The organism is Richelia intracellularis HH01 (genome assembly GCF_000350105.1).
Taxonomy (GTDB): domain Bacteria; phylum Cyanobacteriota; class Cyanobacteriia; order Cyanobacteriales; family Nostocaceae; genus Richelia; species Richelia intracellularis.
This window is the reverse complement of record NZ_CAIY01000028.1, coordinates 1-57,671: the sequence shown is the minus strand read 5'-3', so window position 1 is coordinate 57,671 and position 57,671 is coordinate 1. Positions and strand designations below refer to the sequence as shown.

Below are 57,671 nucleotides of genomic sequence, written 5' to 3'. Positions count from 1 at the left end.
TATCCAGGGATATGCTTTTAGTTCTTTTGCCTTGCCCTATATACGTGGTGAGGTACTACACTTTTTGCGTGATCGCAGTACTTTATTAAAAATACCTCGTCGCTGGCAAGAACTTTACAACGAAGGACAAAAAGTTTGTCAACAATTAGCAGAATTGTTTGGTCGTACTCCTAAAGATACAGAAGTTGCAGCAGAATTAAATGTGTCTGTTCAGGAATGGCAAGAAACAAAATTGGCCTTACAAAATCGCATACCCTTAAGTTTGGATGCTACTGTGGTTCATTGTCTTGATTGTCAAATTACTTTAGGTGAAGCATTAACTTGCCCTCGGACTGCTGTACAACGGCAACAAGAAGAGGAAAGGCAGCAATTACAAGGTGCAATTAGTCTATTGGAAGATAAAGCTCGTATAGCTGTGGAGATGGTATTTCTCAAGGAACTATCTCGCAAGGATGCTGCCAAAAAAATTGGTACTAGTCAAATGACTATTACACGTTACTTGCAGAAGGGTATTCAAGATTTAAAAAAAGTGTGCACTTTGAGACCAAAAGTCATTGCTAGTAATTCTTAGTCACTATGCTATCTATATTGGGATCAGTTTTAATTGATCAGCTAAGGACAGAAATTAACTCAGCTAGTTCCTAGGAGTGTTAAACTTGCCCGGAAAACCAGGTTAATCAGTCACTATTTTTAATTGAATTTATGCTGATTAAATGGTCATTAAATTGATAAGATAAATAAATCAGCTGATATCTAAGATTTTAAGTCTGTGACTACTCCTTTTATCATGGAAGCAATATTCGTATCAGTAGCTTTAGGTAAATAATAGTAATTACCGCCAGATGTTTTGGCTAGCTCTTTGGCGAAACCCGTAGATACAAATTTACTTTCTGTATCAATAACCAACATTTGTATTCCTAAAGATCTAATTCTGCTAGAAATTTCTAATAATTCACTTTTAATATCCGGCTTTTCTCCTACTTCTTGTATTTCTCCTAGAGAACGGGATAGAGGAATGTTCCCTCGTCCATCAGTAATTGCCACAATGGTAATTTGACCAATATCTCCACTAATTTGGGCATTTAAGCCAATACGTACGGCTTGAGTTAAACCATGAGCAAGAGGTGAACCACCTCCACAGGGTAGGGTTTCTAACCTTTTTCTTGCCAGGGCAATGGAACGGGTGGGAGGCAATAAGACTTCTGCCTCTTCTCCCCGAAATGGAATTAATGCAACTTGATCCCGACTTTGGTAGGCTTCTGTTAATAATTGCATAACTGCACCCTTTGCTGATTGCATGCGGTTAAGAGCCATGGAACCAGAAGCATCTACTAAAAATATAATTAATGATCCTGCTTTGCGTACCAAGCGTTTAGAGCGTATGTCTTCCTGCTCAATAATGACTTTTTTATTGGTGCGTTTCTGCCTACGAGCTTTTTGATAGGGTGCAGCAGCCCTTAAAGTTGCATCAACAGCAATACGTTTAACTTTGCTTTTAGGTAACATGGGTTTGACATAGCGCCCTCTCTCATCAGAAAAAATAGTGCTGCGACTACCTGATTTACCTTTGCGCTGTGCTATCTGGGAAAAATATAGAACACTTGGATCAAGGATTATACCTTCAGGGTTGAACACAAATTCTTCAGGAATACTTAGTGTCTCATTTTCCTGTTGCTGTTCCGGCACATTTTGATCTTTCTGTTCCTGTTCCTGTTCTTTTTCTTGTTCAAAATTATCTTCTGGCCCTTGTTGATTTTGTGGAGGAGGAGATGTTCTCTCTGGAGGTGGTGTCTGCACTGATTTAGAACGGGGAACAATGACTAACTCAACAGCTCTTTGCAAGTCGTCAGCGTTAACTTGTTGTCGTCCATCCAAGGCAGCAGATGCTTTCGCAACACGAGTAGCAAACAATTCTGCCCGATGACCTTGTACACATCCACGAACTGCCTCTTCTACTAGATATGTGATTTGTTCATGGCTCACTTTAACTTCTCTAAGCCATTCTCGTGCGAAGATAATTTGGGTTTTTATCGCATCTATTTCTTGTTCATATTGCTGGATAAATTTTTGGGGAGACAAGGAATAGGATACTGCCTTTTCTACTGCCTGTACACGTTCATCTAATCCCAATACTCCATCTGCAGAAAGAGAAATAGCAATTCTATCTAGCAAATGCTCCTGGACATTACCCTCTTCAGGATTATAGGTAGAAATAAATATGGGTTTACAGGCATGCTGAAAACTAATTCCTTCTCTCTCTACCTGGTTACGTCCTTCAGTTAAGATAGTTAACAACTGATTACTAATTTGACTATCCAAAAGGTTAATTTCATCTATATATAAAACTCCCCGGTTAGCTGCAGCAAGTAATCCAGGCTGAAATATAGTTTCTCCCTGTCTCACTGATTTTTCTACATCTACAGAACCCAGAAGCCTATCTTCTGTTACTCCTAGTGGAATTTGTATAAAGGGGGCAGGAATTATTTCCTTTGGTACATCTATTGCGGTTTCATACCTGGATAGCAGTTCATCATCCCATTCTTGTGAATTGTAGGGATCACAATTACTAAAGGAGCCAGAAACAACTTCAATGGGAGGAATTAAGGAGTAAATTGCTCTTGCCATCACTGATTTTGCAGTACCACGACGGCCTGCAATAACTACTCCCCCTAATTCCGGATCAACTGCCGCCAGTAAAAGGGCTAACTTAATTGCTTCTTGACCAACTACAGCAGTTAAGGGGAAATTTGCAATATTTTGTGCAGAGGTAGAAGTAGACATAGTTTAAATTAACATTTAATCTTGGTTTCTAGCATATCAAAACCTGACTTGGTTTTGGATTTTATGTTTTATTCAAAGTCAGTTAAGTATGCACTTTGTATATATAAATTTCAGTCCATAATATTTCCTAAATATTATGGAAAATACAGGGAAGAGAATAAGGAGGTAATCGATGCCTACACCCTAAAATTATTAAATGTATATAATTTATAAAAATATATTATGGTATATACCTAATTAAAGTAAGCTAAGTTAAAGCGTAAAGCTGAGTAAAGAATATATATTAATGATAAATTTGCTTTGGGTATTTTGCATTAGCTGAAGTATATCAAAATTCTTACAAAATATAGAAAAAATATAATTATGTCGACAGATAATTAATTATTATTAAATAATATGGTCATAAAAATGTTACTTGTAATGCTATTAATAGCTAAGTCTTTATCAGCCTGAATTCTTATATTCTGACTCTAGAATATAAGAATTCCATAATCCTTATCATGTATGATTGATTTAATCCTCAAAATTTATTCTTTTAAACTTGGTTTAATTAACCACTATTAATATTTTTATTGGGATATATTTATACTATTCCATTAACATTAGATTCTAAGACATCTCAAAATCAAGTTGCCACTGCCAAGTGTCAATTAACAATTATTTATATTTTTATGGGAAAAGTAAATTTTTGATTTTCTAGACTTTGATACATTTGAATGTAAGTTTTTAATTTACCAAAGTTTCTAAAAAAATTATTTACTTGCTTGTGCCAGAGACATATTATCAAACACCTTGAAATTCATTTATTTAGTAAATTTAGTAAATTAAAAACTGCACAAGGATCAAGCTACAAACTTGCTTGATACTAATATGTTCGATACCATTAGACCTAGCTACCGGATTTATAAGAGTATAATTCATGCTTCCTCTGCATAATTTCCACTATTTAGACCGCAATTCCCAAGGGGAAATTAACAGTATAAGGCTCTTCTAAGGACTGCTGATTACTTGTTTGAATAACACCTAGATATGTCAACAGAGATTTAATTTGTTGAGAATTGGGAAAATATAAGCAACCTTGTTTTGTAAATAAAGATGTATTTGCAAGTTGCTTATAGAAACTATTTTCTTGTGAAATAGGTGCTAACCAATTATAGTCGGGCTTGCTGGGGAGTAAGCCTGCTGGAACTTCGCCTTCAAGAAAAGCTAATAACCTTTTTTGACAGATACGGGTGTTAATCCCTCGACTTTCAAGTAGTTGAATAATCTCACTGAAAGAGACACTTCTATTATCTGGCAATAAACGTAACATCTCTGTAAAGAGGAAATAATCTGTATACTGTTGTCTGGGTATGTCTAATACCTGGGGGTAGAATGGCAGTAGTGCTAAACCATATGCTGTATAACTACACTTGGGACTACCATCATCACCCAAGTATGAATTCTGAATTATTTTGGCATTTGGTAGTTTTTGTCTTAACCACTTGGCAACAGAGGTAATTGATGCTACCCCACCAGTAAGTATCGCTTGGTTGATAGCCTCCGTGGGAATACCTCCTGTTACTAGTACCTTATTCAATTCTCGGTTTAGACGACGAATAAAGGGAACAAAAATTTGACTTTCTAAGTCACGACGTTGCAATTTCCAGCATTGATCAGCTAGTTCCAATACGAAAGACTCTTGATGTTGCAAAATTAATTTTAAGGCAACAGCGGCATCCAATAGTGCTTTACCCAGAAGAGAGCTTTCTAAGCGTCGTTGTAGCTGAATCCTTTCAGGAATATCTAGTTCTCCTGGCTGGGGAAGTTTAAGTTCAGCTAATCTCAAAGTATTCCAGCACACTTTTTCTAGACCTGGAATAGATGGTTTCCAGTGGAAAGGATCACTGCTGCTATTATTTATTCCTTCTATATTTGTCTGACGTGGTTCTCGCCATTTTTCAGGTAGGAGCAATTGAGAAATAATATCCTGCTCAATTCCTTGGCCTGCGTAAGCAAAACCATGAAGAATAAAATTATCATGATTCAATTCAAGCAGATTATCGGGTACATCAGTTAGCCCCATTTCTGTGTTCTTTGCACCAATATTAATTATTAATGTATTCCCTTCTAGAGGATGATTATCAGAATGATGAGTATTAGGAGCATTTAATTTGACTGACTGCTCAGGTGGATTATTCAATGTTATCAGTAAATTAGCTATCACATCTTCTATAAAAAATACTTGTTGGGGATGTTGTACAATTTCGCCTGTAATTAAGGCTTCTCTGAGGTTAAAGCGATATTGTTCTGGGCCATTAGCAGGACAGTTACAAATAACCCCAGCAATATTATTAATAATCTGATGGAATCTTTGTTGTTTAATTCCCACTGCACAGGCCATTAAACCGGGGGTAGTACTGGTGGAATCAGACTTTAGGGTAAGTAATAATTTGGAGAGTGATCGTACTACCCAAATTAAGGGTACAGTAGAGTAATCGTTTATTTCCAAAAATGGTTCCCATTTCTGTTGCTGATTCTCATAAGGTATTGCTACCTGTAAATAGGGTTTTAATTGAGCAGAAAATATATTTTGTAGTTGTTCTGGTGGGGAGGAATTTTCATAACCCCTTGGCTTTTCTATTGCCCCTTTAGGAATATAAACTTCTGCAGGTAGACGGAATGAGTTTCCTGAATAATTAGAATTAATTGCTTCTTCTGATGACCAGTAAATAGGATACATCTCTGTAGTAGTGCGATTTAGTAACACAGCGGAAATACCTGTACTACCAATATCAAGACCCAAGTACCATATGCCATCATCTGTATTAATATTGATATCTGGTGTGTTAATTGGATTGAAAACAGAGAGTCGATAATTTGCTTTGTGATTTCTTACAGTAGAATTTACCACTGATGTATTTTTTAAAACTTTAGGGTCTGATACTTTTTCCCATGAGGTAAATTTTTCCTTGGCTGGAGTTATTTCTTCTATTTGGTTGTCTACTTGTTTTTCTTGAGAACCAAGAAAAATTTCTGGAGCCTGTTTTGTTATTCTGAGTTCGCTGCTGAAGTTTCCTTGAGGTTTAAATTCATTATCAAACCGCTCTAAATCCTGAGCTACTTGCTGTAAATTGTCTTTACCTAAAGAAATTTCTGGAAACTCAACTTTTCTATCAACTCTTTCCTTGAATAAATCTTTCCGCAGAGTAGGTAAAACTGGATGATCTGAAGATTCTTTTAAGCAACCTGATTCTGAATTTGTAATTAGGGGTTGAGAGTTATATTCAACCGATGTATTAGCTGGGATTCTTTCATCTATTTCTGCTTTAAGAATACTGGATTTCTCTGTGGTGATATCTTCTGCAACTTCTATTTCAACAAACAAATCATTTAAAGTTTCGATGCTTTCCTGATTAGTCAGTTCAGTAATATTATGACTAGATCGAGTTAAAGATATTTGTGAAGAGATATCTGCGACTGATTTCTGCGTTGCTTCTGGAATATCAGAGGTAATATTTTTACTTACATCTGATATCTCGTTTTTTTGATTATTCCCTGAGGAATAGCACTATTAATTTGATTGCTTTCCAACAAACTATCATCTGTTTTATCAAACCACATACCTAAACCAGGGAAATTACCAGTATTTCCATCTGTATAAATATTACTCATCTGAGTTTGATGCAACTTTTCTGACATCAAGTTGCTGCTGTTTGCTATAGCGTCTAATTCTAAAGTACCAAAGTGAAGTTTTGGCTCTGGAGGCTCTTCTGAAGATCTTATAGATATACTTGTTGTTTTTGAAGGTTTTATTAATTCTGTATTAGTTTTATTTTCCGTTGTAGTGCTAAATAAACAGGCGTATAGTTCATCTACAGAATCATTGCCAAGACTACCATCATTTGAAACAAAGTCAGGAGCATTTATATTCTGATTACTAGAATCTACAGACTCTTTTGTTTGATTTTTTTCTAAATCTAGGGAGATAGGTTGATAGTGTTGGATTTCAACATCATGATTTTTTACGGAAAGGTCATAACTATCTTCTGATTTAAGTAAGCATTCTGAATTATTAACATTTAATTTTGTAGAAATATAATTTTCTCCATCAAAGTTAGATTTTGGTGTTGATAGAGATGAAGAAACAGCAACACTTTCTGATAGCACATCTAATTCAGAAGAATTCATATTATTTTTATGTTGCATCAGTCCAGTCAAATTATCAATCAATGCTGTAAATAATTGTTCCCCTTCTGTTCCTTTACTGTGCATTCTATCAATAGCTTGAGATAAAGATTCATGATAAGTGTAAATGTTACGTTGTAATCCTTGGAAGACGATGTTTACTGTACCATCAAGAGCTATCAAACGGCTTTCTAAATCGTTGGCTAGATGCTGTAACTGATCAATGTGAGTAGCTGCTTCTAATTCATTAACCTTAGTACTGATTGGGGGGTCAAAAGATAATTTCTCTTCTATACGATGTATTAACTCCTGTAAAAAACCAGAAATGATCTTTTCTTGATTTTCCATTTGCTGAACTACAGAATAACTATGCAGTCTTTTTTGTTCTAATTTTTTGATTTCTTGTACTAAATTAGCTCGTTCTTGTAGTAGCATTTGTAACTCAGTGTGCAATGGCTGCAATAATGCAGAAACTTCTGTATATTGGGAAAGTGATTTTTCCCCTGAATAACGTTCTCTATCTGCAAATTTAGCTATTAAAGGAGAGCGAGTATACGGTTCCGGCTGAGTTTCACTACTATCCAAGCGAACCAAAAAATCACGTATCTTTTCCAGAATAGCTTTAGCTTCTTGTCCTTGAGTTGATATTAGCCGAGATAAAAGATTATTTTTATTGTTAAGTAAACTATCAATATCTACAATTAGTCCTTGAATTTCATTAATCCTGGAAGTCACTTTTATATACCTTAGAGAAAACTCTACAATTTATAAGTGGAATGTCTATTGTTAACATACAAATCTATCAACTATCAGGTATTTCATACCTGTTTAACAGCTTTTGACATTAACCTAACTGCTTTAAGTCTCCTGTATTTAAGGAGAATATAGTATAAGATAACGGTAAAAAAGATTTGTTAGTAAGTGTATTTGAAAATTCTCATTGGATTATAAAATTCCTCTTAGGAAAATAAAATTATTTATTGGGTATTTTCTAATTGAAATCATCATAATTTTTCTCCTATCGTAATTTAATCAATAGTTAAATCAGAATTATATTAAGACGAATTTAAGCAAAAATGAAGATATAAAGCAATCAGAAAATCTCACATTGGTAAAAAGTTAGATTTTCAATCTTCAAGTATATAATTTGAGGTGATATTGCTATATTTTTCTTGTGAGTCCTGGCATAATTTTGTTAATTTCGATACTTTTACAAATATTATATCTACATATAAACCCGTAAATGTACAGTCTAGCATAAGCTGAATTTTATATACAAAGAGGCCATCGGAATATCTAATTATCCCGACAGCCTCTTTGCATCATTTCTTATAAATAAATTCATGTATAAGAAATACTATATATTTGAATGGTAAGTAAGTGGTCCAGAAGATTTTAGATGGGAGTTAAATTTTATGGAGGAATATTAGTCTTAAATTTTATTTTGTTAATCTAAATATTTCAATCATTATCTTGAATTGTCAGTATATAACTACAAGACTTTTTTAATTTGTTGCAAACAAAACTCACATTAAAAATGAGACCATCAAAACTTGTAGCAAAATGATGAATACCAAGTCAATCATCAGTATATTAGGTTTTTAAAAATCTGATTACCAATTATGGATACGCTACCATATATGAGCTTAGAGAGAAGATAAATATTGATAAACCAGAATAAAAATTTATTTGCTGCACCATTAAGGAATTAAGTGTTTTAAGTATTTTAGTGAAGAAACTTAAAAAAATGAACAGAGATTTTATGTTTAACTGAAATCAGAAATTATTAGTACCTTTAGACAAATAAATTAGCCTAATAAACTAACATAATAAATCAAGGCTAATTTTACCTATTCCCTAATACATAATAGTTATGAGTATTTTAGAATCCAGTTCAGAAGAACCAGAAGAAGACTTATCTGAGAATTTAGCAACATCTTCCCGTGTAAATTTAAATTTACACGGGAAGATGTTTTGTAAGCCTGGGTTGAAACTAGATAAACCTTTGAGAATGGTTGAGACTGCTTTTTTAGCAAGTACTGCCAGTCTAATTTGGCTCATTGACTTCTACTTTCCCTTAGGTCCAATTTTACGGATATTTTTCCCTGTTCCTATTGCCTTGGTCTATCTTCGTTGGGGTAATAGAGCTGCATGGATGGCTGCAGTAGTTTCTGGTTTATTATTAATGGTTTTAATGGGACCTATTCGTAGTTTACTATTTGTCATGCCATATGCACTAATGGGGGTATTATTAGGTGCAACCTGGTATTATCGTGTTTCTTGGCTGATTTCAATTATATTGGGAACATTACTAGGAATTGTAGGATTATTTTTCCGTATCTATTTGCTGTCTTTGCTTTCCGGTGAAGATTTATGGGTATATATGATCAACCAGGTAACAAGTTTTTTAGAATGGGCATTTCTAAGTTTAGGTATGTTAGAAACACCCAGTATTTTACTGATTCAACTTAGTACACTGACTATAATTGCTTTTAATACTTTTATGTATTTATTTGTTGTACACCTTGCCGCATGGTTATTATTGAACCGCTTAGGTAATCCTATCTCCCGTCCCCCTCATTGGTTAGAAGTTTTCTTAAATTATTAGTAATTTAAATTTAGATGAAGAATAAAGGTAAAACATATGTAATCATTCATTGTGAACCCAAGCGAAATAAAGCTTACTAATTCTGAATATATATGGGGGCAAAGTATTTTGTTGGATAATTTAAATACTTTTAGGAAATGTAGGAACTAACATAATCCCAAACCCATATCTTGATTTATCTCGACTGCAATCAGTATAAGTAGAATTATAACTAATTCAAAATCGGATGATTCGCATTTGCACTCAGCTGAGTCAAGGTCAAACATGGATTGAACGTAATCGTGGCAGCTCACCACAATTTGCATGTGTTTTAGGTTTTACCGCTACTGGTTTAATACCAGGTATTTCTGCAGCAGGACGCACACCTCAAGACCGTAAATATACTGCTTGTGCTGATGCAGAGTTTTTATACTATGGCAACTTAAACGAGAAAACTCAATACCCCTTACCACCCCTAGCTGCCGGAGTATCTCCAGTTATGATTTCTCGTGCAGTGGTTGAATCACTCAAGATTCCAGCGTACTTGTTTAACGCGGGCTTACCTGTGATGCCCAGTGTACCAACGATAAATTTAGGTGGTTTCCCAGCGAGATCCTTAACTGGAGGTAAAGCCATGGAAATAAGTAATGTCCAACATTTACTTAGCCAGGGATTAAAATGGGGAGAAAGGTTAGTGAGCAGAATCAATCATGGATATTTAATTATTGGGGAGTGTATTGTGGGGGGAACTACAACAGCTTTAGCAGTTTTAACTGGTTTAGGTATTGCAGCAGCAGGAAAAGTCAACAGTAGTCATATGACTTGCAATCATTCCCAAAAATGGGAGGTAGTACAAGCTGGCCTAAATAGTATTTACGAAAATGCTATTGAAAACCTTGATCCTCTAAAATTAGTTGCTGCCGTTGGTGACCCCATGCAAGTTGTAGTTGCAGGAATGGCAATTACAGCCAGTCGTAGCTGTAGTGTTATGTTAGCAGGTGGGACGCAGATGTTGGCAGTATATTCTCTTGCCTGTGCAATTACTCATTTCCATAGCCTATTGTGGACTCCAGCTAATATTGTTGTGGGGACTACCCGTTGGGTTGTTGAGGATTGTACTGGTGGAACTTTGGAACTAGCAGAACTGGTTGCAGCATACAGTCAAAAAATGGGTGTAAATCCTCCACCTCTGTTCGTCACTCAATTGAGTTTTTCTGATTCCACATATCCACAATTACAAGCTTATGAACGTGGGGTTGTGAAAGAAGGTGTAGGTGCAGGAGGTAATTGCATCGCAGCTTCTCTCAGTTATGATTGGCAAAATAGTCAACTTTTGGAAGCAGTTGAACGTCAATTGGAGTTGTACCAAAAAACTCACTCAAATTGAAAGATACCAGGGCTCTGATTTACTGGAGATATTGAATAGATTAATATTGTTTTTTTAGTGTTTATGTACAGATGTTATTATTAGTCTCCATTGAAAATTGAACCTTTTTAAATTTTTATGACCACCATGTTACTTTTTATTTATTTAAAGAAACTAACCAAAACGTAAATTTATCTTTACTCTTCTTCAAGAGCTAATTCTCTTAAGCAGCAATTGTTCTTCCAAAGCTGCTATGCGGTTGTAAGCAGCTGTTAACTGGGCTGTTAGCCTTTGCATCTGAATTTCTTGGGTTATTTGCTGTTCTCCTACTTGTATATTACTCTCCGGATACATCCCATCAAGCAAAATATCTTTATGTCCCATCTCTGGGTGCAAATTTAAACTTGCTTGGAAGTGAGGTCCTTCTATCTTCATATTGTTTCCAGGGATATCTGTAATTTCTACTTTATCCACTAAAGAAGAGTCTGCTAAAGCATGAGAAAATTTTCTATCTAATTTCTCTATTACCCGATAAACAGCATCAATCTTAGTATTCAAACTTAATATTTGATTATGTAATGACTCCATTGCTATGCTCTTTTTTACGAATTAATCTTACTTGTATATATTATTCAATCTTTAGACAATACTAAAGATACTTATGTTTTTTTAATTTTTGGCAATTTATTAATTATTTTCTAATCGAAACTATACAAAAATGATAATAATATCGAGTAAGATTAACAATGATAAAAATCAATTTATATGCTTGCTACCTTATAAATCAAGAGTATCAAATTTAATGGTAAATTGAGCTAGGTGTAGGAGTTATAAACTTTATAAACTAAAGTAAGTATAAGTAAAAAATAATGTCATTAGTCTATGGGAATATAATTCACTCATATCAATAGGTTAATAAATTAATATTGGGTAGTCTAATCTCATAGCTTGACTTAGTCCGTTATCAATAAATCACTTATCTTTAAATAAGTGAAAATCTGGCTACTCAATAGTAAATGTTTCCAACAAATGATTTATAAGATCAAAAAAATCTAGGTATTTTACAACTATAGTTACAGTTATAGCATTAGTTTTTATATAGATATAAAATGAATAAAGTATAATATTGGAAAATCAATGCCCCTATTATCAACATGATTTGAAGTTGAAAGTTAGTTAATAAGCCAATATAGAATTGGGAGCTGGGATTTACAGAAATATGGGCAACCTAATCTAAATGAAATTAAATTAACATAATAAAAATTAGTGATAATACTCTCCATGAGGAATTAATTTTGGATTTGTTCTGTTGTTTTCATAGGTAATTTAATAGTAGTATGAGAACCAATTATGATATCGCATCTTACATTTATCCATAAGAGCAAAATTTCTATATATAAACCTAAATGATGATTACCATATTATAATTTTCGAAAAAATAAATTTAAATAGTTATGATTATAATAGTGAGAGACTTATAAACTTAATGAATCGCAGATATTTCTTGCAAAGTGTTTTAACTTTAGCTACATTACAATTGGCGGTTGGATGTAGCAGTAAGCAAAAGACGCAATTCACAGTAAATCTATTGAAAAATTCTATTCCTGCCCACCTTATTAATAAATTTAGTCAGAGCTTAAAGCAAAATATTCAATTGGAATTTTCTCCTGTAGAACAGTTGCAAACAATATTTCAGGAATTAATAGATTGGCAGCAGCTATCAAAAAATAATACACGAAAAGGATTGAATAATCCTCCACTATTTTGGCCATCAAAATCAAATAAAGTAGCTGATGTCGTTACGCTAGGGAATTACTGGTTAGATATAGCAATTAAGCAAGGTTTAATTCAGCCGTTGGATAGAGAACAAATTCCCAATTGGCACCATTTACCAAAAGAATGGCAACGATTAGTTATGCGCAACCAGCAAGGTGATTTAGATCGTCAGGGCCAGATTTGGGCAGCACCTTACCGTTGGGGGACTACCATGATTGTTTATCGTAGAGACAAGTTTGATAGATTAGGTTGGGAACCACAAGATTGGGGTGATTTATGGCGTGAGGAATTGCGGGATAGAATTTCCATATTAGACCATCCCAGGGAAGTAATTGGTTTGGTGTTAAAAAGGCTAGGTAAATCTTACAATTATGAGGATTTAGAGTTTATAACAGAATTAGAACCTCTGTTGCATTCGCTACATCAACAAGTAAAATTCTATAGTTCTGACAAGTATTTAGAAGCACTACTAATGAAAGATACTTGGCTGGCAGTAGGCTGGTCTAGTGACATACTAAGAGCGATAGCTCGTAACACAACTCTAGCAGCAGTAATTCCCAAATCTGGAACAGCATTATGGGCTGATATGTGGGCTTGTCCATATACAGGAGTGTCAGCCAACATAAATAAAAAGGCTATACATCAGTGGATTAACTTTTGTTGGCAAGCAGAAAATGCCAAACAAATCGCACTATTAACAAAAACTAATTCTCCTATCCCTAATTACATAAAATCAGATGAAATTCAAAAATCATTAAGGGAGATTAGTTTAAATGATCAGATATTTCAGAAAAGTGAGTTTATCCATTGTTTAGAACCAACATTAAATGCCAAATATGAATCTTTATTTACTAGAATCACCAAAGCTTAAGAATTGATTTGATGAAGAAATCGTAACTAATTAATTACAAGTTTACTCATCAAAAATTTTAATTTTCAATGGCTATCCAAAATGTTCTTTAAAAGTCAAACATATTTTAGAAATTTAATGAATATTCCCCAGTATTAACTTTTATATATGTAGCAGATACTATAATTGCCAGAGAGATAAGTAAATTTTTCCCCGTCAACCTGATATATCGGCAATATGAAGTCATATTTGAATCGAACACTGAGGCTAAACTAGATAGCTGCAAGTTAAAAGTTTGTATTTAGTTGATGAGGAAAGTTTTATATGCTTTGTGTAGGAATACTAATATAAAAGAGCTTTTGGCAATGAGCAAGCTGTATGAAAATTTTTATATTAAAGCTATAAAAATAGCAATTATTTCAAAATATATAATATTTTTAAGTGTTAGATTTGTGTGTGAACTAAGTACTATAAGGGTCTAACTAAAAAATTAGTAATTTTCAAAACTTTGAAGTAAATGTATAGTTGATTGTACTTGACATTTTATAATTATTTCTATAATTACTGCTTAAAGTACATAAACTGAGATATTTATTTTTCAATAGTAGCAATTTCTTAAAAGATTTTATATTTAATAAATCTATGTATTATCCCTAGCAAAAAATCATTTACATAGGTATCTTTTGATTAAGAATTTTTCAAATAATAGATAAAAATTGTGATTATTGAATTATCGAAATAGAAGAATATATAGGTAAAATATAGAAAATAAGGATAAACCTATTGGTCACCAATATTTTGAAATTTTAATATTTTAATGACACAACAAAATTATCCTAATGATTTTATTTATCCAATAAAATCAAAGTATTTTGCTAATCAGAATATTGTCTATTTAGGTTTGCTTTTAGTTTATTTATGGTATATAAGAGTGTGGTCTAGGGCAATTCTTTATTGACCAAAACATAAGGAGATTTTTGTGTTACTAAACTCTTCATTATAATAATGCTATTAGCATAATTATTTACTTATTAAAAATAATAAACATTATATAAAACCATGTATAAGCTACTAGACTATAGATAAAGGCAACATTACTAGTAAATTCCCAAACAATAAATCATATGATTACACAGCTTTTGAAGAGTTTGTTTTAGTGATAAGTAATTTAAACTGAAATAAACAAGCATCCACTAAATATGTCATATACTCTATGATTTTTAATATCATGATTTGAAGCTATTGTTACTTTTAAGTAAGTTTATTATAAACCTAAAATCTCGATAATCAACTCTAAACTCCAGCAATTAAGATAGATAATATAAAATATAGAATTTGTGTGTTAAAGGATTTTCAGTCACAATCACAAGAAGGTCTTAAAATATTATTAATTTATATCTGATACTATCCGACACTTAACTTTAATTACTTAACAATTTGGAATCACTATGGCTATAGGCTACGTCGCTCTTGTACTCCATGCTCATCTACCTTTTGTTCGTCATCCAGAAAGTAATTATGTATTGGAGGAAGAATGGCTTTATGAAGCAATTACAGAAACTTATATACCTTTACTGCAAGTATTTGAAGGATTAAAAAGGGACGGCATAGACTTCAAAATTACCATGAGTATGACACCACCTTTGGTATCAATGCTGCGCGATCCACTATTGCAAGAACGTTACAGTCAACACTTAGCCAAATTGGAGGAGTTAGCAGAGTTAGAAGTTGAACATAATACCCACCATGGTCATCTAAAGTATTTAGCTGAACACTATGTTTCCAGCTTCAGTAACACCAGAAAAACATGGGACAGGTATCACAGAGACTTAGTTACAGCTTTTAAAAGATTTCAAGACTCCAATAATTTAGAAATTATCACATGTGGTGCGACTCACGCTTATCTACCATTAATGAAGATGTACCCACAGGCTGTATGGGCACAAATTCAGGTAGCATGCGAGCACTATGAAGAAACATTTGGAAATCTGCCTAGAGGAATTTGGTTGCCAGAATGCGCTTACTATGAAGGCTTGGAAAGAATGTTAGCTGATGCTGGTTTGCGCTATTTTCTCACTGATGGACATGGCATTCTATGTGCTCGTCCTCGTCCTAGATTTGGAACCTATACCCCTATTTTTACTGAAACTGGTGTAGCTGCTTTTGGCAGAGATCATGAGTCCTCCCAACAGGTTTGGTCGTCTGAGGTAGGTTACCCTGGTACACCTGAATATAGAGAATTTTATAAAGATTTAGGTTGGGAAGCAGAATATAACTATATTAAACCCTATATTATGCCTAATGGACAACGGAAAAACATAGGCATTAAGTATCATAAAATCACTAGTAGGGACTTAGGTCTATCAGATAAAGCTTTGTATGACCCCTATTGGGCAAGAAAAAAAGCTTCAGAGCATGCAGAAGACTTTATGTACAATCGGAAGTGTCAAGTAGAACATCTCCAGGGAGTAATGCAACGCCCACCAATTGTTGTATCTCCCTATGATGCTGAATTATTTGGGCACTGGTGGTATGAAGGTCCTTGGTTCCTTGATTATCTGTTTCGTAAATCTTGGTATGACCAAGATTTATATAATTTGACCCACTTGGCAGACTACTTGCGTGACAATACCACCCAACAAGTTTGTCGTCCTTCTCAGTCAAGTTGGGGATATAGAGGATTCCATGAGTATTGGTTAAATGAGACAAATGCGTGGATTTACCCACATTTACATAAGGCTGCAGAGCGGATGATTGAAATTTCTTCTAGAGAAGCCTCAGATATTTTGGAAGAAAAGGCTTTCAACCAGGCAACACGAGAGTTACTTTTAGCACAATCTTCTGACTGGGCATTTATTATGCGCACAAAGACTATGGTTCCCTATGCTATAAGAAGAACTCGGTCACATTTAATGCGATTTAACAAATTATATGAGGATATAAAAACCGATAAAATCGACAGTGGTTGGCTAGAAAAGGTAGAATATATAGATAATATTTTTCCTAACATTAATTATCGTGTTTATCGTCCTTTGTAATAAGGGGAAAACTATATTATGGGATTTTGGGGGCGATATATATGCTCCCATATGTATTTTATGAAGATAAGATTTGTGTGCTATAAAATTTTAAATTGGATTTGTTAACTATAAAATATCTAGGAATGTATTATTTTGGAAATTATCTTCACCATAATTTAAATTCTCCTTATTTTCATTAATAATATCCATACTTAAGTTAATAGAGCTATGCCAAAAATTGAACATTTTATAGAAGTTTGAAATTTAATACATCTAATCAACAGAATAAAATTTTATAACAAAATTTTTCTTCGCTAGAATCTTAGAAACCTCAAGTGACCTTGATGTCTGAGAGACTTATCATTCATTAGTGGTATATGCCCAGGGAGTGTACCAGTGGTGTCAATCTATAACATATGCAAAATCAATCAAATATGAAAAAAACTATTCTAGATGTTCGCAATCTGAAGGTAGAATTCGCTGATGGCGACAATACTTTTACAGCTGTCAATGGTATTGATTTTCAATTAAACCGTGGAGAAATACTAGGTATAGTTGGCGAGTCGGGAAGTGGCAAGTCTGTTACATCCTTAGCAATCATGAAATTAATACGGTCTCCAGGAAGAATCAGTCATGGGGAGATTTTATTTTATTCCCAGAAAAATGGTGGATCAATAGACCTGTTAGAATTATCTACGGAGGAGATGCAACTATATCGTGGTAATGATATTGCCATGATTTTTCAGGAACCTATGAATTCCCTAAATCCTGTTTATACTATTGGTTTTCAGTTATTGGAAGTAATTTTACGCCATAAGAACATAACTGCAGAGCAAGCAAAACATCAGGTGATAAAAGGTTTGCAAGAGGTAAAATTACTACCTAGCGATGAGATCTTAGAACAATATTACATCAATACTGGTATTTCTCCACAAGATAAAACAAATCTAACAAAATTAGTTAATACTCACAAAGCTGAACTTTTGGGAAGATATCCTCATCAACTTTCTGGAGGTCAATTGCAACGTGTTATGATTGCTATGGCAATTGCTTGCAATCCCCTATTACTAATTGCAGATGAACCTACCACTGCTTTGGATGTAACAGTACAAGCCTCAATTATAAATTTAATGCGTGAGTTGCAACAAAAACGAGAAATAGGGATAATTTTTATTACCCATGACTTGGGACTGATTACTGAGGTAGCTGACAGGGTAGCAGTAATGTACAAGGGAAAAATTGTTGAATATGGCAATGCTAGGGAGGTTTTCACCAGTCCTCAACATCCTTATACCATGGGTCTGATTGCCTGCCGGCCTACTCTTGATAGTCACCCGAAAAAATTGCTTACTGTATTTGACTATATGAGTGTGGAAAAATCGGATACTGGAGAAGTCTTAATCAAGGCAAAATTACCAGCCTTTCCATTACAAGTAACTCCTAAAGAAAGAGAACAACGATTAACATATCTTAGGCAACAACCAGCTTTATTAGAGGTGCGGGACTTGAAGGTAGGTTTTCCTGTACGAGGAATATTTGGAAAAATTACACGCTATCATATCGCAGTTAACGGTGTTTCCTTTGATGTTAAGCAAGGAGAAACCTTGGGGTTAGTTGGCGAATCTGGTTGTGGTAAGACTACGATTGGAAGAACTTTGCTCGGATTACTTGAACCCATAGCAGGACAAATTATCTTTGAAGGAAAATATATTAACCAGTTAAAAGGAAAATCCTTAAAGAATCTGCGTAGGGAAATGCAAATTATTTTCCAAAATCCTTTTACTTCTTTAAACCCAAGGTTAAATGTGGGCGATATAGTTACAGAACCATTTTTAATTCACTCTATTGGTAAAACGAAAAAAGCAAGGAAGGAAATGGCTGCTTTTTTATTAGAACGGGTGGGTTTAAATGCAGAATTAATGAAAAACTACCCTCATGAATTTTCTGGGGGAGAAAAGCAACGAATTAGTATTGCACGTTCTTTAGCATTGAATCCTAAATTTATTATTTGTGATGAGTCAGTATCTGCATTGGATGTATCAGTACAAGCACAAGTCTTGAATTTGTTGAAAGAGTTACAAACAGAATTTGGACTAACATATATCTTTATTTCCCATGACTTGAGTGTAGTAAAACACATGAGCGACCGTATTTTGGTTATGAATCATGGGAGAATTGTTGAACAGGGAGTTGCTGAGGAAGTTTACTGCCAACCCCAGCAAGCATATACGCAAAATTTAATAGCTTCTATTCCTACCGGTAGTCCTGAGTATACACAGAAAATTAAACTAAGAGCACGTTAAAATGTCATATGTAAATATGTAGAAATTTTCATTTTATGTGTGTGTTAATCATCCAGTAATGTTAAACGAAAAAAATATCTCCAAATGTAAAAATAAATATTGGTTTTCTTCTATCTAAAAGTCTTTTCCAATTATTAATATCAACTAATTGGAAATCCTGTAATCAAAGTCATCCTAAAAGCGAACTACCACCTTACATTCTCCTCTTTATTTTTCTAGTCTAAACTCAAGGTGTAAGGTATGCTGTATAGCATATATTCTCAGGCATCTGAATTATATATATAATATTATTGATATAATACTTACCCTACAACTCAAATTATCTTTATGTAAAGATCATGATTTCAGGTGGGTGGCATAGCTAATTTTCATATTATCACTGTCTTTCTCCCTATATATCAGCTCTCAATATACTTTCATGGTTTTATGATTATGATTGCCAATAATTATATAGAAACAAAAGGATTTTGTAAGTCCATTTATAATTTTTTTAAGTATTAAATAAAATTAGTTTTATTTGCTTAAACACTGGTAAGCCTCATATTTTTGACTTTTTTGCTTGAGATGCTGAGTAATTTTGATGATAAAAGAAGGATATCTTTATGAGTATACTAATCAGTATCAATATAGTGATAATCATAAATTTTCAATTTATCTCGAATAAACAGGTGCTTTATCAATACTACCTATATTACTAAGGGGCCAAAAACGTATTACAGCACGGCCAATAATATTCCTATTAGGTACTACCCCCCAACAACGGCTATCATAACTACTACCACGGTTATCTCCGAGGACTAAGTATGAATCGAGGGGAATTGTTTTTGGTCTGGAAAGAAAAGGTGGTCGCTGTCCTGAAGTGCAGACTTCTACTGAGGTAAATTGTTCAGGTAAAGCACGACTATTTTCTCTTAATGGCTGTTTGTTGATATAAACTTTGCCTTCTCTCAGTTCTACTGTTTCTCCAGGTAGAGCAACTACACGTTTGATGAATGCATCTTGGTAATTTTCATTCTTTAACTCTTGGGTAGGAGAAAAAACTACAATATCTCCTCGCTGTGGCTTAGTAAATTTATAGCTGAGCTTATCAACAATAATTTTATCTGCTTCCCACTGATTGGGTGTTCCATGTAGGGTTGGCTCCATAGAACCAGAAGGAATCCACCGTGCTTCAGCAACAAATGTACGAATACCAAGAGCAAGGATAACACTTAATCCGATAGTCCTAACAAGTTCTCCTATCCAGGAGTTATTTAGCTGGGTGATATATTTATTATCAGACATCTGATTTTGCAATAAACAAATATAAGTATAAAACCATAGTATACAGTTATTTAAGTAAGCTGGTCATATCGACTTACCATATGATCACCTCGATTTTAACCTCAGTAGCTAAATTTTTATCAGTCATTGCTCTTCAACTTATTGTTTGTTTTATTAATTGACTTGATGATAATATAGCTAGTTTTTCTTTGTAACATCTTTAGTAAATATTTTAACTTTCATCAAGACTTTAACAATCTAAAGTTTCCAAAATAACCATTTACATTACATGAATATTGGTTAAAAGCAATTTCAACCAATATTTGAAAAAATCAATCACCTATTTTAGGCTATAGGGAAAATTCTAGTGATTTATCAAATAAATTCTTATGATTCTAACATCAATTAATAATACTAAAGACTACAAATCAGATTATTGCATTGGCCTCAATTTTGAGATCTATAATTACCAGAAAATAGACCCACAAGAATCTTAAAAAACTATGTATATGATAACAAGTTTTTTGTCGCACTTTACAAAAATTGTCTGAATATTTAAGATAATTAAGTATAACCTATTAAAATGGATGTTTACTAGAGAAAAAATAAATATATAACCAGTTTACTAAAGAATATAATTCTTCATATTTAATAGACAAAGCCATCTAAATTAGGATGGAGTACTTTCCGCCATAAACATGAAATAAACTAGTATTTTTATTATTTTCCCTGAAAATTTTCCTGATGCCACTTATATAACAATTAACTTCATGTCATTACATAGTAGTTTGCTAATTCGCCATGCTCATATTCTGTTGCCTAATGGTGAATCTATAGTTGGAGATGTACTAACTTATGATCACTCAATTGTGGAAGTTGCATCAAGAATTTCAATGACAAAATCAGCTACAGAAATTGATGCAACTGGGTTGACTTTATTGCCAGGGGTAATAGATCCTCAAGTTCACTTTCGGGAACCTGGCTTGGAACACAAAGAAGATTTATTCACTGCCACTTGTGCTTGTGTAAAGGGGGGTATAACTTCATTTCTAGAAATGCCTAATACTCGTCCCCCAACAATTAACCAGGAAGCCCTAAATGATAAACTGAAAAGAGCTGCAAGTAAGTGCTTGGTAAATTATGGCTTTTTTATTGGGGCAACGGGAGAAAATACAGAAGAATTACTTAAGGTAAACCCGACCCCTGGCATTAAAATTTTCATGGGTTCTATGTCTGGAGATTTGTTAGTAGATAATGAAGAAATTTTGGAATCGGTTTTTTCTAAAGGGGATCGCTTGATTGCTGTTCACGCGGAGGATCAAACTAGGATCAACCAAAAACGGTGCGAATTTGCCAATATTCAGGATCCGGCAATTCACTCTCAAATTCAAGACAATCAAGCAGCATTATCAGCAACACAATTAGCATTAAGACTATCTAAAAAATATAAACGCCGATTGCATATCTTACATATGTCTACATGTGATGAGGCAGAGCTGCTGCGTAAAGATAAACCTGACTATGTAACAGCAGAAGTGACACCCCAACATTTATTCTTAAATACTGATCAGTATGCAAACATAGGAACTTTGGCACAGATGAATCCCCCCTTAAGATTGCCTTATGATAATCAAGTATTATGGCAATCCCTGCTAGATGGGGTAATTGACTTTATCGCGACAGATCATGCGCCCCATACCCTACAAGAAAAATCCCAGAGATATCCTAAATCACCCTCAGGTATGCCAGGAGTTGAAACCTCTCTAACCTTGATGTTAACTGCAGCAATGAAGGGAAGTTGTACTGTAGCTCAAGTAGCTAATTGGATGTCTACTGCTCCTGCAAAAGCATATTCTATTAAAAACAAAGGGGCTATAACTCCTGGATATGATGCAGATTTGGTATTAGTAGATTTAAATACTTACCGTAAAGTATTGCGCCAAGACTTATTGACCAAATGTGGCTGGAGTCCCTTCGAAGGTTGGGAACTGACTGGATGGCCTATATACACTATTGTTTGTGGTCAAGTAGCATATGCGAAGGGCAAGATAAATACAGAAGTGAGAGGTCGGATGTTAGAATTTGGAGTTTAAAGCCTTCATACATAATATTTGCATATTTTGCCGCAAATATAGACGAGTTAGGAGTGTATAGCCACACAACTTATTCTTGGTTAATGCATTTATAGTTACAAGCTAAAAACTCGAAAATTAAAATGACAAGATAGAAGTGAGAATCATACACTTCTATTAATTACAAAAGACCAGAAGTAGTATTTAACTCTGCAGTTAGTACATTCGGGTATTATAGTTATTTAGTTATGAATAGAGTCAATAGTGGAGTAAATAATTTGGTGTAGAAAAACTATAAATCAAGCATCAGGCAGAGTAATAGAACTACAAAGAGCAATTTACCCAAGATAAGAAATGATTTAGATAATCAAACATCATCTCACCATAACTGGCATAATTATATATGCAAAGAATTAATAATAACACAGAGTGGAGTGTTAATCGGAGATGTAAACGAGGCAGACTACCAGCAAGTTTGGGAAAAACCAACATCTGGTGTTATTCCAGTAGATAAGTCCGATATAATATTAGCTATTAGATAAGTAATATTTCTTATTAGAATCTTACTTAGGAACAAAGTACTCCAAATCATTAAAACCATTTAGTTTTCATACTCCTGTATAATGGTATTAGTTGGAATATTTAAATCCAGTGTAATAAGATACCTGATTTGGACTTATGATAATACCATCCCTTTATAATTTTAATTATCATTATTCAGTAATTAACTTGATTCTATTCTTTACCTGAACACAAACTTATAACTTAATCAAGCTTTGAGAAATATCTTGGAATAAGATAAAAGAGTTTGTTTTTAGAAGTTAAGCAGTCAATAGAGTCTTAATATATTGACTTAATAATAATTTGGATTGGGACTTATATGCCTGTTACTCATATTTATTATCTGGGGTCGTGAGTGTTGGTTATTTATACCAGCTAATCACCCTGATTTTTAATAAACTCTCCACATTTATAATTGTACCTATTAACTTTCTATTTTTTTGTGTTCTCCGGTAAACCTATTGTATTTTCTATTGTGTTTTTCACATAGTCATTTGTCTGAGAATATCTGTCAAATTTGATCGTTAAGAAAACCTATTTTATCAAAACTTCTCACATTTTTATTATGGGTATATGGCTGAATTTTTTTGTTCGTTGTCTTATTGGTATTTTAATTGATTAAGCATATATACTAGCTTTCAGAAATTCTATTTTTACAATCACTTAGAGTTAGTCATTTTTTATAAATGAACACTTGCAGTATATTCTATTTAGGTGATTGCCACTTTGATGGATAAATAAAAAATATGAAAGTCGTCGATCTAATTACCTGGTTTGAGTCATGGGTCAGTCCTGCTTGGCAGGAAGATTGGGATAACTGTGGCTGGCAAATTGAAACGGGGGTATTACAGTTAGAAGCACGTGTATTAGTATGTCTTACACCGACTTTAGCAGTAATGAATGAAGCAATTGCTATCCAAAAATATGGTGTACCAATCAACTTAATTTTTGCCCATCATCCCCTGATTTTACATCCTATCAAATCACTATGCAGTGGAAATCTATTAACGGAAATATCACGGTTAGCTTTTGCTCATAAAATCAGTATTTATACTGCACATACTAATTTTGATAAGGTTATAGATGGTACATCAGATGTGCTGGGACAAATTTTATCCTTACAAGGTAGTGTACCTATAATACCAACCCAAGAAGATTTGGGTTATGGTCGTGTAGGAGACTTACCCCACAGTATGACATTCCAGGAATTATTAATTAAAATACACTCCAAACTTCATACTTCTAAACTACTATTTTCTCCCACTACCGATTTACAACAGAAAATTTCTAGGGTAGCCGTCTTAGGTGGCTCAGGAGCAAGCTTCATTTCCGAAGCTGCCAAAACAAGTGCTCAGTTATATTTGACTTCTGATTGTAAATTTCACCAATTTCAAGAAAGTCGGGATGCGGGCTTGATTTTGGTTGATGCTGGACATTTTGCTACAGAGCGTCCGGCTTGTAACCGCTTGGTACAGAAATTAAAATCTCTACCTGTGGATTGGGTGGAATTAAGTCAAAAGGATGAGGATTTTCGCCACTTCTATCCTTAGGGAAAACACAAGCTAGAGGAGATTATGTTGAACAACTTGTTCCATAGAAATCTTCTTCTACATGTTTTGCTTATTTTATGAGTAAGCAAAACATGTAGAAGAAGATTTCCTAAATTATATTTTTATATAATAGACTTTTTGAATTAGGTGAAATATAACAATGGATTGTAAAATCTAATATCTTCTCTAATCTTTTCCTAATTTACATTAATTTGAACTTGGTAGTACATGCCTAGTCATAAAATAAAGCAATATTAGAATAAATGTTAATAACTTTATAACTGTGTTGATATTGCATTCAAAAACTATGTATCATATCGCGCCCGTAAAATCATAACTTAGAATAAACGTTTATTGAAGATAACGTTGCAAGACTATTTTTCAAACTGATATTTGAAAAAAAAGAACTAAATCCCGGTAATATATCATTTACTTCGTACTATTTCCCAGTAATAATGTTCAATTTACTAGCATGAGAGGTCATGGAGTTGAATCTGCAGCCATAACCTCATACATATAAATTTTTGTGACTGTTATAACCTAATATATACTCAAGTACAAGCGAAAAAAGACATACTCAATTATTTTGGAGTTCCAATGATATGATGACATGATTAGATGGTATTACAATGGAAGTACCCAAAATTGATATTCTCCCAACTAATTTTGAATATCTAGGTTCATCGTAAATAGTGCTGTTGTTTACAACTTTCGGTAGTTATTACCTTTGATTTCTCCCATAAGAATCAAAAGCATATAGAAAGAGCTCAAGACATATATGCAGTCTTAAACCTATGTCAAATTTCTTCCATGAGCTTATAATAGGGGTTAGTATGTATTATTTTTATGTATTTCTTAGATGCAATGTACAAGTCGGATGGGTAATATAGCGATAGTGTTTTTAAACAAGCTATGAATTTTCCCCCTAAGGAGGTTCCCACGGGCAATCACCCAATAAAATTACTTTTAATTGAACAAGATCCTATTTTTCGGCTTGGATTACAGACAGCTTTGGCAGAATATATCCAAGTTCATATTATTGCTACAGTTGAATCTGACACTGCTACACTTCAAATACTAACTGAACTATCACAAACAGATCCTACTCAAGTCAACTTGGTAGTTATGGAATTGGGTAATGGTCGATCACGCTCCAGCCAATATTTGGGTTTACTTCTATGTAAGCAATTAAAAGCCCAGTATCCCAATCTACCTTTGTTTCTTTTCAGTGCTATAAAAGATGTAGGTTGGTTATTAGCAGCAAAAAAATCAGGTGTCGATGGCTACTGCCCCAAAAGTACTCCAATTCCTGATTTGGTTATCGCTATGGGGAAGGTTATAGCAGGTGATAACTATTGGATGGAAGAAATTGATATATCTGAAGAACCAAAGGCAACCAATGATATAAAACTACCCCTTATAGCCAGGTTAAAGCGTAATCTTAGACTGTCATCTATGAGTTACATTAACTTTACATTAGTGGGTATAACGGAAAAATTACAATTACCTGGACTTCCTATCTTAGAAAGGGCTATTTTGGTAGGGAGACAACGAGAATTAATCGTAGCTGGTAAACTGGTACAATTCTTATTAACGTCTTTTCAGGAAAATAAGCAACAGATATCTACAATGGGTGCAAGTTTTTCCACTATAGGAGAAACTATCCCTTTTAGGTCATCACAAAAATCTCTAACTGCACCACCCTTACTAAGTCCTAAAGCCATTCAATCCGAATTATTTACATCTGTAGTCAACAAGCTACAATTCAGTTTACAAAATCTCACAGACATACCCTTAGAAATAGACATCTTAAGGGATGATAAGAAGCAGGAATTGCTATACCTAATTCTACACAGATTAGTCGATTCTCTTGATGATTTAAGGGACTCTTCTTTAAATATTCACCAATTATCTGAAGTAGTTATAGATAGTCTAATGGACTTGTGGGAAACAGTCACTAAAGATTTTTTTGGAAAATTTACTAAAGTAAATAGAAATGGTAGAGATATAGAAATAGTGGATTGGATTATGCGCGATAGGGAAACCGTTCAAAAAGAAATAATTGGTAAAATCCCTCTTGTCAAAGATTTATTTGTCTATTTGATATTTCAGGAAGAATTGACTGTAGATAATTATTTGTATCCTGCATACAGTAGTGAAGCAAAAGAACGAGGCTCAATGTTGATAGAAAATCTATTGATTCAAGTAGGAAACAGTATTATTCAACCTGTACTCAATAGATTAGCTGATGTGAAGTATATTAAAGATAAATACTATGATCGAAGATTAGACTCTACCAGGGTAATGGAAAAGTTTAGAAATGAACTATCCTGGAAATATCGAGTGAGAAATTATATTCAAGAGCCCCAAGAAATTTTTGAAAGTCGGTTCCAAATATTTGTATTTACACATCGTGGAATTGCAAGGACATCAGTTTACGCACACCGGAACCATGAGTTATCACAACTAACAGGCATTCCTCTATCTTTCACCTTAGTACTTGAGTTTAAGGATGCAATTGCTCCTCTTTTACAGTCACTAGTATCATTTTTAGGTAAAGGCATCATATTTATTTTAACTAAAGTAATGGGAAGAGCAATTGGATTAATTGGAAAAGGAATTTTACAAGCTCTTAGCAGTAATTCCATATCTGATAAAACATCCTCTAGGAAACAATAGTAGAGTGAATATCTTATTTGAGTCATTAGAATATATCTAAATCAAATATAAGGATAAGTAATAACTATTTTATTGTATCGACCCAGCTTGATCAATTTTACTGTGCTGTGTAATTATCTAGTATTAGAATTTAGTTTTCCTAATTCTATTGACATAATATTAACTTTTTTGAACTTGTATGGTCGCATTCATGTGCACTGTGGAAATTCATGGGCACCTAAGGGCTTAGAGTATACACTTGATAACAGTAACAAACCTGCCAAGCTGTCGTTTTCCTTGGTTAATAATATATATATGTATGATTTCAAATCACCTAGCATTCCACCCTTTTTTGTTGGAGTTTCCTATCATCCTCAGCTTTACTAAGTTCATTAACTTGTGTCTACATTATTTTAGTTACTAATCGATTACAGATATACTGGAGATGAACTCGACTATCAACAGGACATCTTGGTGAGGGGACGTCTGTATTAGGCCAGGTTTTCAAATAATGGCAAGGACATATTTCTGTAGGCATTCCCTTACTATGCATTGCAATAGGCATATTGCAGCGTGAGCATTCAACTATTTCCCAAGCAGGTGTTAGTAATTCGTTAATAGTTTGATCAGTTCCTTCCAAGTAATAATCTTTTGTTCTAGGGGAAGAAATTACTTGTTGCCAACACTGTTCAAATTCCTTACTATATTTTCCACCAGCAATTACAATTTTGGGTGATAAGGTAATACCACCCCGACTTGGCACTACAACCATACCCAGCTGGAACCAATGGGCAAGATATTTTTTAACTTCTTGTTTACTAGCCATAGTACAATTGTATCTCCTACGATTAGGATTTTAAACAACTAACTTGGAATTAAAAATAAAGCTTTAATAAGCAGTTGATCCCATGACTTATCTAACATATTTTACCTTTATAAAATTAACTTACAAAATAAATAGACTGGCCTCAACGTACGTGTATTCAAGCGAATTTTAGTATCCAATTAAAGACTTATAGATAAGTGTTTGGGTCGATCACAATGTACAATAAATTCAATTGTACCATTTCACATCAATATTTCTAGTAGGTTTATTTTTAATAAACAAAATAATTAAATAAAATCATTAAATTCTTTACTGTCCATATCAGGTTTAATAGTAATGCCTATTTCAAATAATGTCTCACTCTTCAGCCTTTTAAGAAGACATCGTCATAGATAGCAGAAAACTGCCAAAGTAATTTACCTATCATAAAAGACTAGACAAGAAAGATACACTGAAAAATTACCTTGTGTTTTGTAGTGCCGAATAGTCTAATTTGGTAGTAGGCCAACTGAAACTGATGCTAGTTTTCTTGAGAGTATCTCTTGCGTTTTATTGTGTCATGTGATTCTTAGATAAATTGGCTATATTATATGGGTTCTTATATGTTTCTCATCCACAAAGCTTGCAAAATCCCTCCCAATTATTTTTTTATGTCCATATGTCCCATCAAAACTCGTAATTGTTTCATCTTTCCTTATTTATATTTTTTTATTTTGGCCAAATGAATTCCTACGAATATAAAATTCTTAGCACATATTTATTTTCTATTTCTCCACTTTACTGTTTAAATTGATCTTAATATACAGAATGGTAATCAAAATCAAGCTGGCATATGTTTTACCTGACCCCAAGTATTGCTTAAAAATCTTTTAGAGTACTATAGTAAAGATAATGGAACATACCTTTAATAAGAGGGCAAAAATACCAACCATCTGTATTCTTCCTACTATTATATGTTTCTGTTTGGTTGTATTAAACAAAAGAATTAAAGTCTAAAATAAATATTAAGCCAATAGAATAATAGTTTTGCTTCTTGCTTTTGAATTGTACGTAGCACCATACATAAATTCTGATAGTATGACATCGATGCCTAAGCTATATATTAATTTGATAGCTATATATTAATAAGGTAACAAATCATTTTAATTTGTGTCCTCTTGAACTATAGGTAATGGGAAGCCTAATCTTCCAAGATTAAGGACATATCCCCCCGTCACAAGATAAGCAGTATCAGAAATAACACTCAATTGACGTACTAAATTACCTAAACGATCACGAAAAATTCTACCTAAAGGATAAGCAGGAATAACACCCCAACCAGTTTCTTCTGCAACAAAAATTATCTTGGCAGCTATTATTCCCACTGTTTCCAATAATTCTTGTGCAATGTTAGACCAAGTTTCTTCATTCATATCTAGATAATTTGCAACCCAAGTTCCTAAAGAGTCAACCAATATACAACTATGAGGATGTGCATCTGCAATAACATGTGACAAATTACGAGGAACCTCTAGTGTCAGCCAATTAGGAGGACGACGCAATTGATGATTCTGAATACGTTTTTGCCATTCTGTATCATTAACATCTTGGTTTCCTGTCGCAACATATACTACATGAAGTTGTGTTTCAGTAGCCAAGGTTTCAGCCCATTCACTTTTACCTGAGCGGGCAGGCCCAGTTACTAGGATAATCTGACTCATAGTTTTCCCTCAACATGAATTAGGAATTTTAACATCATGATTTTTTGACACTTGTAAGTAGAATTGCTGCTTACAACATTACTTTCTGAACAGGCTAATACGAGCACATGAAATACAAACGATATTAGAATTATCTTAGTTAATTAGGAAATGGAAAATACTTTTCAGGTATTTTTTAGGAAGTTATTATAATAACAGTAGGCTAAGCCCTACTTCACATAGAGGGGTTTTACCCCCTATTATGACAAGTACCTATGGCATCTATAATCTTGCAATCTTGCATCATTCATCCTGTAGTCATTAGCGCATTATTAAACACCATCAGGTCGTGCAAACTGTGGGTATATTTTTATGAAAGTAAGCTTAAAACGTATTGAGGCAACTTTATATGATTTAGAACGTGTCTCTGCATCCAAAACTGGCAATCATCCAAGACGGCCTCTATCATTCCGGATTAGCGTCAAGACACAATTACCGGAAACATCAGCCCCTTCATCATCAAAGGAAGAGGAAGGGGCTGATTCAGATTTTTTTGTTAAGCATATTTCCGTACAGACATTCCCAGCGCGAGCTCGGGAAAGAGAATTTTCTAATCGTCTCAAATTTAAACATCCTAGTTTTAAGAATTATCACTATGGGGTAAATCCGGCTTTGGCAATAAATTTATTAAGAGAAATTCAGACGGATATTGCCCAATGGCAAGAAGAACTCCAAATAATTGTTCGACAAATACAGGACATTTATTTGGAGGGGCCAATTGTTAATGGTTGGTTGGAATCATATAAAAGGGAATCAGAAACCCAGGGAATGGCAACATTACGTCATGGGGAAGTAGAGCGGTTAATGAACTATGTAGAGGAAATTTGTGCTGATCAAGAAAAAATTTCTTATCAGCTATCCCGTACGTGCTACCGTTTATGTGCCTTAGATTCTGCAGGGAAAGTTTGGTCTCGTCCCTGTCCTACAGAGCAAGTGCCTAGCGTAAGTATGGCACTTGCTCGTTATCAGAAATTACGTCAACTATTAGGTCGAAAGCAATCTTTGGAAAACGGCCTTAGTCAATTAGCAGAAACTCTGACAACTTTGCATGGCCATTTACAAAAATTGGAACCCGATAAGGAAAGGGAAAAGAATTAATAGGATACTATACCAAATTTTTATATCCCCAAAATATGGGAGCAGTTGCGTAAAATTTGTTATTGAACCTTCTTCTTATTTTTTTATGATTACTTTATGAGTTTGCTCGGTTATTAAGTAGACAAACAAGATATTAATTTAGTATGCAAGATATGCTATATATTATTTCCGGTCATTGCAGTTAATATTTTAAGATAATTTTTAATTAGATGGAATTTATATTTGATTTTATTTACACTTGTAAAAATTATACTAACAAATAAGATATGTACTTGAATTTTGATATCGATAGTTAGCTCATAAAGAATTCCAACATTTAATGGTTAATTAATAGTATTAAATGATAAATCTAGCAACTTCACTATCAGGTAATTTAGAATAGGATTATGGGCAATCTGTCTAAAATTAGACTAGCTAATATATTAGCAATTTACCTATAACCAATAGTTACTTATAGATTCATTATATCTGGGGATAATAAGTATGTTTAATTTTCACCTAATTAATATAATTAATGAAGAGCTATTAATAACCAAATTAATTTAGAATAAAATTATTCTTCTTATGAAAATAACTCCATTATTTAGTATTTTATATTTTTGAAAAAATATCCACAGATTGTTTGATAATACTTAGTCTGTTGGTAATGTATTCTAATTAAATTATCTGTATTTATTGTTAAGATTGACTATTTAAATTCATTGATTTGTAGCTTATTTAACTCCCTGTAGTACTTGTAAAACTAGTACAAGTTATTTTTATACTGAATTGAGCCTAAGAATAAAAACTAGTATTTGGAAAGTTCATCTGTCTACTGTAGATTGTGTACTGGCTACGATATCAAAAAAATGTATTCTCAATGATATTCATAAATAAAATCAATGGTTTAAAAGATTAGTTATCAAAGTTATTATCTCAATCAATTAAATTTTCTTTTTTAGTAAAAATATCTGTCATGATAAAAATATCTCAGAATTTAATTAATATTTATATATTTAACTTATTTTTATATAAAATATAAAATTCTTCTTTTATAAGAGTAAAAAAGCTTTGGTTATTGCCAATACAACCATCAATTTTGGATGATAAAACTACATGTCTACGAGCCAAATTTATATTTATTATTGTCTTGCAGGCATGTTACATGAATATAACTGAGTTTTATATAATCAGGTAAAAAAGATGACTGTTATTACAATTTTGAAGTTCGGGGTTATTCAAAATAAACTTATACAGTATTATTAATTTGTTTTTTTGATTCTAAAAAATATTTGGTTAATATTCTGGTCTCAGAATAGGTGGGCTTGAAATTTGTGAACTAGGTAAAACAGAATATTTTTGATTAGGTGTGGCCGAAGTTAGGACTTTGATGAACAGAACACTTAATACTTAATTTTGCTAGCATGGGATAAGTCTCACAGACAAATAAGTTATATAACTTAGGCCTGGACTGCTGTTTATTTCCCAACAACTTTAAAGTAGGAGGTCAAGTTATAATTTTTTTGCAGCTTAAAGTAACAAAAATTTATGGGTAACTCTCTAGTACAAGCATTTTTAGTTGGCAGAGCAGTGGCTGAGGTTATTAATGAACGTCTAGAACATGCTGTCACTGATACCTTGAGCGAAATAGGCAAATTGGATGCCGAGTTAAAAGAGCAATTCAACCGTTTTGCTGAAGATGTTATGGAACGGGCTAATTGTTCAGCTAATAGTGATATTGCTAATGCTGGCCTAACAACCCAATCAGATTTAGAAACCCCTGATGTGCAAACCACAATTGATGAGCTAAGAGCAGAAATTGCTCTTTTAAGAACAGAACTACAAAATTACCGTAGTTAAATTTAAATAGGAAAAGATGGCAGGGTACTCATTCTTACTGTGCATTTAGCATTGTCTCAGGAAGTGAGTTTGTTCGGTGTAATCTATCCAAATCTTGGCTTCATCAAATCAGTCAACAGGATGATCTACTCTACTGGTTCTTGTCTGGCAATTACCTTGTGACAATACTTCCTGGGGACTATTGCACAGTACTATTTTCGGTAATTTGAAATAGCGTGTTTTTCCTTCCTAGCAGCTCATTCAATCACCAGCGGTAAGCAACACATATGGAAAATGGTTATACGGACAAGGCATACCGTTGGAATCGTGAAAATTACTCTGGTAAACGGCGCTTTGTAGACATTTGGTCATTTGTTTTGATCTTAATATTCAAACTATGGTTAAACAAAAAATCATGGAGTTATTCTGGTGGAATAACAGAAGCCAACTATACTGCCAGACGTAAAGAACAAGCAATTTGGATTCGTAATAAACTACTAGAATTAGGTCCAACCTTTATTAAGGTTGGGCAATTATTTTCCACACGTGCTGATATCTTTGCCGGTGAGTATGTGGAAGAATTAAGTAAACTCCAAGATAGAGTTCCAGCGTTTGGTTATGAACAGGCAGAAGCAATTGTTGAGCAAGAACTGGATCGGACAATTAACCAAGTATTTCGCAACTTTGAACCAGTTCCCTTAGCTGCTGCCAGCTTGGGACAAGTACACAAAGCAGTTTTACATACAGGAGAAACTGTAGTTGTTAAGGTGCAACGTCCCGGCTTAAAAAGGCTATTTGAAATTGATTTACAAATTCTCAAGGGTATTACATATTATTTCCAAAAACATCCAGCATGGGGCAAGGGTCGGGATTGGCTTGGGATTTATGAGGAGTGTTGCCGTATTCTTTGGGAAGAAATTGACTATCTCAAAGAAGGGCGAAATGCAGATACTTTTCGCCGTAATTTTCGTGATGAAGATTGGGTTAAAGTTCCCCGGGTTTATTGGCGTTATACTTCTTCTAAGGTGTTGACTTTAGAATATGTGCCTGGGATTAAAATCAGCCAGTATGCAGCTTTGGAAGCAGCTGGTTTGGATCGCAAGGTGCTAGCACGTCTAGGTGCTCAAGCTTATCTGCAACAATTATTAAATAATGGTTTTTTCCATGCTGATCCACATCCCGGTAACATCGCTGTTAGTCCTGAAGGAGCATTGATATTTTATGACTTTGGCATGATGGGGCAAATTAAATCCAATGTCAGGGAAGGATTAATGGAAACTTTATTTGGTATTGCCCAAAAAAATAGTGAGCGTGTAGTCACTTCTCTAATCAATCTAGGTGCTTTGGCCCCAGTGGAAGATATGGGACCAGTACGACGTTCTATACAATACATGTTGGATAACTTCATGGATGAACCCTTTGAAGCCCATTCTATAAGAGCCATTAGTGACGATTTATATGAAATCGCCTATGATAAGCCTTTTAGGTTTCCTGCAACCTTTACTTTTGTGATGCGTGCCTTCTCAACTTTAGAGGGTGTAGGAAAGGGTTTAGATCCCGAATTTAACTTTATGGAAGTTGCCCAACCCTATGCAATTCAGCTTATGACAAATATGAATGATTCACAGGGAAACACTTTTCTCAATGAATTAAGTCGCCAGGCTGTACAAGTCAGCAACACAGCCTTGGGATTACCAAGAAGATTAGAGGATACACTTGAACGTTTAGAAAAAGGAGATGTACGTTTGCGATTCCGTTCCATTGAAACGGAACGTTTACTACGCCGTCAAAGTAATGTTCAACTCAGCATGACTTACTCGGTAATTATCAGTGGTTTCACTCTTTCTGCCACGATTTTGCTGCTCGAAGATTATATATGGTTAGCGATATTTGCCGTTTTGATTGCCGCAACTGTATCATGGTTGCTCATTAGGCTACTTTTGCGCTTAGATCGTTACGACCGTATGTATTAATCATTTTGAAATCAATTTATGAAAATTAGTTTTACTGGTTTGAGCGATCCGGGACTAGTTCGTTCAAGCAACCAAGACTCTTACCATACTGATCCAGAAGGTCGATTTTTCATCATAGCTGATGGTATGGGAGGACATGCAGGAGGGGAAGAAGCTAGCCAGATTGCAACCAGAGAAATTCGACAATATTTGCTTAACAATTGGTATTCTTTAAGATCTGGACAGGAATTACTCCAAGAAGCCTGTTTTCAGGCTAATGAATCTATCCTCGAAGGCCAGAGGAAGCACCCGGAGTGTGCTGATATGGGTACAACTGTAGTTGTATTCATGATACGTGAGGGAGAATCTCCCTACCTTGCCTATGTGGGAGATTCCCGACTTTACCGCTTTCGAGACAAACAATTACAGCAAATTACTCAAGACCATACTTGGGTCGCACGTGCTCTAAAAATGGGTGATATTTCTCCTGAGGAAGCACGGACTCATCCTTTCCGGCATGTGTTATCCCGCTGCTTAGGTAGAGAAGACTTGATGGAAATAGATATCCAACCCTTAGAGATAGAAAAGAGCGATTATCTCTTATTATGCAGTGATGGCTTGACAGAGGAACTAGTAGATGAGGAAATAGCTGCTTGTCTTAGGGAAAACTCTTTATTAGAAAAAGCTGCTATGTTTCTAGTTGATGGGGCAAAAAAGGAAGGTGGTCGAGATAATATTACAGTGGTTATTATCAATTTTGAGGAATAACTTGGTGGTGTGTGGGGTTGCTCATCACACCATACTACATGATTTTTTATAAGAATTCTTTTCCCAAAAGATATTTATAGCCTAGTCGCAAAAACCTTAGAATTACTAAACGCCACATGGATTTATTTATCTATAATGGTATTTTTTCCTAAACCTAAGTATAATTGTTTAAGGGAAACACAGGCATACTTAGCATTGTGTTTGGGGTAATTAGTATTTTGTTCAGCCTGAGCTTTTTTCCTATATGCAAGTTGATAAAAATATTTTAGCTCCCTATTTATTTATATTTAAGTGGAGTATATGTTATTCATCAGAGGTTATTAAAATATTTCATATTCTCAGGGTTAGCCAATATACTTCTTTGCTAAAGCTCTGTAGTTTTTATTGATTATTAATGGCTCCCAATATCAGACTCCAGTTGTGCGGAGATAACATTAGTTGAGTCTGGATTAAAATGGTCCCCACATGAAATGTCCAAGATAATTAATTTACAGAACCATTGTCTATAGTCTTAGGAAGCTAATACTAGGGTTTTAGCTTCACTTTCCTGGAAACGCAAACTATAACTTCAACTAAATTACATCCAAATATTTTATTGTTTTTGGAGTTGATTCCATGAGTAATACCAAACTCTCCCTTGAGCAACAATTTAGCATCAGTTCATTTGCCGTTCAAGTACAGCAAATGAGTCATGAACAAGCAAAAGACTTCCTGATCAAGCTCTATGAACAGATGCTTATTAGAGAAGCAACTTACCAAGAACTTCTAAGACACGAATGGGGTCTAGACCCTGGTTCTACTTTGGTATAAACAAATCCCATATAGGCTTCACCATTCCATTTGACAGGTAACTATATCTTCTTCTATCGTATCCCTAAGAAAAAAAGGGTACAAGACTACTAGGGTAGTAAATCACAGATATTAATTAACCTTGTTCATATGATTACCACCAAGTATAATGTAAATATTATTGCAGTGTTATTCTGAGTTGCTGCCAAAAATTTGCTTCATCTGAAGTCATTTATATATATAACCATTCAAATAGGCAAATCAAGCATTTTTATAAAATCCAATACAGTTAAAGTGGAATTTTGAATTACTTGTACTACTTTATTTTCAAAAATTCCTAGTGTAGGTAGTTAGCATTTTATGGGACAAATAATAATATCAATTAAATTGAGTGCGAAACACCTTGAAATAGCTACACTCAAATGAGTGTACTATTTGAATAGCAAAAGTAGCTAAGTAATTTGAATAATGTTACTGACAACTTAAAATAAATAAAATGCTAACCACCTCAATTGTAATTTAGATAGACAAAATATAAAAAAATAAAATCTTCAAAATCAAGTTCCGTCATACTTTGCCATTTACTAAGGTTCTAAGATACAAAACAATCGACTCACTTTAAATTTGTGTTTGTTTCAATGACTCTGTTGCGTTTCTCTACCCTTATCTTTGGTCTAATCTTAATCATAGGGTTAAGTCTATGGCTAATTGATTCTCTATCCCGGCTACACTGGCAATTATCCTATTCTCCCTTATTGGGAAACTTATTGCTATTTTTATTAATCATTCTAATTGGGGGTTTAATAATAGTCTTTGTATACTATCTTTTAAGGCTAAATAGAGGTGATTTACCTTTCCATCGTGCTCGTAAACAAATTAAAATACCTGCAGGAAAATCAGAAGCAGCTTCTTTGAATCTAAAAGCTTTACGTCAGGAGTTATGCGAAATTCAAGATGAGATTACCCGCCAAGCAATACTTAGTAAATCCCAAGAAATTGAAGCCAATTTGGTACAAGGTGAGATTCAAGTGGTTGTATTTGGTACAGGAAGTGCAGGAAAAACTTCCTTAGTAAATGCAGTTATGGGAAAAATGGTGGGTAAAGTTAATGCCCCAATGGGGACTACTGTAGTTGGAGGAATATATCGTTTGCAATTAAAGGGTCTAGAAAGAAAGATTTTGATTATAGATACCCCCGGAATTATGGAAGTAGGAGTAGTGGGAACTGAAAGGGAACAGCTTGCAAGGAAACTAGCTACAGAAGCAGATTTATTGTTGTTTGTGGTAGATAATGATTTACGCTACTCTGAATATAAACCTCTGCAAACATTAGCCTCTATTGGTAAACGTTTGATTTTAGTTTTTAACAAAACTGATTTGTATACGTATGAGGATCAAAAAGCCATTTTAAAAAGTCTAAGGCAACGGGTAAATGATCTAATTCCCGCTAATAATGTAGTGGCGATAGCGGCTAGTCCCCAAGTAGTAGAGTTGGACAATGGGGAAGTATTTCAATCAGAGGCAGATATTCTGCCATTATTGCGGCTTATGGCAGAGATTTTAAGGGCAGAGGGAGAAAATTTAGTTGCTGATAATATTTTGTTGCAATCTCTAAAATTGGGCGAGGAGGTTAGAAAACTAATTGACTTGCAGCGTTTTCGCGAAGCAGAAAAAATAGTCGGACGTTTCCAATGGATTAGTGCAGGAGTAGTTGCAGTCACCCCTTTGCCTATGGTGGATTTGCTTGCAACTGCAGCAGTAAATGCACAGATGGTAGTTGAAATCGGCAGAATTTATGGTTGTGAATTAAATATGGAAAGGGGTAAAGAACTAGCCTTATCCCTAACAAAAACTATTACCAGTTTGGGGATTGTTAAGGGAGCACTGCAACTCCTTACTACAGCCTTGCAAATCAATGCTAGTACCTTAATTGTTGGGAGGGCAATTCAAGGGACAACAACTGCCTATTTAACTAGAATAGCTGGTAAAAGTTTTATTGAATATTTCCGCAATGATCAAGATTGGGGTGATGGGGGTATGGTAGAAATGGTTCAACATCAGTTTCAACTCAATCATCGGAATGAATTCATTCAAGCATTTATTCAGGAGGCAATTTTACAGGTTGTTAAACCAATAATGGATAATCAATCCGAAGTAACATTAGAAGATATTCACTCTTCCACATCAATAAAAACAAATAGAAAATGAAAGTTATATACATGTTAATACTATAAGTAAGTTTTTATAATCACGTAAGATATAATTCGCATTAAGATGTTAAATTCTATTATTAATAAAACCATTCTATTTTTTGATTTACTATTGAAGTAAATGGTTAATTCTTTATCTATAAATTACTCTGCTAAGGGGATAGGATTTAAAAAAAATGGATAGTTATTTACTCCGCAATTGATCTTAGTTATATGATGGCTAATAGGGGTTTATAAAGATATCAATAGATGTTTCAAACTTTAATAATAGAGGGTTATAGAAAATAATTTATAGTCATGGCTATTGAATATTCAAACTATTATAAATCTACTATAAATAAAAGCTCTTAACTAGCAATCTAATTGCTTTGAAGATTTGTGCTTCCTTCATAAAGCTGAGGTTTTGAAGAAGCTAGGAACTCATAAATGGAGGCCTTACATAAAAGAGATACTAACCATTCTGTGAGTTCTTATTAAATAAGATTATTGCCTTCATTTATATTGGTAATAAATTTGATAGTAGTTTAATTGATAATCTTACAAGGATTATAATATATAGTACTGCTGAGGTTATAGCAAAAATGAGAAGATATCACCTGAGAGTAGCAGTATTAAAAAGGATTAGTGGCAAGAAAATATAAAACTATCCAAGTTTCAATTAAAGCTCCAATATACTTCTCACTAATCTGATAATTACAGACCAATAATTTTTGTCTGATCTACAATAATTTAAATACATAATACTCGGTTTCATATTGAAAAATATCATATCTTAGATTTAATTAAAGATATGATATTTTGAAGTTTATTCTTTTTACTCTTGTTCCTGTTAATGATGTTATTAATTAACCTAACCCGCAATTGCTCATACTGAGATTTTAACTTAGTTTTCACCTGCTCTTTTGACATTAATACATTATATGTATGCCTATTTTCTAAGTAGAATAATAGCTCTTTCCGTTGATTTATATTTAAATGTATAGTAATGACATGGGAGCATTCCTGAGGCTCTTCCAATGAAAATAGTAATAGGTGATAATAGCCAATTTCTGATAACTTATGAATAATCCTATCAATCTTATTACTATTTGTATTTAAGTCCAGGTAATAAGATAAGCAACGATGAAATGTAGAGTCTTCCTTATAGAGAATAATGCCCCATAAAATCATAGGATATATATTCATCTTAGATATAAACTCTGTAAGTGTTGAAGTAGTATTAAGGAAAGTAGTAATTTCCTTACGAGGTAACATTGCCCAGAAAGTTGGAAATAAACCTTGTTGAGTATTTAGAAGACAAGGGAAAGCAATGACTCCTTTTGGTTTACTATCTGGCCATGTCTGATGCCAGCATTCTTTTGCAGTTAATGAAACTGCTGAAATTAATTTCACTGATTCTTGTTGCTTCGCTAATATACTTTCCGTAGGTATATTAATAGTCTGCTTAATTTCATTTAATGTATTTAAAATACTAGTAACATTTTGAGGACGAAAATCTACTTCTTTTGATAAGCAATGCTTGATTAAATTCTTCAGCTCCTCAGGAACTTTGACATCAGGATTAATTTCCTTAATATCAGGGGGTATTTGAAAGTGATGTACCTGATACCAATTTTCAAAAGATTGTACTCCCGGCGAAAAAGGATGTTTGCCAGTTAACATCTCAAACATAATTATACCCAAACTATAAATATCAGAACGTCCGTCTAATACTTTACGCCCTTCCATATATTCTGGTGAACAATAAGGTAAACTGCCTATAAAAGATTCAGATAATTTAATCCCAGTACGTTCTGTCATAAATTTAGCAATACCAAAATCAAGAATTTTGACAGTAGAACCAAACTTACCATCTTCAGAAAAAAATATATTTTCTGGTTTAATATCTCTGTGGATAATTGGGATAATTTTTCCTTTAAGCTTTACTCCTTTATGGGCACATTCTAAGCCTAAACAGATTTGGATGCATATATCTAAAAATTGTTTAATCGTTAAAGGTTTATTCTTCAGCATTTGTTTTAAATTTTTGCCCTGAAGATACTCCATTACATAAAAGGGGATATATTCTTCAGTAATGCCATAACTCAATAAACGCACAATATGTTGGCTCTTGCGTCCCAGTTGAGAACCTATAAAAATTTCCCTGGCAAAACGCTGTGATATTTGTTGATTAAATATGCTCATGTATAGGACCTTGACTGCTACTGGCATTCCACCTTTAGCTACATCTTCAGCAATGTAGACTTTACCCATGCCACCTTTGCCAATTAAATCTCTAATTAAGTAGCGGTTATTTAAAACAGTTCCAACATAATTGTCTGATTCATTCTCTTGCATTATAGTTTTATGAATACTAGTTTTTAAAATCTTCATGACTAGCAATTAGAATTTATGTTTAGTAATTAGAGATTATTTTTTGGTAACAATCACAACAATAACCTATCTATATTTTTTACAAAAAATGAAAAATGGTCCGCAAACATAACTTAGTTTGCAGACCCTGTGTAACACATTTATTTATACATATGTATGAGAGATTACACGTAACTGAATATAAAGATATTACTATTAATACTAGGTTAAACTAGTATATACACTTACTTATGTAGAGACTAGATAATTTAACATAAACTTAGTAATTATTGAAGTATAAGTAGTTATACTCTCAATCTAAAGGCTAAGATTTGAGTTTTTTGTATGGTTTGAAAATTATTATCACTAATGAGAATTAATGTTCTATCTCCTTTAGATAAATTAGGACCTAAAGTTAAACCCTCAATATTGTCTAGAGGTATATTGAGTTTTCTTAAATCGAGTAACAATTCTTTTTTTACAGGCTTTATTATTTGGGAGCTTGATTTTAAGAGGCTATAAACATTACTAATATCGGTGGCTCCCTCCAAGGAAAATTTGTAGATTCTAACGGAAAAGCCTAATCCTATTAGAGAGCGTTCTATACTAAGAAAATCTCCACTATCACTAATAGCTAATAAATCTGACAATCCACTGGTAAAAAGATGGGATATATTTAGTATTGATTTTACTGGTTCAGTTTGATACAGAAATTCTTTCTCTGGCTGTTGGTTAATTAGGTTATATTGTAGAATTCGACAAGGAGTACTAACTCCTGGCTTGGCTTTTGTACCATCTAGAATAAGAGCATTTTCACTAGCTGTGAATAAGTATTTTTGGTTGGGAGTAATAGTTAAGCTTTCAAAGGCAAGGTTATTACGAACACCTTGTTTCCTATTACTGCTAACTAAAAATTTGTTTGGGATCGGTAGCGAGTTTATTTCATTGCCAGACGCAAGGGAAAATTTTTTAATGAAGGGTTGAATTGACTGTTCAACATTTCCTTCTGAAGAAATATATATGTTTTCATTTTTAGTAAGGGCAATACCTTCCGCATCAATTGTACGCTTGTAAAAGCTTTGGCCTTTAATATTTAAAAGTGTAGTTACTCCAACTGGTCTAACACCTTTGTCTACGAGATGACCCTGGGAAAGATCAATTTTTAAGGTATAGAAACGAGCCGGATATTTCTCGCTACGGTCATCTGATATAGCATAGTAAAGGTCGTTATTCGCATCATAAGTAATTCCTGATAATCCCCCCAATTCAGTTCCCTTGAAGCCTAAGCCTGTGGGTAATGTTGCACTCCCTATAAATCTAATACTATCCGCTTCCGCAGCAGATATAGGTATACAAACTGCTAATATTCTAATTAATAAAGTACAAGTTACTATAATCGAAATCAAAAAATAAATAAATTTTGGTATGCACTTAGTGCTTCTGATTATTTTCATAGATAGCTATTACTGATAGCGCAAATTAGCATAGTAAATCTATATTTGAAAATAGCGGAAAGACAGAGGGTCTCTTTATACCTACTTAGGAGTGCTCTGATGGAATAATTTGTAAAGAAGATGGAAAATCAGGAGATTGCTCCTGAAAAAACTTGAATAACCACTCTTTAACGCTATAAGTTGCTCTACAATCATCTTCATTATAGAGTTGGATTGTCTTTATCAATGTACGGTTTCCTGTTTTTAACCACTCATCATACCAGTAAATACACTTGGCCCCACTTGCTTCTGGATTATGCCATTTAAATCCTAACCAACGAGCAACTGCTTTTAATGCGTAACTTTCCACAGGTAATGTGACGTTTTGAATTAGATATTCATATATATCTACCAATCTATTTAAAACTGGGTATATGTCTTCTTGGGGTGTTTTATAAGTCTTACTTAGGCGCTTAATAGTATCACATTCGTACACACAAAAGTGGTAAATTGGCGCTTGTGGATATTGCCAAACTAAGTCTAAGAAATTCTGCCACACTGATTCCTCATCTTCTGGTGTTTCAGCAAAAAAAGAATAAAATTTTTCGGTGTGATTCTGTTTATCAACAACTAAAACACCTAGGAGGTAATTTAAATTTAAGTCTGGCTGTGCTTCAATATCAAAGTAAAGCTCTATAGTATGGTAAAACTTGAGCTTATTTAGCTTGTCGTGATTGAATGATAAAAGTGTTGGACGACATTTAATAGTTGATTGGGCTTGCACTATTAGCTTTGTTGCTGCTTGATAGTCAAAACCAACTAGATTTCCCAAGACATTGGGATTTGCATCAGCAAGGGTTTGTAGTGTGGTGATGCTTAATTCCTGGAGTTGTGTATAACGGGGTGGAGTAATTCCAGGCAACAATGACAAATGCTGTTGAGATTTCGCGATCGCATAACAATCACTATACCAATGGCAAAAATTACACCTCTGTCTAGAAATAAACATTTCTGGTGCATCATCTTGTTGAAGAGAGTTAATAAACTCGACTAAAATTGCCTCCATTTGAGGGGTCCACTTTCCTAGGTCTACTGGGTAGTAACCTTCCTTACCTCTTAGTATTAACCACCCAGAATCAACTTCCGATTCCTGTAGCTTCATCAAAATATAAGCATGAAAAGCAACTGCCACTTGGTATTCTTGTTTGGGGCGCCTGCCCAACTCAATACTAGCTGGGGCGTAGTACCAGCTGCCAAATTGGGATTTACCAGGTTGTTTAATTAAGAGATGAGGATGGCTGATCAGGGTAGAATTCGAGGTATAGTTTGTTGTTATAACTCCCTTATGAATATATTCCACCCCCTGATGCATTAACTCCACAGTTGCCTTATGAGCTAAATACAAATTCTTTCGGGGGTATTGTGGATATTTGTAGTCAAACTTGGATAATACACTCTTTTGATGAGTAGCCTTATCTTGTTGCAACTTGTAAAGTAAATCATTCCTAGGGCTTACCCAGTTTTTTTTGCTATGGATATCTAAAAAAGGCCGGCGCTTACAACGTTGGTATTGTAGCAGCAGTTCAGCATTAATAAGCATTCCTTTAAGTTAAAAATAAATTTACATTCTTGCTTGGGAAAATTTAAGACAAATAGAGCTAAATATTGTAATGGAGGAGAAAGAAAACCTGAATCTTTTTCAAAATATCCTGATTTCTCGAAAACTTTCATAGACTATGAGCTTACGATTATTCTGATATAGAAATTTAGACAAGACAACTCTATGAATTTAAAAAATGTTTTAGAGTAATCCCGATTATGAAATCTTAGAATACACTTGTACCCATTTGAAAATCTAGCTCATTGGGTGATTTTAATACAAAAGTCTCATTTAACTTAGTTTGTACAATAATCATCAAGGTCTATGAATATCTTAGATATTTATCACCAAAAAATCAGACTAGCAATTTTACATAAGTAAATTTGTAATAATATATAAATTTACTTATGTAAAATTGCCACTAGGTAATTAATTTCTCTTCACTAGGGTTGTCTGTCATGCACTATTATTTTCACATAGGAAAAGTATACTCCGGGAAGTAACTTATCTTTATAGCTATATGGCATTCTCTTGGAATCTTTACTCTTGACTATTATGTTTGAAACAGAATTATTTTTTGTTGTTACACTGGTGTTGTTTTGCTTCTTAGCTGTTCGAGAATCTTCAGTTCTATCTATGATTTTTATAAGCTTTCCACTTAAAAATATATTGGTATAAAAACTTATTTTGATTGTCAAATTTCTAATAGTTATATTCGATACAAGTAATATGATTTGCCACTTGTATTTGGAATCGGATATTTCTCCGCTCTTATTTATGAACTAAAATGTGGAATGTGCCTTTAGTAACCAATTTCTGCATCAGGACAATAAGAAGGTAAAGGTTATAAACGATTCAGATATAAGTAATCATAAACCCTAACATAGCTTACCTGAAGAAAGTCCAAGTTCAAGATAGTAAAAGTAAATGATTCAATTAGAAAATTACCGCCAAGAGTTTCCAGCCTTAGCCAATAAAAACTACTTTAATTATGGTGGCCAAGGTACGTTGCCCAAAATAGCAATGAATACTATTAGCCAAGCACAAGAATATATACAAAGTACTGGGCCCTTTGGATCTGAAGCGAAAACCTGGATTGATTCAGAGAGAAAAGCCTTGCGAATAGCTGTTGCATCAGAGTTAAATGTCACTGAAAATACGGTCACTATTACAGAAAATGTGACAATGGGTTGCAACATCATCATGTGGGGAATAGATTGGCAAGCTGGTGACCATTTGCTAATATCGGATTGTGAACATCCTGGAGTAGTAGCAATATCCCAAGAAATTAGCCATAGGTTTAAGGTAGATATAAATACCTGTTCGCTAATACCTACTTTGAACAATGATAATGCAGTTACTATAATTCAACAAAACTTACGCCCCAATACCCGTTTGTTAGTATTAAGCCATGTATTATGGAATACTGGTCAACTTTTGCCTATAAATGAAATTGCAGATATTTGTAATATTAATAAAACTCTATTGTTAGTAGATGCTGCCCAGTCCATGGGTATGTTACCCCTAGATTTACATTCATCTGGAGTTGATTTTTATGCATTTACAGGTCATAAGTGGTTATGTGGTCCGGAGGGAATAGGAGGGTTATACATAAAGGCAGAATCTGGGGAAAGACTCAGACCGACTTTTATCGGGTGGCGCAGTATAATTGCCAATTTTCAAGAAGAACCCATTAGCTGGCAAAAAGATGGACAACGTTATGAAGTAGCAACATCTAGCTATTCTCTTTATCCAGGCCTCCGAGAAGCAATTAATATCCATAAACAATGGGGTACTTCAACAGAACGCTACCATCAGATATGTGCAAATTCAGAGTATCTGTGGTATCGGCTTGCTGAAATTCCCCAAGTTCAGTGTTTACGGACAACTCCTCCAGAAAGTGGTTTAGTCTCGTTTCAAATTAGTCATAGTAAGACATATACAAGTAGTCAACTAGTGAGATTTTTAGAGTCTGAATGCAAAGTTTTTTGCCGTTATATTATAAAACCTAATTCCATTCGCGCATGTGTTCACTACTTTACCTCAAAGTCAGAAGTAGATAAACTTATTGAGGGAGTAATAGGTTGGATTGAGAGAGAAAGAAAATCATAGGAGAGGAATTAATAACTATATCTTGCAAGACAAAATACAAATAACCTTAAAATCCCAACTGTTTAATACCCTCTAATCATATGCAATACTAAATTGCTTTTAGGACACTCTAATATTAAATCAAAGTTTAATAATTCAATATCTCTGTATAATAAACCTACTTATGGAACTATGCTAGTGCTTCATCATCTAAAAGAATAATAATCTACTCTTTTTAGTGGTATTTGGATAAGTATTTTACATTTTTCCTTGAAGAAAAATGTAAAATAAGTACTCATTTGTAAAAATCAATATTAATCGATTATGTAACCTTGCATTTGATATTAGTATGGAGTTTACTTTAAAAGTAAATTATTTTATAGAATTTCAACTTAAATTATAGATTTTTCATTCATAACCATTATCGTTGAGCATTTGTCCTACTGCTTACTACTTCCTAACAGGGAGTAAAATTATTTCCACTCCTACAACCTCTAAAAATTAATGTCAGGAACTACATAGAGGTTCTTACAAGCAATCCAATGGTATACAAAAAAAACAATTTAACATCTAACATAGAAAGACCAATCATTTACATTGCCATTAGCAATCATGGATTTGGTCATACAACACGCACTGCTGTAGTTGCTAACACTATAAAAAAACTATGCCCGGAGATTTTAGTTATTATAGCTACAACAACCCCTAGATGGTTGTTAGAAAGCTATATTGACGGATACTTTATTCATCGTCCTCGTGCTTTTGATTTGGGTGTGGTACAAGCAGATTGTCTAGCTATGAATAGGCAAGTTAATCTGGAAAAGCTATTGGAGATTCGTCAAAATCAAAACTCAATTATCTCCTCAGAAGCTAACTTTATTCGTCAAAATCGTGTCAACCTTATTCTTGCAGATATCCCCTTCTTGGTTTCCAAAATTGCGAGAGTAGCTGATGTTCCCTGCTGGATGATGGGTAACTTTGGGTGGAACCTAATTTACCGAGATTGGGGTGGAGAATTCCTAGAAATTGCTGACTGGGTTGATGAATGTTATTCCCAGAGTAGTCGTTTGTTTCGCCTTCCCTTCCATGAAGACATGTCCATCTTTCCAAATATCACCGATGTTGGCTTAATAAGTAGTTCCCCTCGTTATACAGAAGAGGATATCCGTTCTATTTGGGGAATTGATACTCCTCCAGAAAAAACTATTTTGTTTACCTTTGGCAGTTTTGGCTTAAAATCCATACCTTACAGTAACATAAGACGTTTTTTTGGCTGGAAATTCATTACTTTTGATAAATCAGCTCCAGATTTACCAAACCTAATTAAAATAAATGATCCCAAGTGGCGTCCTGTCGATTTAATGCCTGTATGTGGTAGGCTTGTTTCTAGGCCAGGGTTTAGTACCTTTGCAGAAGCTATAAAACTGGGGATTCCAATTGCTTCAATAACAGATGGCAGTTTTGCTGAGGCTGCATTTCTACTAGAAGGTATTGTAAATTATAGTCATCATCAAATTATTACCCCAGAGGATTTATTTAATGGAAGCTGGGATTTCCTTCACAAACCTCTCATACCACCATGTAAGTCAGAACCAATTGCTAAGGATGGTCATGAGATAGTTGCTAGAAGTATAATCACTTGTATAAAAAATTAATCAAAAATTTTGATTAATGGATTGAAGACTTTTAAGACAAAGTTTTAGAGTTTAAATAAACTACTTTTAAGGTAACTGTAGGGTTTAAACCAAACATAGGTATAAACATAGGCAATCTCCTGGGAAGGCATTCACCATTGATTATTTTTGGATGTATTAACAAAAAAATTGATCTGGTAACTAAAAACATTGTGACTATATCTCAAGCATCGTAAATTTATATTATTTATAGGGAAGGTAACTCCTAGAAACCACATATGCTTAAACTCATATGTGGTGAACTCAACTTTTAATCCCGACTTACTATCCAAAAATCATAATCTAATTGACTTTAATGGAAAAATCTATTCCTCTTTCTACAAGGCTAATATGACTATATTTGCAATCTTTCTCTTCTGATTGTTGGTACTATTCTGCTCAACAAAGGTTGTATTTAAAATTTATAAGATTTTCAAATCCAAAATAATTTATGATAAGTGCAAAGTAGTCCTTTAAAAATATCCTAAACAAACACTGTAAAAGTTATGAACAGCCTATAATCTATGATTATATTTATAGTGGTGATTTGATATGCTGGTAAGATTTTCAAAAATAGGGGAAAGATATTAATCGGGAAATGAATAAACAAAGATGATAGCTTGTAATCACTAATACTATAATATAGAAGTTATATTTAACGGCAAATTTGAATTAGGATTCACTAAATAAATTATGTTTATAGAGTCATGAACTAAAAACCCCAAGTATGTTAACCAAGTGTTTTAATCAAGAGCAAATTTTCTAAAAATAGCTAGTAATTAATGTAATCGGAATCGGATGTGACTCACTACCAAAAACTACTTAAAATTCCTACTACAGGTAATTCATTATATAATGCAACCTCCGAAATTACTACAGTAGTTACTGAATCTGGAGTAATAAAAGGGATTTGTACATTGTTTTTACGTCATACATCGGCAAGTTTGATTATACAAGAAAATGCTGATCCAGATGTTTTATTAGACTTAGCTAAATTTATGTCACAGCTGGTACCAGAATTGTCTAATTATAGACATAGTGCAGAGGGGTCTGATGATATGCCAGCTCATATCCGCACTGCTATTACTCATACCTCAGAAAATATTCCCATTAATAATGGCCATTTAGTTCTTGGAACTTGGCAGGGAATCTATATTTGGGAACATCGCCAACAGAATCACTCTCGAGAATTAGTAGTCCATATTTCCGGGTGAGGTTTGTGGTCACTAATTATTCTTAAATCCTACCTAGAGAGTCTTTCTCTTTTCAAAAGAATTTGTACTTTTGTTGTTGCGTATATTCCTTCCCAATATATGCTGGATTTCACTTTATATGATGATAAAATCTATTTTTTAGATTTGGAATATTTCCTGGAAAATTCAAATTTATAGTACATTATTAATGGTTTGTGATTACCATATATTGATCAATAAAAAATATCAAAATACTTGTTGAAATTTTAGCTAATTCTAAATCAAAGGTAAACATTTTATTTCTGTTGCTTGTATTTCATGCTTTATAGATTAATATTCACTAACTTGGGCCGATAGCCATTTATCTAAATAGTCACTACTGACTTCATTATTATTTTTATTACTAATTGTTTCTAAGTAGGAAATATCTTTTATTTTATGCATGCAACCACCAGTAAAATTTTGATTAGAGCTGGAATCTGTAGATTGTTTGAGTTTCTCTAATTGCGTCTGTTGTATTTTTGTCGGACGTGAATGCTCTTTGAGTAAGCGATTATAAGTTCGATAAGGAATATAGTGTAAAGGGTTATATCCAGCAAAACGCAATATCAATACGCAAGCCCAAGAATACTTTCCAGCCAAAATAGCTTCAACTAATTGGTCAAATTGCTCGGGTTGAATGGATTTAGATACATTGCTATTTCTTCCAGAATTATTTTGATGCATAATTAGGGTTTTATTTAAAAGCAATAGACTAATCGGACGATTTATAGATTTAAAGTAAGTAGTAAGTTTTATTTACATAAATATTACTTACTTTGTTAATGCGAAAAATATTCTATTAATACCATAAAAATATTTACATGATAATCTTAGGCTTTAGCTATCTATCATCACTAAAAATTCTTGTGAATAGCTAGAATTTAATGATAATAAAATCATCGATTTAATCATTATAAATATCCGGTAAATATCTTCTATAGGATAGTAGATTATATTTTTATAGCCTCTAATTTACATGCTTAATATTACCTCCATTCTATTAATTTAATAAAATAATTACCAGAACTTATTAAAGTAATTAATTTTATGTTCAATTCATTAATTATGAATTTACCAAAGCTAATTTTCACTTTTATGATGTATAAGCTAACAAGAATGATTCTTTCTCTACAATCTTATTTATTTTGGCTATGATTAGATGAGCAATATCAACCATTTTTATTATCTATACTAAAATTATTAAAGTAAATCAAAATAATTTACTATTTATAATGAGATAATAAAATAAAATATATAGTCTTTATCCTAAAAATACTTTTAATGATTCATAATACTTTTAATGATTCATAATACTAATATTAAGTATTTAATATTAGTAATTTATTTATAGGATAGTCAGTACTTTTATCTATTTTACTAACCATATTAGTAGCTATGATGTAAATGACACCAAAAACTGAATATTTTTGTATATCTGAGGCCCAGCAAAAATAATTTTTCCGTAAGCTAATCAGGGATTTAACTGTATAAGATACAATTATTTTTCCATGATTTGATATATCAAATAAAATCAGACTTCTAGTAAGTATTTTTTGGCTGATTTACTATGTATTTTTATTAATATTTGTAGCTATACTAACCTACAAATCCTTAATAAATAAGTTATTACAATAGCAATTATACAATTTTTTTACTTTATCTAAAAAGCACTTACACTATTTTGCACAATCTAAATAAAGTATTCATAGATTAGCTATTGTTAGATGCAGTCTTATCCCCTTTAAATATCTTTAACTACTAATGTTTAATAAGTGATAGCCACGATAAAAATAAACCCGTATACTAATTTTCTCAAGTAGTTTACATGTAAATATTGTTAGTCACTGTTAACAACATTTATATTTATACAAGTATTTTCTCTTTATGTCACCTGTTGATATTACTATTATTTTATAGAATGCATAAAAGTTTTGATACTTTTGCCTGACACTATAAAGATTTTAAAACTATGCAGAAGATTGCATTATGATATGAGCTTTATGCAAACTGAAATTAGTATAAACTTACTGAGAAAAATCTTGATATTAATTCAACTGCTTGAAATTATACCTAGTTTAATTTTGTAATGAGATGCTAATAAATAATTAGCATCTAGCAGTAATTCTATTGAGTTTATTTACATCTCATTATAAAATTTTGATTTGTAAATAATTCTTGTAAACTCAATAGAATTACTGCTTTTCTTAAATATTCTAAGCTTTGTACGAGTTATGGTATTTGTACTTCAATTCATAAATAATTATGATTAGTTTTTTTGAAGCTTTAATAAATTTAGTCAATATTTTATTGTTAAGAGATTTCATTCATAATTCCCTTCGTAAAATAAATTTCACAAAGTTTTGATGGTTTATATTTTTAAGTATATTTATGGAAAAAAATAGGCTAATTTGGTATTCCTATAAATATCAAATTCTGTAAAAATTAGAATTAAACATATAGATTACTAAATATCTAAGTAATATAATTAAATTATATTACTTAGATATTTACTTAAAGGTTAATATATAAAAATATGTATTAACTCATTAACATTTTTACCTTGAAAATGTTCGATAATTGATGTTAAGCACTAGTATATTTCAAATTAGATAAATCAAGTTATTTTATAATTATCTAGCAAATTTTCTTACTATAGAATTCGTTGCTTTATCCAAAATTCATATTCTCCTTTGATTAATTAGAGTGTGGGTAATTAATATTTTATTGACCTCCATATAGGCTAATTACCATAATTTTGATTAGTCTCGTATATCGAGAGTGTAAATTTTAAATGAGTGGATATATGCTTGTAAATCTAGCCTTTACCATAGCCTCTTCAAAAGTAAACTCATTATGTATGGTAATATTCTAGACAATTGTACCAGCAAATATCTAGCATTTTTAGTTAACTATACTTACTTTTAGATTCAAATATGGAGGGCATATTTTATATATATATTATAGTCATCAGTAAAAAGTTATTCATTACTAGGAAAATACAAGTCAGTAATTTACTTTACCAAATTTGTTTTTTCCTGGTCTTCTAGCACACATAATACTAATTATCTGTGATTCCTATAAAACTTATACTTAAATAGTTTGATAATTCCGGATACTTTGTCAAAAATTTCATGACCTGCTAAATATTTATTGTTAAGTATTAATAATATTTAAACTTCATTCTAAGAATCTAATTATAAAGAAAAAGTAGCTATATTGCATTATAATATCTCAGTTATTATTTTTGGGAGATCGAAATTTTGCTTTATTAGAGGTGTAACAGGTTAATCCTGGGAAGTGTAGCTGCACAATGATATAGCTAAAGCAAACAGAAATTTTCTTCTAGTATTTAATGTCAACTAGTCCTGCTCTGCCTGATTTATTGCTAATAGCCTATATAGTAGTTTTAAAATTATTAAAATATTACCTTAAAAAAATTCTCAAATATAATAGCAATTTATAATTAATTTTCCGTTTTAACCATCGATTAAATCAATAATTTAATCGATGGTTAAAACGTTGTAAAATACTTTAAGTCTTCATTCTCTTAAATTCCTAGCACTACAAAAGTTGAATACAGACATTTCTATTAAAAACTAAGGGCCGGAAAATTAATTATTAACAATTCTCTATATAGCAATTAGAAATATATATAGCACGTTTTGGAATCAAATGTCTTTTTATAAGCCGCGTGAAATTACTTTTTGTTTTTTTTAAATCTTTGATATTTTGAATATTAATTAGCAACATTATATATTGCCCACTTGCAATTATTTCAGAAATAGTTTTCCGATAGTCATTATATTATGATGTTGCTTGTATACAAGCTATTTCCTCAATATTTTTACTTGTATTTACAAATTACTATTACAGTGTATTATGCTATATTCACAGTATTTACTTAATACTAATAAATTTTAATAAATGATTTTTTAAGTCTGAGCAAATGTCCTGAGCTAATTATAATCTTATGAGATCATAATCACAGTATCTGGTTTTCTCAACTTCCTATAATAATGGAATCATAACTAATAAGTTTTGAAAATTATTTGTTATTGGCTACAATACTAGTAGTTACGGCAATGGTATCGAACATGTATAATTAAATTTTGCCTACGCCTAGCGGATAAAATTTTAAATAATCTGACTCATTTCCCAGTCATTAATAAGTTTACTAGTGTATATACACTTATAAAATCACATGGTTCATTTTGCAATAATTCAGTTCTGTAGAAGGAACCTGTACACACCTGAGCGCAGTATTTTTCTTGAATCTTATCTTTCTATATTCTTATATGCGAATATACTTTGTCTTTTGTCATTAATGCTCCAACATAATGTATAAATCATGTACAAATCTTTATAGAATTTATAACTAATAAATAAAAATAATTAAAGGAACATTTTCATTTTTTATATTCCTATACTAGATACCCTAGGATTTTAGATAAAGTTTTGTAAATTATAAACAAATACAATTGGAAATTTTCTGCAGAATAAGACCTAAGGTAATACAATCAAGTTTAGAATAATTCACACATTTACATAAAAAGACTAGTAAATATGTCTGATCTTAATAGGGGAATTATGAAATTCCAGGGTGCAGATTCTCCCACCCTAGTTATCATCTCAACTCTACTATTGTTGGGCTCAATCTCGTCCCTAGTTATTTGGGCATTACAATCAGCCTACGTAGTTAATTAACTAGTTGTATTTTATCTTATTAATTATTCTTTCCCTAATACTATCTACACAGATAGTATTAGGGAAATCGCGAGCCTAACATGTGCCAATGGGCAATAGAAAATGTTAGATTGTAGATTTTCAAAATGTAAATCTAGAATCCCGAATCAGATATGCTAGAACCTTGGGGTTACCTAATTATTTTGATTGTCAGCCCGGTATTGGGCGCATTACCACTTGTTTCCTGGATAGTAAAGGCTTTAACAGGTAAGCAGTTGGTACATATTGGTACTGGTAATATCAGCGTATCAGCTGCATTCTATCATGGTGGCACACTAGCAGGAATTGCAGCAATTTTGTCAGAGGCCTCTAAGGGAATTGGGGTTGTTCTAATTGCCCGTGCGTTTTTTGGTCAAGGTACTTCTTGGGAGTTAATTGCCCTAATTGCCCTAGTGATAGGCAGATATGTAGTGGGAAGAGGTGCTGGTACAACTAATGTAGTGTGGGGCTTTATGGTTCATGACCCCTTGGCAGCAACATTTGTATTTTTACTAGCAAGTATTAGCTTTATAATAGTCCGTGATCGCCAAATAGCAAAGTATGGTGTGTTGCTTCTATTTCCCATCATTGAATTGCTTCTACATGTTGAGGATATGCCAAGAATTATGGCAGCAGTTATCCTGGCGGGATTGTTAGGCTGGATTTATAGCCAGATTCCAGACGATTTTGAACTTTCTATAGGAGAAGCAGAGCAGGAGTCCCAGGCAGCATTAAAGTTCTTTCGTGGCGATTATAAGCTTCTATCCCTAGATGATAAATTGGATGAATCAAGGGTAGGGCATAAGGCGGCAAGACTGTCGGAAATTAGGCGCTGGGGTTATCCTGTTCCCCAAGGTTGGGTTCTCTCACCCTATGATGATCCAGAAATTCTGATAGAAACTCTTTATCCCTCAGAATTATCCCCTTTAGTTGTTAGATCCTCTGCAATTGGTGAAGATTCAGAACAAGCTTCTGGTGCAGGACAGTATGAAACTATTTTGAATGCCACCACTAGACAGAGATTAAAAGAAGCAATTTCCAGAGTTAAATTGTCTTATGAAAATCCTAATGCAGTTCAGTATCGTCAATCCCTCAGATTGAAAGAAACTGCTATGGCAGTGTTGATTCAGCAACAAATTCGGGGAGTCTTTTCCGGAGTGGCATTTAGCCGCGATCCCATGACTCAACAAGGGGATGCTGTCGTAATAGAAGCCCTCTCGGGAAATCCTAATGATTTGGTTGAAGGAAAAGTTACCCCAGAGCAATACCGCGCTTTCGTAGTGGATACAGCAAACTTTTCCTTTGTGCAATTAGAAGGAGAGGGCAAAATTCCAGCAGTTTTAATTAAACAAGTTGCTTACCTGGCTCGTCATCTAGAAGATAAGTATCATGGTATTCCCCAAGATGTTGAGTGGAGTTTTGATGGTCAAACCCTATGGGTTTTACAAGCCCGTCCTATAAGTACCTTGTTACCCATTTGGACAAGGAAAATTGCTGCAGAGGTTATACCTGGTATTATTCATCCACTGACTTGGTCAATTAACCGACCTTTGACTTGTGGCGTTTGGGGGGAAATTTTTACCCTTGTTCTAGGTAGAAGCTCTTCTGGTTTAGATTTCAATCAGACAGCTATCTTACATTATTCCAGAGCATATTTTAATGCCTCTTTACTAGGAGCTATTTTCAGGCGTATGGGATTACCACCAGAAAGCCTGGAATTTCTGACTAGAGGAACAAAATTGAGTAAACCACATCTCACTTCTACATTGCAAAACCTTTCTGGATTACTACGACTATTCGGCAAGGAATTAACCCTGTTAAGAGATTTTCAAAGGGATGAGAAAAAATACTTTGCCCCTGGACTATCTCAATTGGCAGAAGAGTCCATAGATATACTTGAACCCCAGGATATTTTATATAGAATTGATTCCATTCTAGATTTATTACATCATGCTACTTATTACAGTATTTTTGCACCTATTAGTGCCTCATTAAGGCAGATGTTATTTAGGGTCAAGGATAGTGAAATCGACAATAGTTTCACCCCAGAAATATCTGCATTAAAAAGCCTAAATATATTAGCTGCATCTGCTAAGGTCATGTTCCCGGAGTTTGATCCAGAAACCTTATTTGAAGATTTGGCTCTTTCTGTGAAAGGACAGGAAGTTCTGGCTGAGTTTGAACAGTGGTTGCAAAAATATGGTTACTTGAGTGAAGTGGGAACAGATATTGCTATTCCCACCTGGAAAGAAGATCCTTGCTCAGTAAAACAACTATTTATGCAGATAATTCAGAGATATTCTAGCGCTCCTAATCAAGAGTCTTGTGTAAAAACAAGTAATGGTTTTGTACAAAAACGAGTAAATCTGAAAGGGAAAGTTACAGAAACTTATTCTAGACTTCTAGCTGAATTACGTTGGTCATTTATTGCACTAGAGCAATTCTGGTTAGAATCTGGGGTTTTATCAGAGCAAGGAGATATATTTTTTTTGGAACTTGCAGAAATCAGATTATTGATAGAATGTAATGACTTAGAACTAGTTCAGGGGTTGCAAAGTAAAATTAGGGTTAGACGATCAAAGAGGGAACAAGATAGCCAAGTCCAGACTGTACCATTATTGGTATATGGTAATTCCCCATCAGTACCCATTGCTCCTTCATCTTTTTACTCCAGTCAAATTTTACAAGGTATTCCTGCTAGCCATGGGCAAGTAGAAGGACGTATTAAAGTCCTACGCAACCTCGAATTTTTACCAGAAGTTAACCAAGAAACAATTTTGGTAGTACCTTATACAGACTCTGGATGGACACTCCTCTTAGGACAAGTAGGAGGGCTGATTGCAGAAGTTGGTGGAAGATTATCTCACGGTGCAATCATTGCTAGGGAGTATGGTATTCCTGCAGTTATGAACGTTCATAATGCTACCTCTTTCCTTAAAGACGAACAATGGGTACGAGTTGATGGTTCAAGAGGTTTGGTAGAAATATCTGACGATCCCAGACCATGTTAAAAAAATAATAGAAATACAAAATATATATGATATAGGTAAAACAAATACACAATTTTAGATATAAGGTCTATACAGCCAAGTCGTACTAGCAGGGTTGAGAAACCCCAAATACCACATAACACAAATACTACATAATAGTCCTAATTTTTCATGAACCTCAAAAAACATTAAATATACTAGGTATAAAACCCATATCTAACGTTTCCTTAGTATTTTTAACTAATAAACTTTCCCCGTTAACATACATTTAAAAGCAATCCCTACATTTTAAATTATCCTTATTACCTTTTTTTCAATAAAGCTGAGTACTACAATTAATAAACTGATGCTATTGCTGCTTTCGCATAAGAGGAAACCCTAACTTTTCTCGCTGCTCCAAATGGACTTGTGCTATTAACCTTGATAAGTACCGAATCTTTGTAATGTAACGCGTCCTCTCTGTTACAGAAACCACACCTCTTGCATCCAGAAGATTAAAAGTGTGGGAGCATTTGAGTATATAATCTAGGCTCGGCAATACCAAACCTTTTTCAGCCAACTGCGATGCTTCTTTTTCGTAGATCTCAAATAGCCTCTGCAACATCTCTGGGTTAGAAGCCTCAAAATTGTAAGTACATTGTTCTATTTCACCTTGGAGATGTATATCTCCATAGTTAATATGATCTGTCCACTTAATTTTCGTAATTGTTTCCACACCTTGTAAATACATTGCTAATCTTTCCAGCCCATAGGTAATTTCAACAGATACCGGATGACAATCAATGCCCCCACATTGCTGAAAATAGGTAAATTGAGTCACTTCCATCCCATCCAACCATACTTCCCAACCTGCTCCCCAAGCACCTACAGTTGCATCTTCCCAATTATCTTCTACAAATCGTACATCATGGTCTTCGGGATAAATATCCAAAGCTCGTAAAGAATCTAAGTAAATTTCTTGAATATTCTCTAATGATGGCTTAATAAGTACTTGGTACTGATAATAGTGTTGGAAACGATTTGGATTTTCCCCATAACGTCCATCTGTAGGGCGACGACATGGTTCTACATAGGCAACGGACCAAGGTTCAGGCCCTAATACCCTTAGAAAGGTATGTGGATTTTTGGTCGCTGCACCCTTCTCCATGTCATAGGATTGGCCTATCAAGCAACCATGCTGACTCCAGAAATTATTTAATATAGATATTAGGCGCTGAAAATTCACAACAACATCCCCTATTCCCTTAACTAAATACTAACAACTAAAGTTATGAATTCTAAAATACCCGCATTACCTAAATCAGTAATTATCTAAACTTCCCAACTATTCAGGTTTTGCTACGTTGGAATTTATAGTAAGACTTGATAATCGTGGATATTTAGTAAGACTTGATAATCGTGAACATATTTTTTATAAAAGGT

31 protein-coding genes and 1 pseudogene (1 of these 32 running past the window's edge) are annotated in these 57,671 nt (G+C 33.4%); 20 read left to right on the top strand and 12 right to left on the bottom strand.

Translation table 11 applies throughout. The annotated features are described in order from the left end of the window. Positions 1 to 571: the 3' portion of an RNA polymerase sigma factor SigF gene (locus RINTHH_RS03215; protein WP_008232822.1), read on the top strand. It extends 230 nt beyond the left edge of the window; the window shows 571 of its 801 coding nt (coding positions 231-801); its start codon lies off the left edge, out of view; the stop codon is at positions 569 to 571. A gap of 182 nt (positions 572 to 753) precedes the next feature. Here the strand turns inward: RINTHH_RS03215 and bchD are convergent, their stop codons facing one another. From bchD to RINTHH_RS03200, 3 genes and pseudogenes are all read right to left on the bottom strand, one after another. Beyond that, positions 754 to 2,781, bottom strand: a complete 2,028-nt coding sequence (gene bchD, locus RINTHH_RS03210; RefSeq protein WP_008232821.1) for a magnesium chelatase ATPase subunit D — start codon at positions 2,779 to 2,781, stop codon at positions 754 to 756. A gap of 946 nt (positions 2,782 to 3,727) precedes the next feature. Next, positions 3,728 to 5,620: pseudogene (locus RINTHH_RS03205) on the bottom strand (hypothetical protein); the annotation flags it as partial. A 665-nt stretch (positions 5,621 to 6,285) separates the two neighbouring features. Beyond that, positions 6,286 to 7,683, bottom strand: coding sequence for a hypothetical protein (locus RINTHH_RS03200; RefSeq protein ID WP_008232819.1), 1,398 nt, complete (start codon positions 7,681 to 7,683; stop codon positions 6,286 to 6,288). 1,138 nt (positions 7,684 to 8,821) lie between these two features. Between RINTHH_RS03200 and RINTHH_RS03195 the strand changes: the two genes are divergently transcribed. Together RINTHH_RS03195 and cobT are read left to right on the top strand one after the other, a co-directional pair. After that, complete coding sequence (locus tag RINTHH_RS03195; RefSeq protein WP_008232818.1) at positions 8,822 to 9,556, top strand: DUF2232 domain-containing protein; 735 nt, start codon at positions 8,822 to 8,824, stop codon at positions 9,554 to 9,556. Positions 9,557 to 9,782: 226 nt separating this feature from the next. Next, on the top strand, positions 9,783 to 10,922 hold the full coding sequence (gene cobT / locus RINTHH_RS03190; protein WP_008232817.1) for a nicotinate mononucleotide-dependent phosphoribosyltransferase CobT: 1,140 nt from the start codon (positions 9,783 to 9,785) through the stop codon (positions 10,920 to 10,922). A 186-nt stretch (positions 10,923 to 11,108) separates the two neighbouring features. On the opposite strand, the gene RINTHH_RS03185 is transcribed toward cobT, so the two are convergent. Beyond that, positions 11,109 to 11,489, bottom strand: coding sequence for a hypothetical protein (locus RINTHH_RS03185; protein WP_008232816.1), 381 nt, complete (start codon positions 11,487 to 11,489; stop codon positions 11,109 to 11,111). An 898-nt stretch (positions 11,490 to 12,387) separates the two neighbouring features. Here RINTHH_RS03185 and RINTHH_RS03180 point away from each other — a divergent pair. The 3 genes from RINTHH_RS03180 to RINTHH_RS03170 all read left to right on the top strand — a co-directional run bounded on the left by RINTHH_RS03180 (position 12,388) and on the right by RINTHH_RS03170 (position 18,850). After that, positions 12,388 to 13,548, top strand: coding sequence for an extracellular solute-binding protein (locus RINTHH_RS03180; RefSeq protein WP_044304496.1), 1,161 nt, complete (start codon positions 12,388 to 12,390; stop codon positions 13,546 to 13,548). Between the two features lie 1,427 nt (positions 13,549 to 14,975). Further along, positions 14,976 to 16,565, top strand: a complete 1,590-nt coding sequence (locus RINTHH_RS03175) for a glycoside hydrolase family 57 protein (protein WP_008232804.1) — start codon at positions 14,976 to 14,978, stop codon at positions 16,563 to 16,565. A 416-nt stretch (positions 16,566 to 16,981) separates the two neighbouring features. Further along, positions 16,982 to 18,850 (top strand): ABC transporter ATP-binding protein, encoded by a 1,869-nt coding sequence (locus tag RINTHH_RS03170; protein WP_008232794.1) that lies wholly within the window; start codon positions 16,982 to 16,984, stop codon positions 18,848 to 18,850. A gap of 651 nt (positions 18,851 to 19,501) precedes the next feature. On the opposite strand, the gene lepB is transcribed toward RINTHH_RS03170, so the two are convergent. Next, positions 19,502 to 20,146: a signal peptidase I gene (gene lepB / locus RINTHH_RS03165; RefSeq protein WP_044304494.1), complete on the bottom strand. Its 645-nt coding sequence runs from the start codon at positions 20,144 to 20,146 to the stop codon at positions 19,502 to 19,504. A 737-nt stretch (positions 20,147 to 20,883) separates the two neighbouring features. On the opposite strand from lepB, the gene RINTHH_RS03160 reads away from it, so the two are divergent. The 3 genes from RINTHH_RS03160 (at position 20,884) to RINTHH_RS03150 (ending at position 26,975) form a co-directional block, all read left to right on the top strand. Continuing rightward, positions 20,884 to 22,206, top strand: a complete 1,323-nt coding sequence (locus tag RINTHH_RS03160) for a dihydroorotase (RefSeq protein ID WP_008232791.1) — start codon at positions 20,884 to 20,886, stop codon at positions 22,204 to 22,206. A gap of 1,286 nt (positions 22,207 to 23,492) precedes the next feature. Beyond that, entirely contained in the window at positions 23,493 to 24,296 is an 804-nt protein-coding gene (locus RINTHH_RS03155) for a Nif3-like dinuclear metal center hexameric protein (RefSeq protein WP_008232787.1), read from the top strand. Between the two features lie 912 nt (positions 24,297 to 25,208). After that, positions 25,209 to 26,975, top strand: coding sequence for a DUF3685 domain-containing protein (locus RINTHH_RS03150; protein ID WP_008232785.1), 1,767 nt, complete (start codon positions 25,209 to 25,211; stop codon positions 26,973 to 26,975). A 382-nt stretch (positions 26,976 to 27,357) separates the two neighbouring features. On the opposite strand, the gene RINTHH_RS03145 is transcribed toward RINTHH_RS03150, so the two are convergent. Both RINTHH_RS03145 and cobU read right to left on the bottom strand, forming a co-directional pair. Then, the gene (locus RINTHH_RS03145) at positions 27,358 to 27,780 is read right to left on the bottom strand and encodes a hypothetical protein (RefSeq protein WP_008232783.1); all 423 of its coding nucleotides are present in this window, start codon (positions 27,778 to 27,780) and stop codon (positions 27,358 to 27,360) included. Positions 27,781 to 28,922: 1,142 nt separating this feature from the next. Further along, positions 28,923 to 29,480, bottom strand: a complete 558-nt coding sequence (gene cobU / locus RINTHH_RS03140) for a bifunctional adenosylcobinamide kinase/adenosylcobinamide-phosphate guanylyltransferase (RefSeq protein WP_008232781.1) — start codon at positions 29,478 to 29,480, stop codon at positions 28,923 to 28,925. A 351-nt stretch (positions 29,481 to 29,831) separates the two neighbouring features. Between cobU and RINTHH_RS03135 the strand changes: the two genes are divergently transcribed. From RINTHH_RS03135 to RINTHH_RS03110, 6 genes are all read left to right on the top strand, one after another. Then, positions 29,832 to 30,617 (top strand): hypothetical protein, encoded by a 786-nt coding sequence (locus RINTHH_RS03135; RefSeq protein WP_008232779.1) that lies wholly within the window; start codon positions 29,832 to 29,834, stop codon positions 30,615 to 30,617. A gap of 1,527 nt (positions 30,618 to 32,144) precedes the next feature. Then, positions 32,145 to 32,456: a DUF6825 family protein gene (locus RINTHH_RS03130; RefSeq protein ID WP_008232776.1), complete on the top strand. Its 312-nt coding sequence runs from the start codon at positions 32,145 to 32,147 to the stop codon at positions 32,454 to 32,456. A 266-nt stretch (positions 32,457 to 32,722) separates the two neighbouring features. Then, positions 32,723 to 34,408 carry an ABC1 kinase family protein gene (locus RINTHH_RS03125; protein ID WP_008232774.1) on the top strand — a complete coding sequence of 562 codons (1,686 nt, stop codon included), beginning with the start codon at positions 32,723 to 32,725 and terminating at the stop codon, positions 34,406 to 34,408. Positions 34,409 to 34,426: 18 nt separating this feature from the next. Further along, complete coding sequence (locus RINTHH_RS03120; RefSeq protein ID WP_008232772.1) at positions 34,427 to 35,155, top strand: Stp1/IreP family PP2C-type Ser/Thr phosphatase; 729 nt, start codon at positions 34,427 to 34,429, stop codon at positions 35,153 to 35,155. Positions 35,156 to 35,770: 615 nt separating this feature from the next. Continuing rightward, positions 35,771 to 35,965, top strand: a complete 195-nt coding sequence (locus RINTHH_RS03115; protein WP_044304485.1) for an NblA/ycf18 family protein — start codon at positions 35,771 to 35,773, stop codon at positions 35,963 to 35,965. Positions 35,966 to 36,582: 617 nt separating this feature from the next. Then, the gene (locus tag RINTHH_RS03110) at positions 36,583 to 38,151 is read left to right on the top strand and encodes a YcjF family protein (protein WP_008232769.1); all 1,569 of its coding nucleotides are present in this window, start codon (positions 36,583 to 36,585) and stop codon (positions 38,149 to 38,151) included. Positions 38,152 to 38,918: 767 nt separating this feature from the next. On the opposite strand, the gene RINTHH_RS03105 is transcribed toward RINTHH_RS03110, so the two are convergent. The 3 genes from RINTHH_RS03105 to RINTHH_RS03095 form a co-directional block, all read right to left on the bottom strand. Beyond that, a complete protein-coding gene (locus RINTHH_RS03105; RefSeq protein ID WP_044304481.1) occupies positions 38,919 to 40,490 on the bottom strand; it encodes a serine/threonine protein kinase in 1,572 nt (523 codons plus the stop codon). Positions 40,491 to 40,810: 320 nt separating this feature from the next. Then, positions 40,811 to 41,959 carry an esterase-like activity of phytase family protein gene (locus tag RINTHH_RS03100; RefSeq protein ID WP_008232766.1) on the bottom strand — a complete coding sequence of 383 codons (1,149 nt, stop codon included), beginning with the start codon at positions 41,957 to 41,959 and terminating at the stop codon, positions 40,811 to 40,813. An 85-nt stretch (positions 41,960 to 42,044) separates the two neighbouring features. Then, a complete protein-coding gene (locus RINTHH_RS03095; RefSeq protein ID WP_008232765.1) occupies positions 42,045 to 43,538 on the bottom strand; it encodes a TM0106 family RecB-like putative nuclease in 1,494 nt (497 codons plus the stop codon). 927 nt (positions 43,539 to 44,465) lie between these two features. Here RINTHH_RS03095 and RINTHH_RS03090 point away from each other — a divergent pair. From RINTHH_RS03090 to RINTHH_RS03080, 3 genes are all read left to right on the top strand, one after another. Continuing rightward, complete coding sequence (locus tag RINTHH_RS03090; protein ID WP_008232764.1) at positions 44,466 to 45,650, top strand: aminotransferase class V-fold PLP-dependent enzyme; 1,185 nt, start codon at positions 44,466 to 44,468, stop codon at positions 45,648 to 45,650. A gap of 521 nt (positions 45,651 to 46,171) precedes the next feature. Further along, positions 46,172 to 47,284, top strand: a complete 1,113-nt coding sequence (locus tag RINTHH_RS03085) for a hypothetical protein (RefSeq protein WP_008232763.1) — start codon at positions 46,172 to 46,174, stop codon at positions 47,282 to 47,284. Between the two features lie 818 nt (positions 47,285 to 48,102). Then, positions 48,103 to 48,516, top strand: coding sequence for a secondary thiamine-phosphate synthase enzyme YjbQ (locus tag RINTHH_RS03080; RefSeq protein WP_008232759.1), 414 nt, complete (start codon positions 48,103 to 48,105; stop codon positions 48,514 to 48,516). Positions 48,517 to 48,825: 309 nt separating this feature from the next. Here RINTHH_RS03080 and RINTHH_RS03075 read toward each other — a convergent pair whose 3' ends face one another. Then, entirely contained in the window at positions 48,826 to 49,221 is a 396-nt protein-coding gene (locus tag RINTHH_RS03075; RefSeq protein ID WP_044304480.1) for a HetP family heterocyst commitment protein, read from the bottom strand. A gap of 3,879 nt (positions 49,222 to 53,100) precedes the next feature. On the opposite strand from RINTHH_RS03075, the gene RINTHH_RS10350 reads away from it, so the two are divergent. Together RINTHH_RS10350 and RINTHH_RS03070 are read left to right on the top strand one after the other, a co-directional pair. After that, positions 53,101 to 53,241 carry a hypothetical protein gene (locus RINTHH_RS10350; protein ID WP_008232756.1) on the top strand — a complete coding sequence of 47 codons (141 nt, stop codon included), beginning with the start codon at positions 53,101 to 53,103 and terminating at the stop codon, positions 53,239 to 53,241. A 152-nt stretch (positions 53,242 to 53,393) separates the two neighbouring features. Further along, positions 53,394 to 56,270, top strand: coding sequence for a glycerol-3-phosphate acyltransferase (locus RINTHH_RS03070; RefSeq protein WP_044304479.1), 2,877 nt, complete (start codon positions 53,394 to 53,396; stop codon positions 56,268 to 56,270). Positions 56,271 to 56,598: 328 nt separating this feature from the next. On the opposite strand, the gene glyQ is transcribed toward RINTHH_RS03070, so the two are convergent. Continuing rightward, entirely contained in the window at positions 56,599 to 57,474 is an 876-nt protein-coding gene (gene glyQ / locus RINTHH_RS03065; RefSeq protein ID WP_008232751.1) for a glycine--tRNA ligase subunit alpha, read from the bottom strand. Positions 57,475 to 57,671 lie beyond the last annotated feature (197 nt).

What these genes read in the sequence shown, in the direction of transcription:
- bchD (WP_008232821.1), bottom strand. Translation starts at nt 2,781, where the DNA reads ATGTCTACTTCTACCTCTGCACAAAATATTGCAAATTTCCCCTTAACT.
- RINTHH_RS03195 (WP_008232818.1), top strand. Translation starts at nt 8,822, where the DNA reads ATGAGTATTTTAGAATCCAGTTCAGAAGAACCAGAAGAAGACTTATCT.
- cobT (WP_008232817.1), top strand. Translation starts at nt 9,783, where the DNA reads ATGATTCGCATTTGCACTCAGCTGAGTCAAGGTCAAACATGGATTGAA.
- RINTHH_RS03185 (WP_008232816.1), bottom strand. Translation starts at nt 11,489, where the DNA reads ATGGAGTCATTACATAATCAAATATTAAGTTTGAATACTAAGATTGAT.
- RINTHH_RS03180 (WP_044304496.1), top strand. Translation starts at nt 12,388, where the DNA reads ATGAATCGCAGATATTTCTTGCAAAGTGTTTTAACTTTAGCTACATTA.
- RINTHH_RS03175 (WP_008232804.1), top strand. Translation starts at nt 14,976, where the DNA reads ATGGCTATAGGCTACGTCGCTCTTGTACTCCATGCTCATCTACCTTTT.
- RINTHH_RS03170 (WP_008232794.1), top strand. Translation starts at nt 16,982, where the DNA reads ATGAAAAAAACTATTCTAGATGTTCGCAATCTGAAGGTAGAATTCGCT.
- RINTHH_RS03160 (WP_008232791.1), top strand. Translation starts at nt 20,884, where the DNA reads ATGTCATTACATAGTAGTTTGCTAATTCGCCATGCTCATATTCTGTTG.
- RINTHH_RS03155 (WP_008232787.1), top strand. Translation starts at nt 23,493, where the DNA reads ATGAAAGTCGTCGATCTAATTACCTGGTTTGAGTCATGGGTCAGTCCT.
- RINTHH_RS03150 (WP_008232785.1), top strand. Translation starts at nt 25,209, where the DNA reads ATGAATTTTCCCCCTAAGGAGGTTCCCACGGGCAATCACCCAATAAAA.
- RINTHH_RS03145 (WP_008232783.1), bottom strand. Translation starts at nt 27,780, where the DNA reads ATGGCTAGTAAACAAGAAGTTAAAAAATATCTTGCCCATTGGTTCCAG.
- cobU (WP_008232781.1), bottom strand. Translation starts at nt 29,480, where the DNA reads ATGAGTCAGATTATCCTAGTAACTGGGCCTGCCCGCTCAGGTAAAAGT.
- RINTHH_RS03135 (WP_008232779.1), top strand. Translation starts at nt 29,832, where the DNA reads ATGAAAGTAAGCTTAAAACGTATTGAGGCAACTTTATATGATTTAGAA.
- RINTHH_RS03130 (WP_008232776.1), top strand. Translation starts at nt 32,145, where the DNA reads ATGGGTAACTCTCTAGTACAAGCATTTTTAGTTGGCAGAGCAGTGGCT.
- RINTHH_RS03125 (WP_008232774.1), top strand. Translation starts at nt 32,723, where the DNA reads ATGGAAAATGGTTATACGGACAAGGCATACCGTTGGAATCGTGAAAAT.
- RINTHH_RS03120 (WP_008232772.1), top strand. Translation starts at nt 34,427, where the DNA reads ATGAAAATTAGTTTTACTGGTTTGAGCGATCCGGGACTAGTTCGTTCA.
- RINTHH_RS03115 (WP_044304485.1), top strand. Translation starts at nt 35,771, where the DNA reads ATGAGTAATACCAAACTCTCCCTTGAGCAACAATTTAGCATCAGTTCA.
- RINTHH_RS03110 (WP_008232769.1), top strand. Translation starts at nt 36,583, where the DNA reads ATGACTCTGTTGCGTTTCTCTACCCTTATCTTTGGTCTAATCTTAATC.
- RINTHH_RS03105 (WP_044304481.1), bottom strand. Translation starts at nt 40,490, where the DNA reads ATGCAAGAGAATGAATCAGACAATTATGTTGGAACTGTTTTAAATAAC.
- RINTHH_RS03100 (WP_008232766.1), bottom strand. Translation starts at nt 41,959, where the DNA reads ATGAAAATAATCAGAAGCACTAAGTGCATACCAAAATTTATTTATTTT.
- RINTHH_RS03095 (WP_008232765.1), bottom strand. Translation starts at nt 43,538, where the DNA reads ATGCTTATTAATGCTGAACTGCTGCTACAATACCAACGTTGTAAGCGC.
- RINTHH_RS03090 (WP_008232764.1), top strand. Translation starts at nt 44,466, where the DNA reads ATGATTCAATTAGAAAATTACCGCCAAGAGTTTCCAGCCTTAGCCAAT.
- RINTHH_RS03085 (WP_008232763.1), top strand. Translation starts at nt 46,172, where the DNA reads ATGGTATACAAAAAAAACAATTTAACATCTAACATAGAAAGACCAATC.
- RINTHH_RS03075 (WP_044304480.1), bottom strand. Translation starts at nt 49,221, where the DNA reads ATGCATCAAAATAATTCTGGAAGAAATAGCAATGTATCTAAATCCATT.
- RINTHH_RS10350 (WP_008232756.1), top strand. Translation starts at nt 53,101, where the DNA reads ATGTCTGATCTTAATAGGGGAATTATGAAATTCCAGGGTGCAGATTCT.
- RINTHH_RS03070 (WP_044304479.1), top strand. Translation starts at nt 53,394, where the DNA reads ATGCTAGAACCTTGGGGTTACCTAATTATTTTGATTGTCAGCCCGGTA.